We start from the raw sequence: 57,671 nt of genomic DNA, 5'->3' as shown, positions 1-57,671 counted from the left end.
GCACGCCGGACAGCACACGCAGGAACCGATGCGGCGGGGTCAACTCGCGAAATACCTGCGCGGCCACCAGCGGCATCAGCGCCTTGAATCGGCGTCGACGCAACCGGACCAAGGTGCCGTCCAGGTCCCACAGCACTATGCGGTTCATTCCTGGCTGTCCAGTACCGCTTGTAGATCGGCACGGGTCAGGCCCAACTGTGCCGCGTATTCGTCGATGCCGGGACGTTCGGTCGCGGTCGTGCCGATTCCGGCCCGGCTCGCCAGTTCCGAACCATATGCGGCACCGAGATCGAAGACAGTCTTGGCCAAAGCCGCCGGAAACAGCCAGCGGCCCAGGTCGCGCTGGAAGACCCGGGTCAGCCGGTAGGGCGCGGAGATTCGCGCACCGAGGTCGGATAGCGGCGATGGGTCGCGCAGCGAGCTCATCTTGCGCGCCTCATCACCGGGCACCAGCAGCAGGTCCGACCACAGGCGACCGAAGCGGTCGCGCTTCTCGCTCGCGAGGGCGGTCATATTGAATTCGGTGTAGGCCTTTTCGATGCGTGAGGTATGGGTGGAGCGGCTGCGCAGCAGGGCATGGATATCGGCGGTCTTGCGCGCGGTGTCGTAGCGGGTGAAGCGGTTGATCTTCGGTTCGATCCAGCCGATCAATGCCGCGAACTCCGGTACCGGAACGAGCCGATCGGCCAGCGAAAGGGCGTGGTACATCAGGCTTTCGCTGCCCGCCTTGGCGATTTCACCGGCGAGCAGGTCGTAGTCGAGGTCCTCGGCGTAGCGGGCCAGATTCCAGATGTCGGCGAGCTCGCGCACACCTGTCTTGTAGTAGGGCAGGTGGATGCCGAGGTGATGCAGGTTGTCCGCGTGTGACATGGCCCAAGCGGGCACACCGTAGAAGTCGATGCGCCGCACGCGCTTCCAGATCGCGCTGTAGTCGACGGTGTATGGGGCCAGCGGGGTGATCAGGCCCCAGTGCGTTCCGACGACAAGCGATCCGTCGCGGGAGACGAACGACGGCAGGTGGTGTGAACGTTCGGCGCGGACCTTCGGCGCCTTGCCCAGCAGTTCGGAGGTGGCGAAAAGGCCCAGCTCCCGGTAGATCTCGATGACGGTGTCGACCTGGTCGAGTTCGACGAGGATGTCCAGGTCGTTCATGCGCTTGTAGCGCGGGTCGTGGTAGACCTCCGCCGCGAACAACATGCCCTTGAGCACGACACAGCGCACGCCGCGTTCGTCGAGGCGACGCAAAAGTTCCCGAGCGCCGGCCAGGCGTCGATCGTTCACGGCGGCGATGTGATCGGTGATGCTGGCGAACTGCGCGCGCACCAGTTCGGGAACGAGGTCGTAGAGCTGCTCGGATTCCAAGCGGCGTTGCACCAGCGGAACGGTCGCATTGAGCTCGGCGAGTTCGAAGACCTCGGCCCAGTCGGTGATCTCGTCGGCGAGCTTCGCCGATGCGGCCCGCTCGTCCTGGCTCGGATCGGCCAGCGCCGCGTGCACCACCAGCCGTTCGGAAGCCGTGCCGCCCGCGGCGATTTCGGTTCCGGTCATATCAGCGGATTCCTTCTTCGGTCGGACCGATTTGTTCGGGATGGAAGGCGAAGCGGCGGGCCACGGTCGAGATCTTCTCCAGGGCGAAATCCAGCTGATCGCGGCTGAGCGTGGCCATCATGCTCACCCGCAGTCGCTGCTGTTCGCGTGGGACAGCCGGGAATTCGACGCCGTTGACGAACACTCCCTCGGCATGCAGCGCCGCGACGACCTCGGCGACGGCGAGGCGCTGCGGCACCAGGATCGGGATGATCGCGGTCTGCGGATCGACCGCGAAACCCATTCGACGCAGTTCGCGCACGAAATAGTCGACATTGTCGTGCAATTGGCGGATCCGCTCCGGATGCGCGTCGATGAAATCGATGGCGGCGAGTACCGAGGCGACGACCGCGGGCGCCAGCGATGCCGAGAACATGTACGAGCGCGCGAAGAACCGCAGCGTATCCACCAGATCCTTCGAACCGGCGACGAACCCGCCGGTGGTGGCGAACACCTTCGAGAAGGTGCCCATGTAGAGCTCGACCGATCCGGCCCCCATACCGAAATGCTCAGCGGTGCCATGGCCTTTCGCGCCGAGCACACCGGTGCCGTGCGCGTCGTCGATGGCCAGCCAGGCCCCGAACGAATCGCACAGCGCCCGAATCTCCGGCAGCGGCGCGATATCGCCGTCCATCGAATACACGCCCTCGACGGCGACCACGATATTCGCGCCCGGGTTGCGCCAGCGGATCTGCATGAGCCGGTGTCGCAGATGTCGAAGATCGTTGTGCTCGAAGGCCATCGAGCGGACTCGCCCGAGCTGGATGCCGTCGTAGAGGCTGGCATGGCTCTGCTCGTCGTAGAGCAGGATGTCGCCCTTGCGCAGCAGGCCGGTCACCCACCCCACATTGGCGGCGTAGCCGGAGGAGAACACCAGTGCGGATTCGCAGCCCTTGGTCTCGGCGAGGCGTTCCTCCAGCCGCCGGTGCACCGAGGTGGTGCCGTTGAGCAGCGGCGGTCCGCCGTGACCGACACCGAATTCGCGCACGGCCCGGACAGCGGCCTCGACGATCTCCGGTTCGTTGCCGAGGCCGAGATAGTTGTTCGACCCCAACATGATCAGGTCGCGAACCGTGCCACCGTCGGGATCGCGGACCTGCACCACCGGTCCCGCCGGTCCGGTGATCTCACGGAGGACGAATCCGGTACCGCGCGCGTTCGCGACGTAGGGCCGGAATTCTTCGAAGCGCTGTTCGAAGGTATGTGCGGCGGGATCGAGGTAATGCTCGAGGCTGAAGTTCTCGCCGTGCGCGGTCTCGTGCGGTGCGGCTGCGGTGGAGGTCATGAGCTGTGTTCCTGAACGATGGTTGCGGTTCCGGCCTTGCCGTCGAGAATCAGCACATCCCCGCTGGCGACCAGCCGGGTGATGCCCGGAACGCCGACGACGGTCGGTATGCCGAGTTCACGGCCGATAATGGCGGTGTGTGACAGCGGGCTGCCCTTCTCGCTGACCAATCCCCCGGCGGCCACCATCAGGAAGACCCAACCCGGATCGGTACTGGATGCGACGAGGATCTGACCGTCGACGACGATATCCGGTTCCGGAGTGGTCAACACCAACGCGGGAGCCTCGACCCGTCCCGGCGCACAGCCGATTCCGTGCAGCACGCTGCCGGAATCGCCGGTCGGGGTGGGATGCTCGAAGGCTGGATCGTTGATGCCGACGGCCGCGATTCCGGCCGTGACGATCCGGGACGGCAACTGCTCGGCGCGCCACCGCTCGTGATCGCTCTTGCGTGTGGCGACCGTGCGCGCCGCATCGGTGTCGACCGCGGTGCCCCGGGTGAGGGCCGCGATCTCCTCGTAGGTGAGCCAGAAGATATCGCGCGGATCCTCGAGCAGCCCGGCCGCGTGCATCTGCCTGCCGTATTCCCGGAAAACCCTCTTGACCAGTCCGAAGGAGCGGCTGCGGCCAAGCCGCATATTCTCGCGCTGTTTCACATGCTCGCGCGCGCGGCCGAGGGCGAACCGGAATGCCAACCGTTGCGGAAGCTTTCCACGGAACAGCTTCGCCGCGGTCTGCTCCGCCGCGCGCCGGATCTGCTTCTCACGGGAGGCCATTTCATCGATGTTCTGACCGCCACGCAGGTAGTTGCGCAGCATAGGAACCAGTCGCTCCGGATGTTCACCGAGCGGATCGGTTTCCAGCTTCAGCTCGTCGACGGTGCGATCGCCGAACAAGGCGATATGCCGAAGGCACGCACCGCGGAAGTCGGCGAATTCGGGCTGCGCCAGTGCTTTCCACACCTCATGCGGTTCCAGTTGTCCCTCGAACAGCTCACGCAGCGCGGCATCGGACCGGACCGATGCGGTCAGTGCGAGCGCCGAGCGAACCGGGTCCACACTGTCGACACCCTCTTCGCCGCAGAACAATTCATTACGCAAGGTGATGGCGGCCGTCTCGGTGAGGCCTTCGCGTTCCAGCAGCAGACCCACGACGTGGAACATCTGCTGGGCCAGAAAGTCATTGAAGATCTGCACCGCGTAGGCGGGTACGAGTTCGTGCAGGCAGCGTTCCATCCACTCCAGCAGTGCCTCCGGATCCCGTTCCCGATCCGGCGTTTCCGGGTTCAGTCGGTGGTCCAGATCGGCGGTGAAGTTCTGGAGTTCGGTGAAGAACGCGCGCAACCGTCGCGGTAGCCGCAACCACCCAACGGTGATGACGGCGGCGATACGCAAGCGCAGCAGATACATCGCGGCCCTGGCCAGACCGCGTTTCGGCGCGACCGGTCGCTGGTAGCGGTTCTCGATATTGAGTGCCGCCTCCCAGCCTTCGATGGCGAACTCCATGCCTGGTATCTGCAGGAACAGCCGGTACCAGTTGCTGATGTTGTAGTAGATGCGGCCGTGCGCGGTGCCGACCAGATAGGGGTAGAGGCTCGCGGCGTTGCGTTCGACGATGGCGTCGGTGGCGCCGAAATCCTTGTGGCAGGCACGGAATACCTGCTCATAGGCATTTCGCAGGATCGAGAAGGTCAGTGGGCTGGACAGACCGGGGTAGGACTCCGCGACATTGACGTTGTCGAAAATTGTTTCGCGGGCACCGGTCGCGGTGATGGGACGGGCCTGGAGCAGATACAGCACGCCGTCCGCGTCATAGGCCCATTCGATATCCTGTGGCGCGCCGAAGGATTCGGCCAATCCCGTTGCGGTATCCACAAGTTCGAGCACCTGCGCGTCGGTGAGTGCCGGATCGGTGATGGCGGCGATCTGTTCGACGACCGTGCCGGAACCATCGGCCGCGACCACGACCCGGCTCTGTTTCTCGGCCACCGAACGGGACACGATCGCGCGCGCGGCGGTGTCGACGAAATAGGTATCGCATTCCACTGTTCCGGCGACCACGCCTTCGCCGAGACCGAGCGCCGCCGAGACGACGGCCTCGCCCGGGTCGCCGGTCTGCGGGTTGCAGCTGAAGACGACGCCGGAGACAGCGCTGTCGATCAGCACCTGCACCAGGACGGCGCAGTCGATCTGGGCGTTATCCAGTCCACGATGCGCTCGATAGAACAGCGACCGCTCCGAGTAGGCCGAGGCGAGCACTTCCAGCACGGCCGCCGATACATCAGCCGGGTCGATATTCAGCAAGGTGTCGAGTTGGCCCGCGAAGGAGTCCGTCGCCGAATCCTCACCGCTCACCGATGAGCGCACGGCCAACCGGGAACCGGATTGTGTTGTGCGATCGATGATTTCGCGCACATCAGCACCGAGATCGGTGCCGATATCCGCCGGGATTTCCTGATCGAGGATGATCGTGCGGATCTTCCCGGACACCGCACGCAACGACGCGGGGTCGGTGTGATCGAGTGAATCCAGGACCGCGGCAATGGATTCACTGATCGGTTCGAGGATGCGCGCGCACGCGGCGGCGCTGAGCACCACGAACGGTGGCACCCGATGGCCCGCCGCCACCAGCCTGCCGAGATTCGCGGCCTTGGCACCCACTTGCGCCGCCATCGTCGCTTCGGCGGCCAGTGCGATATCGCTGACGGTTGTTCCGGTCATAGCGCGGCCTCCTGCATGGTCTCGACCTTCGGCACCGCGGGCGCACGCCGGGTGAGTCGCACGAATACCGGATCGGGGGTATTGGAGATCTCCGGGTTCTCCCGCACCCGCATCCCGTTGACGAGTTCGATGTCGTAGCGGGCCAACAGCATTGCGATGCCCACCCGCACCTCCATCAGCGCCATGTGCTGGCCGACGCACAGATGTGCGCCCCAGCCGAACGGGAAGTAGCGGAAGGGCGGGCGGGCTTTGTTCTGCTCTTTGGTGAACCGGCCGGGATCGAAGGTCAGTGGTGAATCCCAGAATTCGGGGAAGCGATGGTTCACGAACGGGCTGATCACCACGATCGCGCCGGGTCGCAGATCGAAGCGGTCGAAGCTGTCCGGTTCGATGGCGGTGCGGCTGAATGCCCATGCGGGTGGGTGCAGGCGCATGGCCTCGTCGATCGCGCGCCCGGTCAACTCCAGTGCGGGCAGCGCCCGGTCGACGCCGTCGGTCACCGCGAGTGCCATATCGATCTCGTCGCGTACCCGCGCGAGCACCGCTGGGTTGTGGGCGAGTTCGTAGATGGTCCATGCCAGCGCACCGCCGGTGGTCTCGTGTCCGGCGAGCAGGAAGGTGAGCACCTCGTGACGCAGCTGCGCGTCATCCATGGCGTGCCCGGCGTCATCGCGGGCCGCGAGGAGTCGGGCCAGCAGGGACGTCGCTTCGGTATCGGCGTCCCTGCGCCGTTGAATGACGCTGTCCACCACGCGATGTAGTCGTTCCCGAACGCCTCGGAAACGGCGATTGGCCGGGGTCGGCACAGTCGGCGGCACCTGGATGGGTGCGGCCATATGTCGCATCACCCACGAAACACCTTCGCGCACATCGTCTTCGATCTGGGGCAGTACACCGTCGATATCGGAGCCCATGACCGCGCGGCACACCACATCGGCCGCGAAGCCCATCACCTCGGGGACCAGGTCGAAGGCCGTGCCCGCCGCCGCGTACGCATCGAGGCGATCGAGCATCCGCTGTCCGCACTCGACCATGAGCGGAATCTCGGTGTCCACGTGGCGACGGGAGAACGCGGGTTTGATCAGGGCGCGCTGGCGCTTCCAGAGTTCACCGCCGCTGGTCAGCAGTCCGGGTCCGAGCAGATAGTTGAGACTCTGATAGCTGATGCCCTTCTCGTACTTGGCCGCATCGGTGACCAGCACCTGATTGATGTGTTCCGGCTCGACGAGCAGATGCAGCTGCTGATGCACCAGGCGCAGCCGGACGCTGCCACCGTGCGCGACGGCCTGTTCGTAGAACAGCGCGAGCGGGTCGGCCCGGTAATCCGGATACGCACCCAGTGGATGTCGCAGCGCCGGACCGCCCAGACGGCGGCCGCCGAACTTCGGCTGCACACTCATGCCGCGCCCCCGGCGCCGACCAGATCGTCCTCGACCAGGAACAGCCGTCGGGCCTCCGCGCGCTGCACCTTGCCGCTCGTCGTCTTCGGGATGCTGCGCGGCGGCACCACCCGGACCCCGGCGGGCAGCACGCCGGTGCGCTTGCTCACCGCGACCCGCACCGCTCGGCGCAACGCATCGTGTTCGGTCGCCTCCGCCCCGGATTCGACAATGAGATGCAACTCCTCGGAGAGCCCTCGGGTATCGGCATGACCGACGGCCGCGACACCGCCGAGCCGCACACCGGCGACTTCCTGTGCGGCGAGCTCGAAATCGGTGGGCAGGTAGTTCGCGCCGCGGATGATGATCAGATCCTTATGCCTGCCGGTGATGCGCAGCCGACCGTCGCGGAGATAGCCGATATCGCCGGTGTCCCACCAGCCGTCCCGATTGGCGGCCGCGGTCTCCTCCGGCAGCCGGAAGTAACCGAGCGTCATCGACGGGCCGCGGAATTGGATGCGGCCGACCACGTCCGCACCGCAGATGGCGCCGTCCTGGTCGACGATGCGTACCTCGGTGCCTGGCAGCGGTGCACCGCAGTCGACGATGTGCATCGCATCGAGGTCGTCTTCCGGAATATCCAGGGCCACACCGTTTCCGGTGAGCGCCCGGCGCGATACCGAGTCGTAGGCGACCGGCGCGTGCGGCCGGTTCACGGTGACGGCCAGGGATGCCTCGGCCATGCCGTAGCAGGGCACCAGTGCGTCTTTCGGCAGTCCCCAGGCCGCGAAACGGTCGACGAAGCTCTGCACGGTCGGCGGATGGATCGGCTCGGCGCCGCAGAACAGGAACCGCCAACTCGACAGATCCACGCCGTCGAGTTCGGCGTCGGTAACCCGCGCCGCCGCGTATCCATACGCGAAATTCGGTGCCGCCGTGAATGTTCCGCGATACCGGCCGACGGCACGCAACCAGTCCCCCGGACTGCGCAGGAATCGGCTCGGCGGCATGAGCACCGCATCGATACCACGGAATACCGGCGTGAGGAATCCGCCGATCAGCCCCATATCGTGATGCAGCGGCAGCCAGCCGACCCAGGTATCGCCCGCCCCCATCGCGGCCGCCTGTGCGATCTGTTCGCAGTTGGCGGCCAGATTCGCGTGGGTGATCTGCACACCCTTCGGCGTCCCTGTCGAACCGGAGGTCGCCTGGATGAACGCCAGGTCCCCAGGTTCGGGGAGTCTTGGCGCCAGCGTCGGCGCGTCCGGCGAACAGGCCAAGGCGTGCAGTACATCGCCGTCGATGGCGGCCACGACGTCCGGCAGTGCTCCCCCTGCGAGCACCGACCGGGTCGCGACCACCGCCGCGGGTTCCAGATAACCGAGTAGCCGAGTGAACTTGTCGCGGAAGATATCCGCCGAACCGAACCCGCCGGGCGTCGCCACCGCGGTCGGCACCGCGCCGAGCACCAGCGCACCGAAGAACGCCGTGACGAACTCGGGGGAGGTGGGCAGACACAGCATCACCCGATCCCCCGGCTCGACACCCTCAGCCGCCAATGCGGCCGCAGCCCTCCCCGCGGCAGCCGCGAGATCGTCGTGCCGCCACGCGATTTCACCGTCGGCTTCGCCGCGCTCCGGCACGAAAATCGTGGACGGTGCCGATGCCGCACGCTCGGCACTTGCCAATAGCGCGTGCACGATGGTCGGATGCTCGGGAACCAATGCGGTCACTGCTCACCCCGCACGTAATGCACGATCTCGGCGACCGTATTCAACTGTGCTGCAGCGTCTTCCGGAATGATGATGCCGAATGCCTGCTCCAGCTGAATGGTCAGCTCGATCGCGGTCGGCGAATCCAGTCCGTAGTCGATCAATTGCGCGGACGCATCGATCTCGTCCGCCGAAACCCACAGCACCTCACCGACAATGGCGCGCACCCGCGCCTCGATCTCGGTGGCCGGGGTACCTGCCTGTGTATTCACCCGAGTAACTTCCCTTCCGTCACGCAGGCGCGGACCGACTCCTCGAGATCGACGCCGTCGCCGGTGTCGATGCGGTGGAATCCCATTTCGGGGAAGGCCACCGCGAGGGTGTCGCGCACCTGCAGGTATCCGTCACGCAGGGCTCCGAGTCGCTCTGCTGTTTCGTGGGCCTCCTTCGGCCCGTTCCCGGAGCGTTCCGCGCACCGCGCCGCGGCCTGTTCCGGTGGTGCGTCCAGCCAGAGCACCGCATCGGGCAGTGTGGTGCGAAAACGGTCGGCGAAGCCGGGGACGGATTCGGTCACGTCCCGGCGCACCAGATCCGCGATCTCCGACAGCAGGTCCCAGATATCCGGGGAGCTGCCAAGACGCGCGGATTCCGATCGCTGCCAAGCGAGGATGTCGGCGAAGGTGCCCGGTCGGTGGCGCTCCAACACGGCCGCGATCTCGTCGGCGCGATCGTGACCGTTCCATTCCGGGCGGGCCAGCGCGACATACAGCGGCCCGTAGACCAGCAATTCGACCAGCGGATGCCGCTCGAATACCAGCACGTCCGGCGTCCAGGTGGTCAGGAAGTGCCGCTCCACCGGACCGAACAGCGTCATCTGCAGATACATCGCGGTGGCCTTCATTTCCAGGCTGCCGATTTCATCGCATCCGACGCTGAAGGCCTTGAGCTGCTCGGAGAGGTCGGTCAGCGGCACATTCCTGGTGTTGTGGAAGTCCGGGCAGGTCATCGCGGCGAAAGAGCCGGTGGCCGGGGCCAATTCGCGCAGCCCGGCCATGACCGAGGACTTGCCCGAACCGTCGATGCCGACGATCGCGACGCGGCGGGTCACCGGTCGTCCTCCCGCAGTTGGGTGAGAACGGCCCTGGTGATGTCGGCCGGTGTATCGGTGCCGTCCAGGCGAATCCAGCCGAACTCCTCCGACAATGCCTCCAGCGCATCGTGACTGCGTCGCTGGAAGGCCAGGAAGGTTTCCTCGTCGCCGTAGCCGCTCTCGTAGTCGCTGCGCAACTGCTTGCGCCCCAACGCGTCCTGCGGACTCACCGCGAGGTAGAACGTGCGATCGGGTTCCGGGAATCCGGCAGCCAGCTTGCGCAGCACCACCGGATCGCCGCCGTGCGCTACCTCGGTAGCGAAGTACTTGTACCAGTAGGCATTCGCCAACAGGATGTCCGGACCGCGTTCGGCGGCGAGGTCGAAGGACAGCTGCATGGCGTGGAACAGGAAGTGCGCGCGACTCAGCGGAGACAGCAGTTTCAGGTAGCCGTAGATCTCGGCCGGACTGCGCCACGGCAGCTTCGAGGAGACCTTCGGATCGAGGAATGCGTCCCAAATGGTCACGGCGGCAACGCTTTGGCCCTGCGCCTCGAATTCCGCGGCGATGCGGGCCACCTGGGTGGTCTTACCCGATCCGTCGGCACCGGCGATGCAGATCAGGCGTTTGCGTGCGGTCAGTGGTTCATCCGTTCTGGTGGCCGCCGGGCGTGGGTGCTCCGGGGGCTGGGGTTGTTGCTCGGGATCAGTTGGTCGTAGCGGCACCGCACGCGCAGGCACGGCGGGCTCATCCGGTTCCGGGATCGGCGGCTCGCCCGGAACCGGCCGCGGCCGCTCCCGTGCCTGCTCCGGCTCCGGCTCCGGCTCCGGCTCCGGCTCCGCGAGGACGCTGACATCGAATCCGTTGTTGCTTCGATCGGACGGAGGCGCAACCACCTCGGATGCCGTCTCCAGCACGCTGATGACTCCGGCACCGCCGTCGACCCGAATCCGCTGACCGGAGCGAACCGCCGTCGTCGCACCCGCGACATTCAGCACCGCCGGTATTCCGTATTCGCGTCCGATGACCGCCGCATGCGAGAGCATCCCGCCCACCTCGGTCACCACGGCGGAAACCAGCCCGAGCGCGGGCGTCCACCCCGGATCGGTGAACCGAGTCACCAGGATGTCCCCCTCGCGCAGCTGGTCGATATCGGCCAGCGAGGTGATCACCCGCGCGGTGCCCTCGGCAATCCCGGGGCTGCACCCGAGTCCGGTCAGATCACCGTCGCCGATCTCGCGCACCGCGCCGACGGTGACTCCACCGCCGAGCTCGTGCGGCGGCACCAGGTCCCGGTAGCCCGCGTAAACCGCACGGCGATAAGCGATCCGGGGCGCGAGCGTCGAGATGTCCGCCCGTCCGGCCGCGAGATCACAGAGCTCGTGGATGGACAGCTGGAAGACGTCGTCGGCCTGCTCGAGCGTGCCCGCCGCGGCCAAGCGCACCCCGGCCTCGACGACATACGCGCGCACGACCGCATAGCACTGCGATGAGAACTCCCGCATGCGTTCGCGCGCGACGAGATACCGTCGCATCCGCTCGACCTGCTTATCCAAGGCCTTGGCGTGCTTCACCCGCGCCAGCGGCTTGGCCCGCACCCGCGCGCGCACCGCCGCGAGTTCGTCCTCGTAGCGTTTGCGCTGATCCACCAGTGTCAGATCGGGATCCGCGGGTGGCGTGCCGTGTTCGAGCATGCCCGCGATCATCGAGCGCACCCGCTCGGGCGCCTCCGACCAGCGCGGGCTGGTGAGGTCCAGTTCCGCATCGGCGTGGAAGCCCTGATCGTCGAGGAAGGCATCGAGCGCTTTCGTCCATTCGGGACTGTCCAGGCCGTGATCGCGTGCCACCCGGTGCAATTCGACGATGCCGCGCTGCAGCTGCATATGGCTGATATCGGCGAGTCCGCCCATCAGGTCTATGGCCGAGGTGGTCCCGCCGGTCGCGGCGTCCACCTTGTCGAGCAGCTGTTTGAAGTCGGTCTGGACGCTGGAATTGTTGTAGATGGTGGTGAAGTAGGTGCGCTCGGTGGCGGCGTGGAAGGTGAGCAGGCAGTCGGCCAGATCCGCGACGAAGGTGGCCTCGTCGGTGTGCGGCAGTTCGCGTACTCGCTCGCGCCAGACCGCGTATTTCGCGGGCCAGCGCGCCGCGAACGCGTCGACCGCGGCCAGTTGATCCTGGTAGCTCTTCTGCACGGCCAGCGCCGCCGGCAGTGCCCGCGCAATGGTCTTGGCGTTCGTCGGGGTGCGGTGCGGACCGTCGGGGCCGTAGTCGTTGAGCACACCGAGGTCGTCGTCGAAATGCTGTTCGTCGAAGCCGGGAATGCGGAAGAAACACTTCTTCACCGCACTGACATTCCAGTAGGCGCGGCCGTAGTACATGGCCATCCAGTCCGGTTCCACGCCCGGTTCGGCGAGCTTCAGCCGCTCGAAGAACTGCTGCATCGAATACTGGAAGGCGTTGTCGTACAACGAGAACATCATCGGCGTGCAGACCCGCGCCGAGACGCCGCCGTCGCGCAGATCAGCGTCGGAGAACTGGTCGATATCGGTGCGCCAGCTGATCGCGGTAATGGCCCGTGCCTGCAGCAACCACAGTTTCCCTTCGCCATCGATGGCCCACTCGATGTCCTGCGGGCGATGCCGGTGCGCCTGCACCGCGAGCATGAGGTCGGCGAGTTCGGCTGTGGCGGTGGCATTCAGCTCGACATCCTCATCGCCCCCGTCCCGCTCGACCACCGTGCCGTCGAACAGTCGCAGCGTGTATCTGGTCGGCGTGACATGTCCGGAGACGAGTCGTTCGCCGAGTCCGCGGCAGGCTTCGACGACCGCGTGGTCCTCGATGCCGGTAAGCGCGTCGATGCTGAACCCGACACCGGCACAACGCGCGTCGACCATGCGCTGTACCAGAACGGCCACCGAAGCACCGGCCTGGTGATAGCCGTGCCGGGCCAGGTAGGTGCGCACTCGCTCGTTGTGCACCGACTCTCGGCACTGCTCGATGTGTTTGCGCAGGGCGGTGACGTCGGTGATATCGAGGTAGGACTCGTACTGACCGGCAAAACTCGCGTCATCGAGGTCTTCGAGCACACCACTCGAACGCGCGGCGACCGGGAACCCGCCCAGCGCCCGCACCCAGCCGTTCAGATCGTCATCGGATACCTCGGCCAGATCGAGATCGGCGGTGACGACGAAGCCGGGCGGCACCTCGAACCCGGCCACGGTCAGTTCGTGCAGGGTGCCCGCCTTGCCACCGGCACGGTCCGGTGCGAAATCGGCCGCGCCGAGGAACATCGGCGCGGATATGGCTGCGGTGGGAGTTTCGGACACGGTGAGAGCTCCTGTCGGAAGCAGAACCGGGCGCACATCGTGACGGGCGGCCAGGTCGCGGGCGGCGCGTACGCCTGCCACGGTCAGGCCGCCATAAGACGGACTCGGCGTGCGCGGTTCGAAACCGAGCAGAACGGTTTCGGCCATACACGCGTAGACGACCCCGGCGGGCAGCCCGGTTTCGGGAAACGGGGGTGTCTGGCCCAGCGGCAGCGCCATGCGTCCGCCGGAGACCAGGGTGATATTCGGTTGCTGGGATACCGCCGGTGCCACATCGCCGGGGACCGCGAGGTCGACCACGAGCACCGGATGGTCGTCGGCCAGTTCCGCGGCGGTGACCACGGGCACGGCCGAATTCGTGGCGGTGAGGACGACGCGACAGGTACGCAGGGCGGTCAGGTCCTCACTGACCGTCACCACGCCGGGCAGGCCAGCGGCCACCCGCTCGAGCCTGGACGCCGAACCCGTCCGCCCGACCAGGGCGACCGAATCGGCCAGCGGCGCAAGCAGTTCCGCCATGACGGCGCCGATATTGCCGAGCGCGCCGAGGATGCCGATCCGGCGCTGTCCCGGTTCGAGGCGGGCGAGTTCGGCGCGCACCACCTCGTAGGCACAGGCCGCGGTGAGCGAATTGCCGGAAGTCACCTTGACGTTGTCCTCCACGACATCGCGCGAGGCATCGGTGACAATGGACGTATACCCACCGAGCCCGATTACGCTAGCGCCCAAGGCGATTGCCTGATCGACCGCCTCCAGCACCAGATCGCGCAGCCAGGCCCGATGTCCGGCGCGCTGGCATTCGATGATCTGCTCGGCCGAAATCGGCACCGCGATCAGGCATACCTCGACCACGGCGCCGGTCGGCGACGTGACGAGCTGTCTGGTCAGTTCGAAGGGTTCGGCCACCCCGCGCAGCCGTTCGAACAGTGCGGCGAATTGGCCGTCGGACCATTCGGCCAGTTCCGGTGCGAATCTGCGCAGATCCGCGGCCTCGGGCAAATTGGCCAGGAATACCACCCTGGTCGGGGCGTTCCAGTCGCGGGCGACCTCGTGGATGCGCCGCCGCGCTGGCGACCTGCGTTCCGGCACCGGCCAATTCGTGCTGACCGGTGCGGCCAAATGCGCGAGCAGCCTGGCGTAGTCGCCGCGGTGCAACAGGGCGGCGAGATCGTCGAGCGCCGCCGTCAGCCGGTCCAGCTCCGCATCGGCGAGGAACGCCGAGGGCTGGACGCGCAGTGTGGTCGGCGCGGAAAGCGTTGGCAGCATGCGGATCCGGTGGACGTGCAGCAGGTACCCAGCCACCACGTACCCGAACATATCCGGATCGCAGATCTCGCGCAGCAGCGCGGATGTCGGTTCCGGCGGCGATAGTTCGATGCCCTGCAGCAGCCCGCGCCCCCGCACGGCGACGATTTCCTCGGGCCAGCGCCGCGCCGCCGCGTCGAGACGGGATCGCAGCCGCGCACCGGTATCGCAGATGCGGATCTGGTTGTCCCGCAGCAGGTCCAGTGCCGCGTCGGCGACCGCGCAGGACAGATCGTCATCGGCGAAGGTCGAGGTGTGGTATCGGCCGAAGTCGGCGATCGAGCGCTGCCGGTCGACCAGCAAGGCGGAGATCTTCACCAGCCCGCCGCCCAGCGATTTCGAGAGCAGGTAGTAGTCCGCGGGCACCTGCGACGGTGATGCGGCAAGGAAGGTTCCGGTGCGGCCCATACCCGACTGGATCTCGTCGAATACCAGTGCCGCCGTGTGCCGATCGGCCAACTCACGCAATGCCCGCAGGGTCGCGGCCGGAACCTCGCGCACGCCGCCCTCACCCTGGATCGGCTCGGCGAATACCGCGGCGATGGGCGAGATCCTGGTCCACGACCGCACCGGCCGACCCGAGCCGTCGAAGGTGATCCGGCATACCGGCCGCAGCTCCTCGGCGAACGCATCTACCACCGCGTCCGGATCCCAGGTGTCGAGCCTGCGCCGCTCCGGCCCCGGCACCACCAGGTCCGCGGGCGTATCGGCCTGCTCGGTCAGGGCGAAGGCACCGGCGGTCTTGCCGTGGAAGGCACCGGTCAGCGAGACGAAAACCGGTCCGCGCCGCCGCAATTCGTCGATCTCGCGCACTGATTCGGCGAGAATCTCCGCGACCGAGCGGCCGTCGTCGTCGGATCCGTTGTCGGCCACGGCAATCGGACGAATATCGTGCAGGCCGTCGCGCCGAACCCGGCGCAGGGTGCGCCGTAGTTCGGTCTCCAGATCGCCGAGGGCCCGGGCGTGCGCCACCGCCGCATGCCGGATCGCCGCCTCCACCGCATCGGCGCCGGTGGACCCGAAGGTCACCACGTACTCGCGACCGCTCCCGGCGCCCACCGCCTCCGAAAGCCGTCGGGCAAGTCGCGCGGCCCCCGGCCGGACACTGCCCTGGGAGACGAACGGCGTCCGCGAATTCAGCCGCGCGGTCGCCACCCGCACCAGCGCCGGATGGTTGTGCCCGAACAGCGCGGCACCGAAACCACCGACAAGATCCAGTACCCGGGTCCCATCCGGTCGGATCAGGTAGTCACTTTCGGCACCCGCATACACGACATCCAGATGGCACGCACGGAGCAGCCGAGCCAGTCCGGGGCGGTTGTGCCGTGCGAAATCCTCGAATAATTCGTCTTCGGAAACAATGGCGGAGGAATTTATTTGTTCCGAAAACAGAACGCCTGCCGACACGACTTATGCCCCTATACCAGAGTGGCGTTCCGCGGCGGACTTGGCGATCACACAGTCGATTACATCGCGCGCGGTATGCAGTGTCGCGGCTTCCGCGTCGGAGATCTCGATTCCGAACGTGCGCTCAAGTTCGATGACGAGTTCGGCCGACCGCACCGAGTCCAAGCCATAATCCAGCAACGGCGTATTCACGTCGATCGACGGCACCTGCAATCCCCGCGAAAAGAGTTCACGCACCCGCGTACCGACATCGTTCGATCGGGTCATCGCACGTCCTCCCATACGCTCGAACCTGCCGCGTCCGCCGTGCGCGCAACGCGGGCACAAACCGTCGAATCCATCGCGCACAGCATGAATACTCGCTGTTCAACGTGGAATTCGTCGTCAGCCGAGACTGCGATCACTTGCCCTCCGATACGGCAATCAGGACTGTCACGTCCGATATCTAGTCCATGCGCACGACTGTTGGCCATCACAGTGGTGCATGCACACATCTGTACACCGCAGATTTACGGCTGGCAATGTGAATAGCGTTGAGTCAGAGCCGGTTGGATCTAACAGCAACTATTAGGCTAATTCAGCTCATCGATACGCATGGCGCCCAACTACGCCCATCGAAAAGGGGGCCGACGAGGGCGCGTCTGAGACAATGCATTCCACGATTCGCGGTCACAGATAATTCATCCATTCAGCCCTTCATCGCGGCGCGGAATCATTTGGCAATAAATTCGCTGTTCATGCCCGGTTCACTGAGCGGACAGCGAAGTTTGCGAACCGACCCATCGGTATTTTTGTTTTGTATTGGGTGGTAACACATTTCGTACGGAATACAAAGTCACGTAACGGCATTTTTACTTCAGGCGGCCGGTCATGTGCCGCACCCGAACTTCCGGCTAACTTCTGGTCCCGGTGACGGATGTGACGGCTCTCATTACCCGTCGGTAGCTCCTCTGAAGCACTGTGACCGTTCACAAGCGTCCGCCCGCCCGGATGGCGCGCTCTCACAGAACGATGCGAACCGGTCCACACGTCACCTCGGACGGTTAGTGTGAATGCTCCCCACAGCTACACCCGTGGCCGAAAAGGAGACGCCAATGTCCGTCGACCACTCGACCAGGCCGACCCTGACCCTCTCGGGCAAGCCGATGTCGTCCCCGCTCAAGGACGTCCGCGCGCTGTCCCGACAGATGGTCGGCCACTTCGTGGACAACGTCATCCCATGCTCGACGATGCCAGGGGATGCCATTACCGGCGATTTCACCGCCAGCACCCGCGTCTGCCTCGAGATCGCGGTCAGCATGCTCGACGGCAAGGACATCCCGGAGAAGGTGCAGCGGCTCGAGGACCATGCCGCGGGCTGGGCCCGCGAGGGCGTGCCGATCGACACCATCCTGCATTCCATCCACGAGGGCTTCCAGATGGGCCTCGAACTGGTGGTGTCCAGTGCGACGATCAAGGACTACGACAATCTCGTCGACGGCGCCAAGATGGTCGTCGAACTGCTCGACAAGCTCACCTCCGCGATCTCGGTGGCCTATATCCGCGAGTTGCGCGCGGTCGTCAGCGAGCATCACACCGCCGTGCACACACTCACCTCCGCACTGCTCGGCGGACACAGCACCTCGACCATGGCCCGCGAATGCGGCATCGCCATCGCGGAGTCGTACGACATTCTCGCCGTTGCCATTCCACCGCATCGCGATGAGCACAATCCGATGCTGGACAGCCAAGTGGTGGCCCGGCGCAAGTTGCGTCGGCTGCAGGCCGAACTCGCCACCCAATGCGGCGCGAGCGCGCTGTCGCTGCTGAGTGTGGACGGCGGCACCGTGCTGATCCCCTCGGCCCAGTTCGACAACGACGAACTCGACGCCGTGGTGACCAGGCTCTCGCACGCCGCGCAGGTCGGCATCACGGCGACCATGGTGGTGGCCACACCGGAGCAGATTCCGAACGCCGCCGACCAGGCGCACGAACTGCTGGACATGGTGCAGCGGCTGCAGGCGGTGGCCGGGCTCTACCGCTTCGACGAACTCGCCCTCGAATACCAACTCACCCGGCCGGGCCCTGGCCGCGAGTACCTCGGTTCGCTGCTGGATCCGCTGGACGAGCACCCCGAACTGCTGGAAACCCTGCAGCGCCACATCGGCAACAACCTCAACCGCCAACGCACCGCCCGGGTACTGCACGTGCACACCAATACGGTCGACTACCGGCTCAAGCGCATCGGACAACTCACCGGCTTCGACCCATCACAGCCTTCCGGGCTCTGGTATCTGCGCTCCGCTTTGGTCGCGCGCACGTACCGCACGTGACATCGAGAAGGCCCGTCGGATGATCGTCCGGCGGGCCTTTCGCTTGTCTGGTGGGTATTCCCATCAGAAGGGTATGCCCAGCCCCTCGGCCAGCACCGGCCACGAAGTCTTCAGTGCCTCTTGCCAATACCCCCACGAGTGGGTCCCGGTGGGCTGGAAGTCGTAGGTGGCCGGGATGCCGAGTTGATCGAGTTTGCCGCGCAGGTTCTGGGTGCACCAGTTCACCGCCGATTCGATGACACCGCCGATCACCAGCTGATCGAAGAACCCACGCGGCCCCGGCTGCATATGGGTGCCGTTGTAGCGGTCATACATGCCCGGCACGCCCGTACCCGTTGAGATGAACAGGTGGACGCCGCGCAACTGGTCGGCATGCAGGTATGGATCGTTGGCCGCCCACATCGGATCATTCGACGGGCCATACATATTCACTGTATCGCCGCCGCCCCAGCCCTCCACCGCGAGCTTCACGAACTGCTGGCCGATCGGATCACTGATCTGTGCACAACCGCTGTAAGCCGCAACCGCCTGGTACAGACCAGGTTTCGCGATCGGCAACTGCAAAACCGAAGTCCCCGAAGTGGATAGCCCCGCGATGGCATTGACACCTGTAGTGCCGAGCTCCGCATCGATCAGTGGCGGCAACTCCTCGGTGAGAAACGTCTTCCACTTGTACAGACCGAGTTTCGGATCCGGTGCTCGCCAGTCGGTGTAGTAGCTCCACCTACCACCGACCGGCTGCACCACATTCACATCTTTGTCGGCGAGGAACTTCAGCACATCGGTGTTCTTCTGCCAGGTCGCACTGTCCTGCCCGCCCCCACCACCATTGAGCAGATACAACGTCGGCCGCGGCGTCGACCGATCAGCCGGACGCAATACCTTCACCATGATGTCCTGCCGCATAGCAGCGGAATACACCCGCAGCTGCACCGTGCGATCATCCTCGGCCCACGAGCCGGTGATCGACGACGGCGGGTCATCGGCCATCGCATTCGGCGGCGCCACAACCAGGCCCGCTGTTAGCGCGAACGCAGCCGCCGCCAACGCGGGCACCCAACGGCGACACAGTATTTCGATGCCACTCACAACCGAACGCTCCTAGCTGGCTTCATCGCCCACCCTCCTGCACGATCACGGTGTTTTCGAACCGCCACACTGCTCGACGGCACCTGAACTGCGCCAACGCTAGAACCGTGCAACTCGACCGCCCGCAGGGACCGAGATGGTCTGGACACCTCACGAAGGCGCTCGATACCGGCTAGGGACACGACATAACAAGCAGGATGTATCGATTTTCGGCAGCCATACGAGTCGCGCGCCGAGGATCGCCTGACCCAGTGGCCCTTCAACCTGAGCCGGGGCACGAAGATCCGCGTCAGCAAACGATCATCGCTACCACTGGCGGCGAGAACTGATCATGGCGCATGACGGTGCGGTTGCTCGAGCGTATCCCGTGACCGTGCCCATATCTGGGTCGCATCGAACTGCGCGGCCTCCCATGAGTCGGTAGCGATCCGGACACGGCGCCGCCATTTCCGCACGATCTCGGCATGGACAGGCCATCGGACAAATCGCCTCATATCCGCCTCGGTCTCCCATACGGAGATCGAGCCACCGCGGAACTCCGATGGCCTGCCCCACAGCCACAAGCCGACGGCGCCGTGCATCACCGGCCAGGTTCGACCGAGGTCCAAACCGGTCTCGTAGACGAGTTGAACCTCGGATCTGGAGGTGGTCAGGAAATCGGTCACGCTGACGAAGACCGGCCCGGAAATTCCTTCGAGCGGTCCGGCTTGCCAAGGCATGAGCACGGTGCCACGCGAAAACGGGTGTTCTTGGGACGCGCCGTGGCTGTCTTCATCTGGGATGCCGCCACCGAAATTAGTAAGCATATGCACATGATATGCACGTGCACATCATTGGTCAATGCGCGGTTCAGCGTCAGGGCACTCGATTGACGGCACGGTAGAATTGCCATGCGTCGCTGACGATGTCGGTCAGGTCCGGGCGTTCGGGCTTCCACCCAACTCGTCTCGGGCTTCGAGCTGGCCACGATGCAGATCCGGCTGAGGAGTGGCATGGTTGTGCCCAACGGAGTTCGAGCCGATATCGGTTGGCGTCAGGCCATTGCCGACCGTGATCTTGCGGCCGCGCTGATCGGGCGGGCGCAGCGCAATGGCGGGATCATCCGCGTCCGACTGCCGTTGCCGGGGCGGTCTTGGCTGATCAGCGACTTCGATCTCGTCGACCATGTGCTGCGCACCGGCGCAGGAGAATTCGACAAGGGCGGCCCGATCTACCGGATCATCCGCAAGGCGACAGGCGACGAGGGGTTGTTCGCTGTCAACGATCCGCACACCTGGCGGTCCCTGCGCGAACACACCAATCCCGCGTTCGCGGCAAGTAATCTGGCGCCGCTCGCGCATGAGAACGTTCGTCGGCTGATCGACCGCATCGAAACCTGGAGCCCGCACCGAGGTGTCGACGTATTCACCGAATTCAAACTGCTCAACGTCGAACTGCTGGCACAACATCTTTTCGGTCAGGCCATCGACTGCGCGAGACTGATTCGCCTGGCGCAGCCGATCTTCGACAGTCAGCGCAAGCAGTGGTTCCGGATCGGCGGCGGCCGCTACCAGCGCGCCATCGCGGCCATGGACACCGAGGTCAATGCCATCATCGACCGGCGGCGTGCGACCGGCGACTCCGACGGCGACCTGCTCGGACATCTGCTGCAGGCACGTCCGGAACTACCGGTTCCGCGGATACGCGATCAGGTGATGAGCCACTTGATGGCGGGTTTCGACAGCACCGCGTGCGCTCAGGCGTGGACATGCGTGCGGCTGGCGGACAATCCCACGGAGCTGGCCCGATTGCGGGCCGAAGTCGGACAAGCGCTCGGCAACCGACTACCGGACGCAGCGGACCTGCCCCGGTTGCCCCTGCTGACATCGCTTTTCGGTGACGTTGCGGCGCAACGGCCTTCGTTCCCACTCATCTTCCGCAACGTAGCGGCCGACACTGTATTGGCCGGTCACCACCTGCGTGCGGGCGACCAACTGTTCATCGCACTCGGACCCGCCCGCCTACCTTTCGGCACCGGCAAACGCAAATGCATCGGCGAACCCCTGGCATTGCTCACCGGAGCCCTGTCCATCGCGGTACTCGTCCAAAAGTTCAGCCGATGGCAGCGCACGCGGCCCGGCAATCAGCAGGTCCGCTACGCGACCACAGCCCCACCCCGACACAGCGAAATCCTGTTCGCGCCATAGTATCTCGAACACCCGATCTGCTGGCCGTCCTCGTCACCGCCTTCTGGCGCGACCCCGCGGCGACCCTCGAAACCCATGGCGACACAGTGCTCGAGGCACCGGCCCCCAGAGCACAGCACTGAGTCACCGTCGGCCCGATCGCTTCCAGCGATGCTCCTCGGCGAGCTGACCAGTTGCGTTTATGAAATGAATCAAGCCGGGGTGGCGACAAATCGCGGTCGACACCCCGGCTGGTTTCCACGCGTACGCCCAGCCCTCGTCCCGGCGTTACTGGTTACTGCGGCATCTCCCCCACCGTCACATTGGTGTCGATGAGTCCGAACATCTCGCCCTGCGGCGCCGCGACCATCGCCATCCGGCCAGCCGGTGAGTCGGAGGCGGGCATCAGCACCCGCGCGCCGAGTTCGGAAGCCCGCGTTACCCCGGCGTCGACATCGTCGAACTGGAACCAGGTCAGCCAGTAGCTGGGCTGAGGTTCGCCGGGCATCACGGTGTCGTCGTTCATACCGCCGACGGACTGTTCGCCGCCGCGCGGGGTGAACATCGCGTAGATCATGTTCTTGCCGTCGCCGACGTCGGCGTAGGTGAAGCCGAAGACATCGGCGTAGAACTTCTTCGCGGTATCGAGCTGGCGGGTGTGCAGTTCGTTCCAGCAGTAGGCGCCGTGCTCGTTGTGGACCGCGGCGCCGTTGTGCGCACGGGCCTGCCAGATGCCGAATGCCGCACCGACGGTGTCGATTCCGATGAACATGCGCCCCGCGTCGAGCACGTCGAATGGGGGCATGACGATTTGGCCGCCCGCCGCGCCCACCCGCTCGGCGATCGCGTCGGCATCATCGGCGGCGAAGTAGGTCGTCCAGACCGAGGGCATCTCGGCCTGCGGTTTGGGACCGATTCCGGCTACCGCGTCCCCGCCCTTCAACCCCATCAAATATCCGCCCGCCTCGTCCCCACCACTCTCGATGGACCAGCCGAACAGACCGGCGTAGAACTCGCTCGCCTTCACCGGGTCGTCGACCTGGCAATCGACCCAACACGGGGTGCCCTCGGACCAAGGTGTGCTTCGAACAGGCATCGGTATCTCCGTTCACTCGTCGGTTGCCTGCGGTCGCGGGCGGGCGTACCGATCCCACCCGGGATGATGCCGATCACACTGCCGTCTAGTAGTGAACCAGCATCTCCGGCCGGTGTCCTGGAGTTCGCCGAACGGTTACTGCAACGGGTTCGGACATCCGAATGCCCACCGGGCCGATTGTGCGGAATCGGCCCGGTGGGCAGGCCGCCACGCGCCGACACCGACCGGGAAACAGATGCGGGGTAGGAATCCGCTTCGCCGAAACGGGGGCGCGCGGCGGTGGGCGCACCCGCCGGACAGGCTCGGGGAGTCAGGGTTCGTCCTGTCCGGCCGCGGTGCACGTCTACTCGGATGTCAAAGCTTGCCGCCACCTCCGATCAACCACGGGTTGAAGGCGCATTCCAGATTCGGATGCGCGGCCGGGTCGAGCGCGTTGAGCGCGATCGACAGGGCCCGCGGCGAGTACATGATCGTCAGGTGGTCGGACAGGTCCTGTTCACATCCGTCCTGGAGGGTGATGTTGTGGACGGTCACCCCCGGGCCCGCCTTCAAGAAGGTCAGGTCGTAGGGGTTGGTGACCTCGTCGTAGCGAGTGCCCACCACCGTGTAGTCGACGCCCGGAATGGTGTCGCCGTTCGCATTGAGCTGGTTCACGAAATCCGAGCCGATGGTCTGCTGGATGCCCGCGTGACCGACGAAGATCTCGATGAAGCCGAGAATGTCGATACCGAAGTTATTGATGGCCCGGCCCAGTGCGCCGATGCCGTCGAGGCTGGTGCCGTGGTGGGTGGCGCCGAAGGTGATCAGATTCTTCACCTTGGCAGCACCGCCCTCGAACTTGGTGTACCAGTTGGCCATCGAGCCGCCCTGGGAGTGAGCGACGAGATCGACCTCGGAGGCACCGGTCGCCGCGAGTACTCGATCGACGAAGGCCGCGACCTGTTTGGCCGAATCCTGGATGTACCCGGTGCCCATCACGCCGGGTAGCACCGATCCGAGCCCACCGCCTTCCAGCAGGTTCGAGCGACCGTAGTTGAAGGTGAAGACGCAGAAGCCCGCATCCTTCATCGGCTGGCCCATATAGGCGAATCCGTTGTAGGCGTTCATCCATGTGCCGTGCAGTGCGATCACGGGGCGCGGATGTTCGGCGGTCGGCTTGCAGTTCCAGTCGTTTGTGCCGGGCGGTGCGACATCGGGATTCAGCAGGCCGTAGCCGAAGGCTGCCAGCCACGATGTCATCGGCGGGCCGTAACCCACTGTGTCACTTGCGTATCCGCCAGATGATCCAGAGCTGCTACCGGAGCCACCGTAGCAATCACCGGAGCCATTGCCCGATCCCGCACCGCTGCCCGAGGTACAGGCCGAACCCGAACTACCCGCGCTGCCGGAATCGGCGACCGGCGCCGCCTTCCGGCCCGCGGCGATGTAGTCGGCCAGTGTCTGCTCCGTGGGCGCCGGATCGGGATTCGCATTGGCTGTGACCCCGGTCATGCTCATGGTGAGCACCGAGACGCCCATCATCACCGCGGCGCTGACCGACCGACCGCATCTACTTCGTTTCATGACATGCCTTCCTGGAGAACGTCAGCGTTCGAGTCGCAGCGCCGAGGTATGTCGGTCGACGGCACTGAAACTGCGCCAACGCTAAAGCCGGGTGCCGATGAAACCCATGCGGCGGCAACGTAACTGGATACCTCACCAAACGTCTTTGTCCCCGTTAGGGGTGCGGCACAATCACGGTTTTCCGGTGTCGCGGCGACGGCCACAATTCACTCGACCGAATTCGGTGAATTCTCCAGATCACCAATGGATCACGAGGAATTCGGAGCATGCGGGAAGACCATGGTTCCACGATTTCCCGCCGTCGGCGGCCACCCGACGGCTAATGAGTGGAGCTGCCATGTTCGATCCGATCGAATTCGGCTGCGGCATCTTACGGATGACCGCGGGGACCCTGCTCGGCGCCGCGACGGTGGCGGCGGCATTGGTGCACGGCCCGCCCGCGGTCGCCGATCCGGGTGGCTCCGCCGAGCAGCCGCGGGGGACGCTGTTCGGTTGGCCGCCAACCGAACCCGCGCCGTCGGCACAGCCGCTCGGCTTCCGCGGGCCGCAGACCGCGATCGTGGTGCTCGGGTACGGACTGCTCCCCGACGGCGGAATGCGACCGGAGTTGATCAGTCGACTGCACGCGGGATATGTGCAGGCCTTGCTGGCTCCGCTGTCACCGATCATCGTGACCGGCGGTAATCCGCGCAACGGTGTCACCGAGGCGCAGGCGATGGCGGATTGGCTTATCGGGCACGGCATTCCGGCCGAGCGCATCCATATCGAGCCCGAAGCGGTGTCCACCGCACAGAATGCCGAACGATCGGCTCGAATCATGCACGATATCGGCACCCGCGACGCGGTCGTGGTGACCTCGGCCGACCATATCGACCGGGCCGCAGCGCTTTTCGGTGATGCGGGCGTAGCCGTCGTCGCCACTGTCACTCCGGAAAAGGTACCGCCGCTCGTTTGGGAGTTCGGGCCCAGATTCTGAACCGCACCCATTCAGCAACACAGGAGCGAATATGAATAACAGCGCCGTCGACGCCGCTACCGGTCCCGCCGACCAGGCCCGCGCGTTACTCGACCATCGATATCGATCCGCCACCGCTTATGAGGTCGGGCGGGAAAAGATCCGTGAATTCGCCCGCGCGATACAGGATTTCCACCCCGCGCATTGGAATGAGGAGGCCGCCGCACAGCTCGGCTTCGGCGGGTTGATCGCCCCGCCGACATTCGCCTCGATAATCCTGCTGCGGGTCCATCGCGAAATACTCGATACCCTCATCCCCGGCTACGATGCACACCGGATTCTGCACGCGGACCAGGTGCTCGATATCGGCAGGCCGCTGGTCGCCGGTGACCGGATCACTTGTGATGTCTATTTCGAATCATTCCAGCAGTTCGCCGACTACGACGTGCTCGCGGTCAAGAGCGTACTGACCGATCAGCACGGCGAGGTGGTGCAGACCGGATCGACGGCCCTGCTGGCGCGCACCGGACGCGAGAGCGCCGGATCGGCGGAGCGGATCGGCCGGATCGCGATGCACTCGCCCGATGCGCCACCTACGCCCGGTGTCGTCATTCCGCGCGAAGGCGACGGTATCGGGCCCCCGATCTCACCTCGGATACCGTGCACCACAGTCGATTTCGAATCCCTATCGGTCGGTACGGAATTACCGGCACGGGTCGTTCATCTGTCGCGCGGTGATCTGGTCAATTACGCCGGGGTGACCGGTGATGCCGATCCGGTGCTGTTCAGCGAGCAAGCCGCCACCGCGACCGGTCTGCCGACCGTAGTCGCCCCCGGCATGCTCAAACTCGGTCTGGCCGCCGGATACCTCAGTGGCTGGCTCGGTGATCCGGCGGCCGCCACCCGGTTCCGCGCACAGTTCGCGCATTACACGCACTACCTGCATGTTCCGCCACTTCAGGCCAGCGCCATCGAATTCCGCGGCCGGATAACCTCGCTCGACCCGGCTCGCCGCCGGGCCACTGTAGCGCTGGACGCAAGGGCGCACGGCCGTAGACTTTTCGGCTACGCGGCCGCGGAAGTCCTATTCCCTGAACGGGATTGAAGTCCCGTCAACCGAGCGAGTCTGCGATGTGAGTCGAGTCGTGCGAGGCGATCGTAAGTGCTGGTGTGGACCAGGATTTCGTCCGCGCCGGTGCGAGCGACCAACGCCTCCAATGCGTCCGCGACCTCGTCCTCGGTGCCGTGGATATGGTCGCGCAGCGCCTCGTCGAAGATCCGACGTTCCCGCTCGGTCATCGTCATGGATTCGATCTCCACGGGCGGAATCAACACCGGAAATTCGCCGCGCGTACGGGAATACGCGCTCGACCACGCCTCCGGCAGCAACAGCCGATGGGCTTCCTCGGTGGTATCGGCGATGACGACCGCACCGGATACGACGACATACGGGTCGGCTCCCCATGGCGTCGCGCGGAATTGCGCGCGGTAGCGTTCGATCGCCTCGACCATGCGGTCCGGTCCGGCGATCGAGGCGATGACCAGCGGCAAGCCGAAACGTGCCGCCCGTTGCGCGCCGGATCCAGTTGCCAACAGGAATGCGGGTATTCGCAGCCCCTCCGCGGGCCAAGCGTGCACACCTGCCTTGCCCCGAGCGAAGTATTCGAGAACATCGGTGAGTTGCTGATCGAAATCGTCGGCATCGCTCTTGCCGTGTCCGAGTGCCCGTCGCACGCCGTCGGTGAAGCCGACCGAGCGACCGAACCCCATATCGATCCGGCCTGGATACAGCGATTCCAAGACCCCGAATTGCTCGGCGACGACCAAGGGTTGATGGTTCGGCAGCATCACCCCGCCGGTGCCGATTCGGATCCGCGAGGTCGCCGCCGCCGCGGCCGCGGCCAGTACTGTCGGAGCGGAGCCCGCGACGCCAGGCACACTGTGGTGCTCCGAGACCCAGAACCGGTGATATCCCCAATCCTCGGCCAGGCGGGCGAACTCCACGGTCTCCCGCAGTGCCTCCGGATGGCTCTGTCCGCGTCGGACGCGGGAGCGATCCAGGATCGAAAACCGCACCTGATCGAGTTCCGAAGTCATATCTGTGTCAACACCCCGGACCCCGCCGCATTCCACGCGCGGATGGTGCTGGATGGAAGAATGGAAAATCACACCTGCGTAAACCGGTAGCCGGTCCTGCGGTCGTCGACGCGTATCGCGGCTCGGCACGAACGTCGAGCTCGACGTGGAGGCGCGAATGTCCCGGATCGGCCAGTTATTCCAACGCGTTAGCCGTCGCACCACCATTCTGTTGGGTATCGCGCTCGCGGCTGTGATCGTGTTGGCGGCGACAGCGGTGCTGGTCACGGTGCGTCACACCGATCGAGTGGCGAGCGGCGCATGTCCGGACGACCCATTGGCATCGGCTCCCGGCTGGGCGCCGTCGAACGATCAGGTGGAGGTGCCGATCGATGCGCATCCGTTCGTCGGCAACGGCTATCTCGGCTTGCGCGTGCCGCCGCACGGCATGGGATACACCGCGACCGATGAGCTGACCGGTTGGCCGCTCTACACGCCCGCATACGACGGCGCTTTCGTCGCTGGCCTCTATGCACACACCCCGGGTGTGGCCGATAACCGCGAGGTCGCCGCGGCCATTCCGAACTGGTCCGGATTGTTGGTCGGTGTCGGCGAGCACACCTATTCGTCCGCCACACCGGCGGCTCAGATCTCGAATTTCGCGCAGACGCTGCACCTGCGCTGCGGGCTGGTGCGGACCCGGCTGACCTGGACCGCGCCCGATGGCAAGGCCACCGATCTGGTTTACGACGTGCTCACCGACCAGTCGGATCAGCATGTCGGGGCGGTGCACGTCACGGTGGCGCCGCATTGGTCGGGCGAGATAGTCGTCTCCGATCTCGTCGACGGCGCCGGTGCGCGACGAGTCGGTCAGTCCGAGGTGGGCGCGCGCGATGACGACACGATTCGAGTCGGATTCCGTACCGACGGCACCGATGTCGACGGCGATATCGTCTCCGTGCTGCGGCCGGGGACCGGGATCACTTCGAACGCGATCGAGCCGATGCCAGCAGGCCGCGATCTCACTGCGCGCCAGGATGTTCGGTTTCCGGTGCGCGAGGGCGGCAGGTATCAGCTGACGAAGTTCGTCGGGGTCGACACCACCCGCACCTCGCCTGATCCGGCGGCGAGCGCATTCGAGGCGGCACAGCGGGCGGTGCGGACGGGATGGGCGAACCTGCTCTCGCAAACATCCGCGGCCTGGCGGGCGCGGTGGCGCGGTGATGTCGAGGTGCCCGGTCAGCCCGATGTGCAGACTTGGGCGCGCGGTGCGTTGTATTCGCTGTACTCCAGCACGAATCCGCAACAGGACAACAGCATTTCGCCGGTCGGGCTCAGCAGCGACAACTACGGCGGCGCCGTGTTCTGGGATGCGGATATCTGGACGTTCCCCGGATTGCTCCAGTTCGCACCGGAATTGGCGAAATCTATCGTGGACTACCGCTTTCGGACCCTGCCCGCCGCGCAAGCCAATGCCAAGCGGCTCGGCTACCGCGGTGCTTTCTATCCGTGGACCAGCGCGAGCCATGGCGATCTCGACGAATGCCAGAGCTGGGACCCACCGCACTGCCTGACTCAGATTCATCTGCAAGGAGATGCGTCGCTGGCGGCCTGGCAGTACTACGCGGCCACCGGCGACTCCGGGTACTTGCGTGCACGCGGTTGGCCGGTGATGCGCGCGCTCGCCGAATTCTGGGCCTCGCGGGTGACACGCAACGAAGACGGCAGCTACTCGATTCGCAATGTCGCGGGTCCCGACGAGTACAGCAACGGAGTGAACGACGCGGTCTACACCAATGCCGTCGCTGCCCTCGCGCTGCGCAATGCCGCGAGCGCTGCGCAGATTCTGGGCGAACCGCGCCCGCCCGAATGGACCTTGATCGCCGATGGTCTGCGCATGCCGTTCGATGGCAACCGGCGCATATTCGTCCAATTCGACGGCTACACAGGCACTCCGATCAAACAGGCCGACACCGTGCTGCTCATCTACCCGTTGGACTGGCCGATGCCGCCGGATGTCGCGGCCAATGTGCTCGCATACTATTCTGAGCGCACGGATCCCGACGGTCCGGCGATGACCGATTCGGTGCATGCCATAGACGCGGCGAAACTCGGCGTCCCCGGCTGCGCCACCGATACCTTCATCGAACGCGCCGCCCGCCCGTTCGTCCGCGCCCCCTTCGGCCAGTTCGCGGAGGCTCGCGGTGCCAAGGTCGGAGCCAAGGATCCCCTCGCCGGTGCGCCCGCCTTCACATTCGTCACCGCGGCAGGCGGATTCCTGCAAACCTTCACCAACGGCCTACTCGGCCTGCGCTTCGACACCGACGCGGTCCGCATCGCGCCAACCCTGCCACCGGAATTCCCCGACGGCCTCACCATCCATGGAATCCACTGGCAAGGCCGAACTTTCGACGCCACCATCGGCCCCGACGAAACCGAACTGACCCTGACCGACGGCCAACCGCTACCAGTCCGAACCGATACCGAAACCCACCTCCTCGACAGCGAACTGACCATCCCGACCCGCCGCCCCGACCGCATCCCCACCGATAACCTCGCCCGCTGCAAACCGGTCACCACCAGCTCCGATGAGCCGGGCAAATACGCCGAAGCCGCCGTAGACGGTTCCCCAGCAACCGGCTGGTCCCCCAACACCGCCACCGCCACCCTCACCGTCGACCTCGGCCGGGAAACCCATATCGACCGCATCCTCCCGCACTGGACCACCCCCACCCCAACCACCTTCACCACCTCCCCCGACAACCACACCTGGACCCCGATCACCCCCGACCCCGCCACCGGCTCCCTTCCCACCACCCTCTCCACCCGCTACATCCGCCTAGAACTAACAACCCCCACTCCCCACCCCACCCTCCGAGAACTCGAAATCACCGGCCCCCGAACCTGACCCGCGCCCCCGGGGCACAGCTGGTCAGATGATCACCATGCATCGGTGGCGGCGTCGGCCGAGAGACCGATAACATCAGTACCTGGTGGTCATCTGTTCAATGGCATGCCGTGGGCAGCGCGGCGGTCAGTCCTGTATCTTCAGCGCCTGTCGGATTGTCAGTCGCCCTTGGGTTTGCATCAGGGAGCGGCGGTAGATCTTCTCCGCGATGACAACGATCCCGTAGGTCGCGGCCGCCATGAGGGCCAGGGCTATCAGCGGTTCCCACCAGGACGCGGTGCCTTCGGCCAGGCGGGCGGGCATGGCGACAATGGAGACCAAGGGCACATAGGACGCGACCACCCGAGCGGTGCCGGACAGGAAGATTCCGGCGAACAGCACCGCCATGATGAGCAATGACAACGGTGTCGAGGTGGACTGGATGTCCTCGCTGCGGGTCGCCAGCGATCCGGCGACCGCCCACAGGCTGGCAAGAGCCAGGAACCCGACGACGAAGAAGACGATGAACCAGCCTGCGGCACTGGCGATTTCGCTCACCTGGTCGCCCTTGCCGGTGCATGCCAAACCGATCAGCCCGGCGCCGACGAAGAGCGCGAGCTGTCCGAAGGCCATGACCGTATTACCCACCACCTTCCCGATCAGCAACTGCCGCAATGGAATCGCACTGGCCAGGATTTCCACGATGCGGTTCTGTTTCTCCTCGATCACGCTCTGCGCGATGGACATGCCGAACAGTAACGAGGCCATATAGAACAGGAATGCGAAGACAATGGAAACCACCTTCGCCAGACCGGGATCGACTGCGGAGGGCTCGAGCAGATCGTAGGCGACCGCGCCACCGCGACTCAAAGCCTCCATCGAGGTGCCAGCGGCGATCGCATTGCGCTGCACCGCAATCTGCCGGACCGCCCCCGTCAGAAATGTCGCGGCATTCTCGTCTTGCCCAGCTTTGCCGACCAATCGCCACTCGCCCGACCCGATGGGCACCAAACCGACATCGACCGCATCGTCACGGACCTGTCGCTCCACAGAGGCCGCATCGGCCTGCGGATGCGGCGTGAAAGTGACATTCTTATCGGCACTTTCGGCAAGACTGTTCGCGGTCGCGATGATCTGATCCGCACCCGACCCCGTGATCGCGACCTCGACCTTGTCGGTTCGGCTACTGACGTATCCGCTGATGGCCAGCGACGCCACAATCGCCACAATGGTGATAACGGTGGAGATGAGAAAGTTCCGGTCGCGCAACTTCACCACGACCTCACGCTCGGCGACGATCCGCCACACCCCGCGCGGCGCGGACTCCTCCCTCATGCCGTCACCTCCCGATAGACCTCCGCCACCGACGGCCGTACCTCGGCCAACTCCCGGACCGAACCGTGCGCCAACGCCTCGGTGAGCAATTCATCGGTGCTCGCACCGGTCAGTTCCAACAGCACACCCGACCCATTGCGCTCGAGCACGCGCACCCCGGCGAACGCATCGAGCCACCCGGAATCCCCGCCGAGCACCAACCGGTAGCGCGTCCCGCCCGCCGCACGCAACTCCTCGACCGCACCCTGCCCAACCACCCGACCGGCCGCGAGGATCACCAACTGATCGCACAACCGCTCGACCAGATCCAGCTGATGCGAGGAGAACAGCACCGGCACCCCCTGGGCCGCATATTCCCGCAGCAGAGACGCCATCGAATCGACGGCGACCGGATCGAGACCGGAGAACGGCTCGTCGAGTATCAACACATCCGGTTCGGCGATCACCGCCGCCGCGATCTGCACGCGCTGCTGGTTACCGAGCGAAAGCGACTCCAGCTTGTCTTTCCCACGATCCCCGAGCGTGAACCGATCCAATAGTTCGACCGCATGCCTCTTGGCTTCGGTGGCCGATTGTCCGCGCAGCCGCGCGAGGTAGACGAGCTGATCGAGCACCGGCTGCTTCGGATACAGGCCGCGTTCCTCGGGCATATAGCCGAACGAACGTCGATCCGCGACGGTCACCGGCCGCCCCCGCCACCGGACCTCCCCGCCGTGAATCGCCAATACCCCCATGATCATTCGCATCGTCGTGGTCTTACCCGCGCCATTGGCGCCGACGAATCCGGTCAGCGCACCGGGCAGCACCGGAAACGACACATCGTCTACCGCCACCTTGTCCCCGAACCGGCGCACCAGGTGCGCGACTTCCAGCATCGAATCTCCGTTGGCGTCGATTTGTCCCAACCCTACCGACGCGGCAGACCGAGGCAAGGCTCACCAGCTGACGAGTGTCGCGAATCAGTTCGGGTCGGGTAGGCCGAGCGCCGGTGCGAGCACACGCCACACGCGCGGTAGTTGGGCCTCGAAGTCGGGCCAGGTGTGCATGCCCGTCGGGGCGTAGTCGACGTTGGCCGGGATATTCAGCTCGGCCAATCGTGCGGCGAAGCGCTCGGTGCACGAGCGCGCACCGGCTTCGAGGGCCAGACCCCCGCCCGCCGTCTTCAAGGCTTCGACCAGGTCGGACGCGCGCGAAACCCCGACCAGGTCGGCATCGGTCGGCAGGCCGGTCGCCGCGGACAGGTAGATCGTGGTGCCGCGCAGCTGTGCGGCGCCGAGCAGGCTGTCGTGCGCACTCCACTCCGGCGATCCGGGTGGACCCCAGAGATTTTCGACATTGCCGCCGCGCGAGGCGACGGTGATCGTGGTGACCGCCCGACCGAGATCGTCCGCGGTGGAATAACATCCACTCATCCCCGCGACCGCACGGTATCGCCCGGGATATCGCTGGGCCAGCATCATGGCCGCCTGCGCACCCATCGACACACCCGCGATCGCCCGCCGCCCATCGGTTTTCAGATACGACTCGATGATCGGCGGCAGCTCGGCGGTGAGAAAGGTTTCCCACCGGTTGAGCCCGAGGGTGGCGTCGCGCCGCATCCAGTCGCTGTACATGCTCCCGGTGCCACCACTGGTCAACACCACATCGACCGGTTTATCCGCGAAGAACTCCGCCGCGCGCCCCTTGGTCAGCCATCCGGAGACCGCCTCGCCGTCGACGCCATCGAGCAGATACAGCACGGGACGCGGTCCGGAACCGCTGCCGCGCAAGACATCCACCGTGATGACTCGACGCATGGCGGCCGACGCGATGGCGAAGCGCTCATGCCGCGGCCCGACCGACTCGATGCTGATCGTTCCGGTCCGCGTCATGCCCGGATCGACGGCGGGCGGATCCGCGAGTGCGGGCGCGGACGTCAGCGCGGCGATGAGGGCCATCGCCGCCGCGGTGATCGGTGCTCGGAAACTCATGGTACGACGGCGGCTCGCTCTGACTGTCTGGCCGCGGCACGATCGCGCTGCTCCTCGAAACGTGTTGCCTTGATTGCCAACTCGTCGAGGAAGGCGCCCAGCTCGTCGCGGGCGCGTTCGCCGTCGTCGGACAGATCGGTGCGCTCGAACACCTTCCAGGCGCGCAGCACCGGCCGCAGCACGACATCGAGGTGCTGACGTAAGTCGTAGATGCCGTTCTTTGCCAGTACGACCGCGTTTCGCCGGAAGTTGGGCTGGGTGAGGCCGGGCATCTGGAACCGCGTGACGATATCGGTGATCGCGCGCACGGCCTCGTTCGGTGCGAGGTCGACGGCGGCGGCACTGAGGTTGCGGTAGAAGATCATATGCAGGTTCTCGTCGGCGGCAATCCGTTGCAGCATACGCTCGGCGATGGGCTCATTACAGGCGGCTCCGGTATTTCTGTGACTTATTCTGGTCGCCAGTTCCTGCAGTGTCACATATGCGACCGAGCGAAGAAACTGCGGGCCCTTCTCCGGCTTCGCGACGCCCGATGTCATGTGCGCCATTCTGGCCTGTTCGAGGGCCACCGGATCCACCGCGCGGGTGACCACCAGATAATCACGCATGACGATCGCATGGCGGTTTTCCTCCGCCGTCCAGCGCCCGACCCAGGTGCCCCAGACACCATCCAGTGAGAAGGACTCCGAGATCTCCCGGTGATAGGAGGGCAGATTGTCCTCGGTGAGCAGGTTGGTCACCATGGCGATCCGCGCCACCTCCGACAGCTTCGATTGTTCCGGATCCCAATCGATGCCGCCCATGGCCGCGAAATTCCGGCCGTCATCCCACGGCACATAATCGTGTGGGTGCCACGCCTTGGCCTTGCGCAGATGCTCATCGAGATGACGCTCGGCGACGGGCTCCAGTTCGCGCAGAATATCGAAATCGGTCAAGGCGGTCGTCACACGTGCTCCTTTGTTCACCCCTGAACCGAAGATAGGTGGGCTGGTTCAGGCCGAACGAGTGATTCGTCGATCGTTGGGCGAGGTGACGACGGGCCGACGACCGGGCTGGAAGCCGTCACAACCCGGCAGATCGGCCAGCCGATATAGCCCAGGCGGGCGGCCCTCGGCGAGCAGTCGGGCGAGCAGTTCCTGCGCCGACTCGGCCAATTCGGGAATCCGCGCGGTCTCACCGGAGGCCACCACCGCGGTCAGCGGCACCTCCGCGGCCTCGCTGACCAGCTCGAGCACATCCGGCGTGAGCGCGAGCGGTGTCATGGCCGATATCTCGTCGATCGGCACCAGGACTGTGCCGCCCTCATCCGACAGCAGTGACAGCGCCCGGGAGCCGAGCGGCATCGCCAGCGCCGCCTGGACCCGGCGCAGCTTCCGGCGGGCCGCGGACGGCGCGCCGAGGCCGGGTCTTCGCTCGTCCGGATGCGCGGGAATCGCGACGGCGACGACCTGGTACGACGCGGCGACGCTGATACCGACGCGTCCGGCCAGCCGTGCGACGCCGTGCCCGCTGAGCAGCGCCGATACCAAGGTCTGTGCGGCGGTCTGCTGTTCCCTGGCGACCTGGCGATGTTCGTCCAGATAAGCCGTCGACGTCGCCGTCGTCACCATTTCCAGCACGCGCACGATCAATCCCGCCGCGGCCGCCACCTGCTCGGCATCCTCGTCTGCCGCGTGTTCGGCGAGGAATTCCAGCCCGACGCGCACGCCATCGTGATAGGCGTCCAGCACGGTTTCCAGCGCTACCCCCTCCCGTGCCCAGCGGGCGGCCGATCCGGTGATCCCCGCGGGCTGCTCGGCGACCGGAGCCAACTGCGGTTCCAGTACTCGGGCGGCCTCCGCAAGGCAGGTGCGCGTGATAGTACCGAGATCTTCGCGCTGTGCGCGCCGGGCCTGAAAAATCAAATATTCGACCAGTTTCGATTCCAGGCTCTTGCTGCCCGAACCAGCCTGTTTGCCTACCATGACTCTGAAAGGCTAGCGGTGATCGGAGCAGAAATCGCATACCCGGTCGGTAATTAGGAAAGTCATCACACCACCACGACAAGCTTGGGCGGAATCACAAGCAGCGGAGCGTTTCTCGGTCACAATATTTCCGGTAATTCGGATGATCGGATATGGTCGGTGCGACGGGTCCGTGGCGGGACACCGACGCGGGTGCGCCACCCCGGCGCGACGGCTGTAACGCCCGGCGACGATCCGCCGACGGCATCGAGGACAGCAGCGGTGAGCTGTCCGCTGACAAAGTTTTGAATCCCCGTGCTGCGGGTCGTGTGCCCGATAGCATCGAGCGCCTTGTACCGTTCGGTGACCCCGGACGGCGCATGGCGACGAGTTCGAAGGATGGCATACGACCATATGAGCGGCACGCGAGAAAAGCTGGAGGAACTCCGGGATATCCTGGAGCTCGCCGAGGAACCCGCTGGCGAGACCGGTATCGCGAAACGCAAGACCAAGGGCATACCGAGTGCGCGTGAGCGCGTGCGCATGCTGCTCGACCACGGCTCCTTCGTGGAAATGGGCGCGCTGGTGCGCCAGCCCGGCGGCACCGACGGCATGTACGGCGACGGTGTGGTCACCGGCCGCGGCTATATCGACGGCCGACCGGTCGTCGTCATCGCCCACGACCAGACCGTGCACGGCGGTTCGGTCGGCGAGATGTTCGGCCGAAAGGTCGCCGCCGCAATGGAGTTCGCGCAGGAGAATGCCTGCCCGGTGGTGTCGATCAACGATTCCGGCGGCGCTCGCATCCAAGAGGCGGTGACCTCGCTGGCCTGGTACGCATTGATGTGCCGACGCCAGGAGGATCTGTCCGGCTTCGTGCCGATGGTCGCGGTCATGCTCGGCAAATGCGCGGCCGGTTCGGTCTACGGCCCGGTCAATATGGATGTGCTGGTCGCGACCGAGAAGTCGTACATGTTCGTCACCGGCCCCGAGGTCATCAAGGGTGTGACGGGCGAGGTGGTCAGCGCCGACGATCTCGGTGGTGCCGCAGCCCTGCAGGCCAACGGCACGGTGCACCACGTCGCCGCCGACGAGCAGGCCGCCTTCGACTGGGTCCGCAGCTATCTGAGCTACCTGCCGTCGAGCTGCCTCGAGCAGGCTCCGGTGGTGAATCCGGGCCTGGAGCCGGAGACCACCGCCCACGACCTCGAGCTGAACTCGATCATTCCGGATTCCGATCGGTCCGGTTACGACATGCACGAGGTGCTGCTGCGCATTTTCGACGACGGCGATTTCCACGAGGTCAGCGCTGGTACCGCCCAGAATCTGATCACCGGATTCGCCAGGGTCGACGGTCGCAGTGTGGGCGTGGTGGCCAACCAGCCGCAGGTGCTCGGCGGCGCACTGGACGGACTGTGCTCGGATAAGGCGGCATATTTCATCCGGCTGTGCGACGCCTTCGGTCTGCCGCTGATCTTCGTCGTCGACACTCCCGGTGTGCTGCCCGGTCTCGAAGAGGAACGCAATGGCGTCATCAAGCGCGGTGGCCGGTTCTTCCGCGCGGTCATCGAGGCCACCGTGCCGATCGTCTCGATCGTGACACGCAAGGCCTACGGCGGGGGCTACGCCGTGATGGGCTGCAAGCCGCTGGGCGCGGACCTGGCCCTGGCCTGGCCGACAGCACAGATCGCGGTCATGGGCGCCGAGAGCATGGTCGGCATCATCGGCCGCAGGCAGCTGGAGGCGACCCCGCCCGACCAGCGCGCCACCGTCCGCCAGCAGATGATCGATTTCTACAACGCCACTGTGGCAACCCCGTGGACCGCGGCCGAACGCGGTTACATCGATGCCGTGGTCGAGCCTTCGCAGACCCGGCTGGAGATTCGCAGGGCGCTGCGCCTGCTTCGGGAGAAGGGCGCGGTGCGCAAGCACAACCCGCGCAAGCACAGCCTGTTCCCGGTCTAGTGCCCGGTTTGTGTTGTGTCACAGCGCAAACGGTTGTCGGTCGTGTGATATCCGATGTTCGGTCGCACGCCGCGCAGCCCGATACCGCTGTGCCATAACGTCATCCGTGCCCGACCCGTGTTCGCCGCACGACAGCCGGGTACGCGGCGTGCCCACCGAGAGTGTCCCTACCCACTCCGAGTGGGCGCGCCGCACTCGCACCCTAGGCTTGATCCGGACGCGTCCCGTGATTGCCCCAGATGCGTTCCACCGTGGCCCATTCGGCCTCCCATAGCCGGGCCCTGCGCCGATCGAGGGCTCGGCGCAGCAGTGCGTAGCCGCAGCCGAAGCAGACCGCGATCCCGAAGACCATGCCGGTGCTGATCAGCAACGCCTTGCTCAGTGCCCGGGTGCTCGACGGCGGCTCGGTGACCTTACCCGAGCCGTCGAGCCAAATCTTCACCGCGGCACCGGCTTTCACCAATCCGGTGGCCTGGTAGTCGCTGGTATGGGTGACACCGGCGGCGTCGCGCCATTGCACCCGAGCCGGGGTGATGGGCGCGTAGAGCGGCGCCTTGCCGACCTCGATCACCGTCGCGTCGACCTCGTGCAACCGCGCCGCCTCGGCCCGCGCGATGCGGTCCTCGGTCTGATAGATCCGGCCGCCCACCGCCATCGACAGCAGCGGGGCGATGATCAGGAACAACAGCGTGAGCGTCGCGGCGACCGCCAATTGCAGGCGATCCTCGCGGCGGCGCATCGGATTTCGATCCAGGCCGACCCGGCGGCAGGTGCGGCGGACGACGCTCGGTGACCCGGTTGCTGCGGTCATGACGATGACACCTCGCTCTGGAATTCAGCTGTCAGCCCGTGAAGGGTGTCGAAGAATGTGTCGATGAGATCGGGTAATCCGGCGGTGTCGGTGCCCGCGCCCCAAGCCTGTAGGGCGGCGATGAGCAGTCCGGTCCCGGCCGCGACGGCCGCCTCCGGGCGGCGGTCCACCGCGGGATCCACCCCGAGTCTGGCGGCGATGATCCGCACGGATTCGCGCTGCCCGTCCAGCCGAATGCGCTGATAGCCCGCGGCCAGCGTCGGTTCCGCCTCGAAGCGTTGGAACAGGGCCCAGCGCCGGGCCAAGCGCGCCGCCTTCGGACCGGTATGTTCGGTGGCCAGCCAGTCGTGCAGGGCATTGTGGTAGGCGACCAGCGGCGATTCACCCGAGGGGCGGCGGCACAGCGCCTCGTTGAACAGGTGCACGTCCTGGTCGATTTCCCCGAGCACGGCGTCCTCGATGGAGGAGAAATGACGACTGAAGGTCCGCCGGGTGACCCCGGCGCGCTCGGCGATGTCCTCGACGGCCACCGAACCCAACCCACGCTCGTTGAGCAGGTCGAATGCGGCGCGCGACATTGCCGCGCGACTGCGGAGCGTACGCAGCCGACGGCCGTCGAGGTCGACTTCGTCGTCGATACCCATATCGGCAGTCTACGCCCTATTGTCTCATCGGGACATTAGTTCGCTGTGATTCGTGTCAGGGCTTTCGTGCCAGTCCGGTGACGATGAGTTGCTCCCAGACGGTGAGCTCGCGGCCGACGGTGCCGACCGAGGCCGCGTCACCCGCGGGCGCATCCGGTCGCCACTGTGCCGACGGGACGATATCGGGTTCGAGGACTTCCAGGTCGCCGAAGAGGCCGCGGATCTCCTCGGTATCGCGCCAGCGGCCGCGGCCGAAGGTGGCCTGCAGCTTCTCTTCGGCGGCGGTGGTTTCCGGGTTGTGGCCGGAGCGGAAGTGCGTGATGAATACGTGACTGCCGGAAGCAATCTGGTCGTTCCAGAAGCGCACCACGGCGGCCGGATCCTCGTCGTCGTTGAAGTGGTGCAGGATCGAACTGAAGATGACGCCGACCGGCTGGTCGAAATCGATCAGCCGTGCGACATCCGGATGATCGCGGATCGATTTGGGCTCGCGGGCGTCGGCCTGGATCACCGTGGTGTTCTTATCGGTGGCCAGTAGCGCGCGGCCGTGTGCCAGCACGATCGGATCGCTGTCGACGTACACCACCCGGGCGTCGGCGGCGTGCCGCTTGGCTACCTGATGCACATTGTCGGCGGTCGGCAGGCCGCTGCCGAAGTCGATGAACTGCCGCATACCCGCGCGTGCCATATCGCGCACCCCGCGGATCAACGCCTGCCTGCTGGTGAAGGCGATCGCCACCGAACCGGGCAGGTTCACCTTGAAGTGATCACCGATCTCCTGGTCGACCAGATAGTTGTCCTTACCGCCGAGCAGATAGTCGTAGACCCTGGCGATACTCGGTTTGCTCTGATCGATCTCCCGATCGAGCCGAGTTGAGGGCGCAGCGTCGTCGGTCATTGTCAACACCTTCGTCCACGGGACCTGTGCGGTTCCTATCGTATGAGACCCGGCATCACACCGTACGCACTTGACGAACCAGGCGTGGCACCGCACCACGCCGAGTTCGATTGTCCCGCTTATCGTTTTCGGCGGATCACCGCGAATCGCCGAGCGCGGCTGGATGGTCGAGCGTCTCCGGGTGCCGTTCGCACAGGGCGCGCAGCAATCCAGGGGTGTATTCGGGTGGCGCGGCGTGAACCGATAGTTGATTGGCCACCGCGCGATACGCGTCCAGGTCGGCGGTCTTGTCCAGATACAGCGCACTGGTGAGTTGCTGCAGATAGACGATGTCGGGAAGATCGGCTTCGGCGAAGCGCAACATGGTGAACGCACCATCGGCCAGCGCCGGACCGCCGACATGATCGGGCAGCACCTGCAAGGTGATGTGCGGTTCCTCGGCGATGCGCAGCAGATACTCGAGCTGGGCCCGCCATACCGTCGACCCGCCGATCGGCCGGCGCAGCGCCGCCTCCTCGACGATCAGCCACAACTGCGGCGGATGCGGGCGACGCAAGATCTCTTGACGGCGCAACCGCAGCGCGACCCGCCGCGCGATCGCCTCCGCCGATTCGGTCGGATGCGCCATGGCCAGCAATGCCCGCGCGTAGTCGGCGGTCTGCAGCAGTTCGGGCATCGCCCTCGGCTCGTAGCCGCGGATCAGCTTGGCGGCCTGCTCGAGTCCGAGATAGGTGTCGAACCACTTCGGCAACCAGTCGCTATCGCGATGCCACCAGCCCGAGGCGTTGGCCTGGCGCGCGAGCTCCTTGAACTCCTCGCGCTCTTCCGGGTCGGTGACTCGGTAGAGCGTAAGCAGATCGAGTAGATCGCGTTCCCGGAAACCGGTGCGGCCCAATTCGAGTCGGCTGATCTTGGAATGCGAACCGCGGATCGCCTCGCCCGCGTCCTCGCGGGAGATGTCGCAGGCCTCGCGCAGCCGTCGCATCCGACTGCCGAGCATCATCCGCAGCACGGTCGGCCCACCGTCGGCAGCAGGATCCTTGCCGGAGAATGAATGTCGCACTTCCGAAGCACGCATTCGACAAGTCTGCCATGAAATAACCGCAACCCACTAGAACCAAAATGCCCCATTTCCACAAACATTCGTACATCTGCAAGCACATTCCCGAATATCTGCGGTCCAGCATCGTCGGTCAGCGCAGTAGCACCTCCGCGGTCGCCCGGCCGAACAGCTTGCGACCGTCGGAGATCGCGGTGAGCGCGAGGGTCGCCGCGCGGCGATCCGGATCCAACGCCTTGACGCGGCCGCGGAATTCGACCTCGCAGTGCCGAGTCGCCGAGACCGGTGCGAATCCAGCGAACCGCACACCGTATTCGCTGATCGCGGCCGGATCGCCGAGCCAGTCGGTGAGATAGCTCGCGCCGAGGCCCATGGTCAGCAGGCCGTGCGAGACCACACCGGGCAGCCCCGCGGCGACCGCGACATGCTCGCTGAAGTGGATCGGATTCGAATCACCTGATACCCCAGCATAATTCACCAGATCACCGCGCGAGAGCGGCATGACGCGGGTGGGTAGTTCGGCGCCGACCCGCAGCTCGTCGAACTCCATGCCGCACGGCATCCGCACCGGGGTCTCGTCCGCAGCGCCATCGGGCAGAACGTCGTCGAAGCATTCGATCATGCCGCCGTCCAAGGCGTGCTCCGGCCGCCGGGTCGTGTCCTGCCGATGGGACAGCGCCTCACCGCTCATGATGACGCCGTCGACCGCGGTGACCAGTTCGGTGGCCACTTCGGCGCCGGTGTGCGCCACCACGGTGGTGTGCGCGGTCTGCAGGCGTTCCTTGTACTGGTTGGTCAGCACATTCCGGATGACCATGAAATCCATATCGCCGAATTGCCGGAACGATTCGACATAGGTGTCGCAGCGCAGTTGGTCTCCGGCGACGAGCGGTCGGTGCGCCCGGATGCTCTGCTCGGTCTGCAGCACCTGGCTGATGTCGTAACCGGTCAGCACCGAATCGAACATCGTGCGTTGGAGCAGCAGCCAGATGATCGAGGAGAAGGTGGGTGGTGCGACGAGCCCGTCATAGCCGAGTTCCCACGCCGCCTCTTCATACCGATGTGCGGGATGGAAGCCGCGAACCGCCCTGGCGAATTCGCGGATCTTCTCTCGCCCGACCTCGTAATGGTCGGACATCCGATAGTGGCGCCCCACCATCGCTCTTGCCTGTTCGGATCCACTCAAAAACGTCACGTGTCATACATCGCGACCCCGACACCAGGCGCAACACCAATAGACGATTGCTATAGATTCCTCAGCACTCATCGGGCGCGGGCACGCCCCGCAGGCGCTGATCCAGCCAGACCATCGCCTCCGGATAGCCGAGTGCCCCGGCGATGATGTGTTCACCGAGGACGCTGCGATACACGGCCGAGACACCGAGGCCGCACTGCTCGTGGTAGAGGTTGCGCGCGCCCTCGGCCGGAATCCAGAATTCCTGCTCGCCGTTGTAGATGTAGAGCGGTGTCGCGGACTTCATGTCCGCCATGCGCGTCACATCGTAGATCTCGGTGGCGACCTCCGAATGCAGCGGATCCGGAATCTTGGCGGCGATATCGATGGGCAGCATCAGCAACCCGACCGCACCGAATACGCTGCCGCACAGGTCTTTCAGCGGTGAGGTCGCCGCCCACTGCGCCAGATTGTTCATACTGGCCAGGATCGTCGGACGCTCCCGGCCGACGCCGAAGGTCGCGGCCAGGAAAACACCCGAGGCGAGGTTGCCGTTCATGCTGCGCCCGAGGATTTCGTAATCGGCGGGCACACCGCCGAGCGCGGCGCCGACGATCGATCCGGCCAACTCCGGCGCATAGCTGTCGATCAGCTTCACCGCGCCCTTGGTGGCGATGGCGCCGCCGGAGTAGCCGGTCATACCGAATCGGCTGTCGCCGAATTCGTCGGGGCGCAGTCCGCGCACCGCGCGGATGGCATCGAGCACGGCATGTCCGGCGACGTAGGGCTCCGCGTAGGCCATCCACGGTCCCTCGTGGTCCGGAATCAGCACCGCGTATCCGCGCAATGCCGCCAATTGCGTTGTGGGCGGCAGGAAGTCGGTGATGCTGGTATTGCGTGACCAGCCGTGCGAGAAGGTGTAGCTCGGCGTGCAGTCCCGGCCGAGCGCGTCGATCGGCAGGTTGTTGACCACGACCGGCCGGCTACCCGGACCGGGCCATGTGGTGGCCGGAATGATCAATGTGGCGGTGGCAAACGAGGCCGCGCCCTGCGAATCGGTGGTGCGATATTTCAGCAGCAGCGCCTGCCGCATCGGCACCAGCACCAGCGGCGCGGCCGTCGCGCTCACATCGCGCACCTCCACGAGCTCACCCGGCGCGTAATCGTCCAGATCGGCGGGCCAGGTGTCGAAGATCGGGTCGCCGATGGCGCTCGGCGCCGAGGCCTGACGCAGGGCGGCCAACGCCGGGGACAGGGTGGTCGCCTCCTGCATCGGACCCGAAAGATGCGGCCCGGCAGCGATCGGCGGCGGCGGGATGACGCTATCGATCCACTGCTGCAGATCCGGCAGTATCGAAGCGGCATCGATCGGAATCGGCAATGCGGGCAGACCGGGAATCGCGGGCGGGGCCGGTGCGGGCGGCGGTTCGGCCGCCGCCTCCCCCATCGCGACCGGACACACCAGTAACAGCGTGAAAACAATGACACGCAGGCAGCTCATCAACACACGCCCCAGGGTGGAAGTCGGGTTCCCTGGCGCCCGGGTTTGTGGTGCCTTCGACTCCCGAAATGCCCCTGAGTGCCGAGGCCAGGAAGTCAGGCTAACCGAGGCGGCTCGCCCGGAGACCCCGCCGTGCCCGAGTTGTGTGTGTCACGTCGCCGAATCGCAACAATCCGAGCCGAATCCGCTTGTCCGGCAATGCGCATCAACAGTTGCTCGGTGCGACCTCCCCTCGGAATCGCGCGTCCAACCAATTCAGCGCCGCCGGAATGCCCAGGACCGCAGCGGTGAGATGGTCGGGTACCGGGATCTGCTCGGACTGCACCCGCGCCCCGGCCGCGCACCAGCGCTTATCGGTATTGACCACCGCATCGACGGGAATGAGTCCATCGATCGGCGAATGCCATTCGAAGATCGGCGTTTTCGGCACACCGTCGTAGAGTTCGAGGCTGTTCTCCTCGACCACGGCGCGGGCGGTGGCATCGTTGATCATCGAGGTCGACTTGGCGAAGTCCAACGCCCCGCGCCCGGCGCCCGCGGCCAGGATGTCATTGGTGCAACTGTTGGCGATCGCGGCCCGTGCGTTGAGGCCGCGCTCGTTGAGTTGGTCGCTGAGCGGGAAGCGGTCCGGATACTCCCGCTCCAGCCCGAGTCCGGCAGCCAGCGCGAGCCCGAAGACCGGATGCGAGTTCAAGCCGAGGGTCTCCAGCATGGTCACCAGATTCATCGGCACACCGCCCATCGCGGCCCCGGCGATCTCCAGGTCCGGCGCGTACTCGGGCGCGAGCGCGGCCGCCCATGCGGTCGCCATGCCGCCGCCGGAGTACCCGACCATCGAGACCGGACTCTTCTGCACCCGCAATTCGTCGACCTGCTGCACCGCGCGGATACCGTCGAGGGTGATCATGCCGCCCAATTTGGCGGCGCCGTAGGCGAAATTCGGCCCGAGGTGATCCGGCAGCGCGACGCTCCAGCCGCGCGAGAGCAGCACATTCCAGCCCGGCGCCTCCCGGACGACGAGGTTCGGATCGCCGGTATAGAGCACCCGCGATACCGAGCACTCGGCGCCGAGGCCGTTGATGATGTGCTGGTAGGAGAGCAAGGGGCCGTCAGGGGCGTGCGCCTTGGGGGTGAGCACCGTGGTGGTCGCCGCGATCGGCCGACCTTCGGAGCTGGTGGACCGGAAGCGCACGACGGTCACGGTGGTATCCGGGAAGATCGCCAGCGGCGGCATCATCCGCGTCGCGATCACATCACCGGGTTTCATACCCGCCAGATCGGGCGGGGTCGCATAGAAGGGGTCGGGATCAGGGGCGGGATACAAGGGTGCGGTGTGCGCGGCGCCCGCCGTCGCCGTCAGCACCATCAGCAGACCGATCGCCATGGCCAGCGACTGTTTGCCGGTCGCCCGAATCACGGCGCGGAGTGCGCGAATCGGTCTACGCAGGGCCTGCCTCATCGACGTATTGCCTCCGGGAGAGAGTTTGGTCCAACGTTGCGAACATAGTCGACCGTGACCGTCGCGAAGGCAAAGGGCAAGCGAAATGTTTTGAGAAATCACAACTCTCGCCATGCCGAACAGTGGTCGGTAGCCGGGCGCCGTCGTGACTGTCTCCGATCGCGAGGTGTCGTGCCTGTGACATGTCCAGTCGATCGACGGACCACGTTCTACACCACGGTGCGCGACCTACCGTCGCACCTATCGACACGGCTAGTCGGGTCGGAAGGAGACGGTGGCATGGACGGCACTGTAAAAACTGGAACAGACTCCACCGAGCGAGACTCGGTGTATCCGATGGATATCCAGGATCCACCGACGCGACGGGTCACCGTCTACTTCGACGGCCCGACCCCGGAGGACGCACTCGTTCTCGAGTACGCCGCCACCCGGACCGAGGCCTGGGAATTCACCTCCGCCGCGGTCAACGCCGGGCTTACCGTGACGGTCGACAGCAAGGTGCGACCAGGACTGCGCCGACTGCCGTGCCGCTCGCTGTGGCACTGACGGCGGCGGTGGCACCGCTGCCGTAACCACCGGGCGGCCTTCCCGGTATGGCTGTTGCGCCGCCGCTCGATGACTACTCTCGGATGGTGGACACCATGCGGGAGGATCGACGTTGACCCAGCGGACTACCGGACGGGCACGATGGAGTGCCGTGCTGCTGTGCTGCGGCGCGCTGGTCCCGGCCGTCACGGCGTGCGGCTCCGACGAGACACCGTCGGCCGCGGCGACGACTACGACGCCGACTGCGGCCGCACTCGCATCCACCACTCCCCTTGCCGCACTACCGAGCGTCGATCCCTACGCCGGTATGCCGCTCATCGACCACACCACCTGGACCGAGGGCGTCGACGGCGCACGGCTGCTGGTCTACCCCACCGAGGCCGGGCGGCGCGAGGCCTTCCCGAATACCGAGGAACGGGCGTGGCAGGAGATACTCACCGACTCCCCCGACGCGGATACGCCCGGGATGCGTGACCAGTTCGTCTGTCACTGGGTCTGGGCGCGCATGGTGCAGCCCAACAAGGAGAGCTGGAATCTCGAACCCTGGCGTCCGGCGGTCGGCTATCAGGCCACCGTCCAGGCGTCGTGTAACCCCGGAGGACCCGAACGCTGACCATTTCGAGCGACCTGCAAGCAATCGCTACTGACCATTTCGAGCGACCTGCAAGCAATCGCTACGGCCCCGAAAGGACCCACATGCGCGTCGTCATCGCAGGCGGACACGGGAAGATCGCACTACTGCTCGGCGAAATACTCACCGGGCGCGGCGACGAGGTCGATAGCCTCATCCGCAATGCCGAACATGCGGACGAGGTCGCGGCCACCGGCGCACGGCCGGTCGTCTTCGATCTCGAGTACAGCACGGTGGCCGAGCTCGCCGCCGTCGCAAAAGGCTCCGACGCCGTGATTTTCGCCGCGGGCGCGGGAGCGGGCAGCGGTGCGGCCCGCAAGTACACGGTGGACAGGGACGGTTCGGTGCTGTTGGCCGATGCCGCCGAGGCGGCCGGGGTCCGGCGGTTCGTGCAGATCTCCACCATGGGCGCGGGTAAGCCGCCCGCACCCGGTACCGATGAGGTCTGGGCCGCCTATATCGATGCCAAGACTCAGGCCGAGGACGATCTGCGTGCCCGCGATCTGGATTGGACGATCCTGCGCCCCGGCCGCCTGCTCGATACCGCCGCGACCGATCGGGTTCTGCTGAGCACGCCGCCACTGCCCTACGGCAGCGTCGCCCGTGCCGATGTCGCCGCCGTGCTCGCCGAAATTCTGCCCGCGCCACAGACCGCGCACACCACCTTGGAGCTCGTCGCAGGTGACACTCCAGTAACACGCGCGGTCTCGGAAATCGGTAGCCAGATAATCGCCGAAGGCGGTGCCGCACTTACCGATTGATATTTTTCGCCGCTAGATTGGAGAACGTAACCGTGTTCAGCCGTATCACTTCCCTGAAGCTGCGACCCGGATCCCGTGGCGAATTCCTCGATGTGGTAAGTCGCAGTGCCGCCGCATCGGTGCGCGAGGAACCCGGTTGCCTGCGATTCGATGTGTGCGCCGACCGCGTGGATCCGCATCGGTTTTTCCTCTACCAGGTCTATATCGATGAGGAGGCCGCCGAAGCGCACCGTTTCACCGAGCATTTCCTGGCCTGGCGCTGCGCGGCCGACCGATATGTGGAGCCCGGCACTCAGGTTCACTACAGCACCGATGTGGTGATCAACGCGAAATGATCGCGCCGAATTCGCCACGCACCCGCGCCCGTTCGCGGATGATTAGCAGATGCGAAAACCCAACTGCGAACGCACAATCGATCGTGCAGATGTGCTTGCAAATGAAAGGCACACCGACCTAAACTCAGTCCCGCAAGGCATTACAGGGGACAACCAGGGGAGGCCGCGTGGGTGAACCGAGGGCCGATGTCGCCAGAGGTTTGCTGCCGCCACAGGTAAGGGGTGTTCGAATGGACCAACCACTTCACGGCGGCCGGCTCGGAATCGCCGAAGCCGCACTGGCCGACCAGCCAGCGAACGGTATAACAACTATGAGCACACCGTCGACCCGAAGCGGACAGCGCAGTACCGCGTACTCGCGAGAAACCGCAGTCGCTTTCGTCATCGATGCCGTCGAGTCAACCGGTGCGGCTACTCGACACGATTTCGATATCGACCGGATCGTCACCACCGCGCATGCGATGGCCGACGACTGGGATCTCGAGACCCTACAGCCAGCGACCTTCTGGCGCATCGCCTCCAGCTTCATCAAGCAGTGATCGGTGAGCACCGACCACTGCGTCCAATGATGTAGCAGCGCAACCGAATTGCGTTACGCCTCGGTCGGCGATGACCACTGTGCCGTATAGGCCCGCAGTGCGACCTTGGCCTCACGCAACAGATTCGGATCGCCATCGGGATCGGATCGGAACGCCTCCTGGAGGACGGCATCGCCCATGAGATGGGCGGCGCGGCAAGCGATATCGAGTCCTTCGATATCGGCGACGGCGCCCTGGGCGAGCATGACCTCACGCAGCGTCACCGCCATCCGGCGCTTGTGCTCACGATCGGCGGCCCGTGCGGCCTCGTTGAAATCCTTGCCGAACCACAGCGCGCGGAAGCCGGGCTCGTCCCGGTAGACCTGGGCGAACGCGTCCACCAGGATGCCGATCGGATCTTCCCAGCGCTCTCCGCGCGCGAGCTCGAGTAGCAGGGCCGCCTTGGCCTCCAATTGCTCGATATAGGCCGCGGCGAGGGTTTCGATGACGGCATCGCGATCCGGCAGGTACTGATACAGCGAGCCCACCGAAATCCGTGCCTCCGCAGCCACTCTGATCATGGTCAGCGCCTCGACGCCCTCCGTGGCGATCAGTCGATCGGCCACCTCGAGGACCCGCGCCAACCGCTCCCGACTGCGCGCCTGAATCGGCACGCGACGCAGGCTCGCCTCGGGTAGTGCACGGATCGGCACGGATCACCTCCGAAGGTAACGTGAATCATATTCAGGTTTGGGTAGAGTATCCAGATGACCACGATCGCACCAAGCGAACGCGCCCAGGTAGCGACGGCCTGTCAGCGCCTGGCCGCGCACGGGTTGCTGATCGGCACCGCGGGCAATGTGAGCCTGCGCTGTGGTGATCTGGTCGCCGTCACGGCCACCGGTGCGGTGCTCGCGCAGGTCACCGCCGAGGACGTCACCGTGGTCGACCTGTCGGGCCAGGTGGTCGCGGGACGCTACGCACCCACCTCCGAATTGGGTTTGCACCTCGACATCTATCGCACCTACGACACGCAGGCGGTCGTGCACACCCATGCGCCCAAGGCGACGGCCATCGCCTGTGTGCTGGACGAGCTGCCCGTCATCCACTACCAGCAACTGCTGCTGGGCGGTGCGACGAGGGTTGTCCCGTTCCATCCCTTCGGCACCGTCGAACTCGCCGATGCGGTGCGAACGGCGTTGCGGGGCAGGCAGTCTGCGTTGATGGCCAATCACGGCGCGGTCACCGTCGGCGCGTCGCTGGACCAGGCCGTCGAATCAGCGCTGCTGCTGGAGTGGGCCTGCGCCCTATATCTGGACGCGATATCCATCGGCAGGCCGCGCGAGCTCACCGAACAGCAGCAGGCCGCGGTCGTCGAGGTGGCGCTGCGCACCGGATACGGCACCCGCAAACCGCTGGAGAAGGACATCGAATGCACGTAATCGCTTTGGGCGCACATGTTTTGGATATTCTGGTCCGCCCCGTCGCGGCCATACCCGATGGCCAGCAGACCGCACTGGTCGAAGACATTCGCATCACCCCCGCGGGGACAGCCGCGGGCACCGCGCTGACACTGGCCAAACTCGGCGCGAGCGTACGAACCGCGGGGGCGATCGGCGCGGACACTTCCGGCGATATCTTGCTCGGGTTGCTCGCCAAGGCGGGCGTCGATACGAAACTGGTGGTGCGCAAGGAAGACCAACCCACCTCGTCGTCGGTGCTGCCGATCCGCCCCAATGCCGAGCGCCCCAGCCTGCATCTGTTGGGCGCCAACCCGTTCTACACCCTCGACGATATCGATTGGGCCGCATTGGCCGCCGCCGACCATCTGCACCTCGGCGGTCCGGAACTGATCGGCGCGGCCGATGCCGCGCGAATCCTGCGCCACGCCAAGGACAATGGTGTCAGCACCTCGGTCGATCTGATCGCGCCAGGCACGTTGGGCAGCCTCGACGCCATCGCCGAGGTTCTCCCGCATACCGACTACTTTCTCCCGAATGACGAACAGGTGCTCGGCTTCACCGGTACCACTGATCTGATGGCGGGCTGCGAAGTGCTCAAAGACGCGGGCGCAAGCATTCTCGCGATCACCCGGGGCGCCGACGGCACCCTACTCGTCGGCCCAGACAACCATCAGCACATCCCCGCATTCGCCGTCGACGTCGTCGATACGACCGGCTGCGGCGACGCCTTCTCCGCCGGTTTCATCCGGGCGATCGCACTCGGGCGAAATCTGCGTGCTGCCGCGATACTCGGCAATGCGGTCGCCGCTCTGGTCGCCCGCGGACTCGGCAGTGACCACGGCGATTTCGATCTTGCCGCCGCGGACGCGTTCGCAGCCGAAACGAGCACTATCGCCCCGAACGAGCCGGGACGATAGCGATATTCAGGCGTTCTTGGCGTACTCGGCGAGGATCTTCAGCGACTCGCCGGGCGCCTCGGCCTGCACACTCAGCCGGTCCATGACCGAGAGGTACAGCGCCAGATCCTGTTTCCGATCCAGGTACAGGGCACTGGTCAGATGTTCGAGATAGACGATGTCGGGCAGCTCGGTCTCAGCGAAACGCAAGATGCTGAACGAACTGCCCGCGGCCGCATGCTCGCCCGCCGAGTACGGCAGGACCTGCACCGTGACATTCGGTAGTTCCGCCAACTCGATGAGGTGTTCCATCTGCTCGCGGTGCACCCGGGACCCACCGACCGGCCGATGCAGCGCGGCCTCATCGATGATCGCCCAGATGATCGGCGGATCGGCCCGACGCAGCACCTCCTGCCGACGGATCCGGACCTGCACGCGGCGATCCATATCGGCATCCTCGTAACCGAGTGACATTACGGCCCTGGCATATTCGGGCGTCTGCAGCAACCCGGGCACCAGATGCGCCTCGTAGGTACGGATTTTGGTCGCGGCCTGCTCCAAGCCGAGATAGGTGCCGAACCAGGACGGCAGCAGATCGCTGTAGCGATGCCACCAGCCTGGTTCGTTCGCCTGCCGGGCCAGATCAAGAAAACGCTCCCGCTCCTCGGCGTCATCGACGCCGTACAGGGTCAGCAGGTCGCGGATATCGCGTTCCTTGAAACCGGTGCGGCCCAACTCGAGACGACTGATCTTGGCGTGTGAACCGCGGATGGCGTCACCTGCGGCCTCACGAGTGATGCCGTTCTTCACCCTGAGGTCACGCAACTGCCCACCCAGCGCGATCCGCAATACGGTCGGACCACGTTCCACTACAACCGATTGCACACGACCGTCGTCATCGGGTTCTGCGATCATGAAGTCATCTCCGATACTCGGGTTTGACCACAGTGTGTCACAAACACCACGTCGAAACACACCGCACCGATCGCCTATGTTACCGCTCAGCTAGTCAGGTCGTCGAACTCCCCGGCCTTCGCGCCGCGCACGAACGCGTCGATCTCCGGTCGAGTGTAGAACAGGATGCCACCTTCCGGGTCGCGTGAATTGCGAACGGCGATCGAACCATCCGACGCCTCGGCGACCTCGACGCAGTTACCGCCCGACGGACCGCTGAACGAGCTCTTGCGCCACGCGCCTTTGATCTTGGGTGTACCGGTGTCGAACATCTTCCCCACTCCTCGGCTTCCAGTGTGAGATGTACGCTCGAGCGGCTTTGCAGATGTGCGCTCAAACGTTCTTGCATTTGCACCTACATCTGCAAGATATCACGAAGCTCCCCCCTGTGGCACAAAAGAATTCAGACCTGCCGGTCCTGTTCGTGACGCCTGTTCAACGCGTTACGCGAGTGCTGTCGGCGGCTGCGTGCGATGCGTCGGAAACGCGTGATCGACTACTCGATCCCGCCGGTCGAGTCGAGGCGAATCTTGTACTGTCACAGTGCACATCGGCCGTGCCAGCCAATCGCGACACCCGCCGCCTGAGCAGTCCGGTTCACCGTTTATCAGCTCGCCGAGGAGTCCAGCCCCATGTCCGACGATCAAGCCCCGCTCATCCGGACCGATATCCCCCATTCCGCGCGCATCTGGAACTACTGGATGGGCGGCAAGGACTATTACGAAATCGACCGGATCGCTGGTGATGCCGGCGTCGAGGTGGATCCGGACATCACCACCATGGCCGTGCAATCGCGCCAGTTCCTCATTCGCGCGGTGCGCTATCTGGCGGGCGAGGAGGGCATCCGTCAGTTCCTCGATATCGGCACCGGCCTGCCGACCATGCAGAACACCCATGAGGTCGCCCAGGGCGTCGCGCCCGAGTCGAAGATCGTCTACGTCGACAACGATCCACTGGTCCTCACCATGGCGCGGGCGCTGCTCACCAGCACAACCCCCGAGGGCGTAACCACTTATGTCGATTGCGATTACCACGATCCGGAGCAGATCATCGCCGACGCCCGCAACGTGCTCAATTTCAATGAGCCGATCGGCGTGATGTTCATGGGCGTGCTCGGCCATGCCAAGTCCTATGACGAGTTGCTGCGCATCGTGCGCACGGTGCTGGCCGCGGTGCCCTCGGGCAGCTTCCTGGTCATGTGGGACGGCACCGACGACAGCAAGGAATACGTGACGCTGTGTGAGAACTACACCGGCACCGGCGGCGTACCGTATGTTCCCCGACCCCAGGCCGAAATCCGCGCCGTCTTCGACGGTTTGGATTTGGTCGAGCCCGGATTCGTCTCGATCACCCAGTGGCGCACCGATGCCGCCGAGGTCGGCGAGGTCCGGCCGATCTCCGCCTACGGCGCGGTCGCGCGCAAGCCTTAAAGCGCAAGCGACACAACGGCGGTCATCGACCAACCGGTCGAGGACCGCCGTTCATATTTCTATTGGTCGTTCGTGCAAATGTACTTGCATCTGTAAGTGCCGACAGCCTAAACTCGGAACCAGAATCGGGGAGGTACGCAGGGAGTTCGCGCCGGCGTCACCACATTCACCTCCCCATCCGGCAGACGCGAGGGGCGGTCGAGATGAGTACGCCATTCCGAACTCCGCGCGGGGCCACGATCGCCGGCGGATCCGGGATCGACACCCTGCGGCAATGCTCGGCGCCGGAGTATGCGCCACTCGACTGCGGTGTCGAACCGCGCGGCCTCACCTATCGGCAGGCCCGCGAGATCCTGCACTTGCACGAGGTGCACGGCCCGCAGTGCCGCCAGTGGCTCGCCGCCGCGGCCTACCTCTCGGCCGGACTGGACGACGAATAACGTTCGACCCCAACGGCTCCGCCGGGACATCTCCCAAATCGCTTCGCACGCAGCGCTGTTCGTGCCGATGCACTTGCATCTGCACGACACGCCACTCTAAACTCGTGCGCGACAAGGGAATTTCGCATCCGAGAGCCCGTGCCGCTGTCGCCATCGGGACCTCTCGGCGCCAGAGCCACAGGGGGCATTCGCATGAATCCACGCGCTGCCGGTCGACTCGGGATCGCCGATATCGCCGCGGCCTATGGCACCGAAGCATTGGAGCGGCGCATCGCCGAACTGCGCGCCAGCGGCCAGCACTACGCAGCCATTGCGATCGAACGCGAAATCCGTAGCGGCGCAGTGGTAGCCGATTCAGAGCTGCGGAATCGGCAAGGCGCGGCTTAGATTCCGCGGGCACGACGACGCAGGCGAACCACCCGCAAACGCCGAGCCCGAGGCCGGCGTTAAGACGGCTGGTCACGGAGTTTCGAAACCCGCACGGGACGCTGGAGCTTCCCACCACGGCACATGGCCCGCATGTGGGCGAGCCACAACATTGCCGCGCCGCAATAGATTTCGCGCACTCTTCCGTGGTTCATAACTTTTTCGTATAGTGATGTAACGATTCGGGCGCAGATCTATCACGTCCGATGTGGCACTGGAGCGACGCGTATGACCTTCTCCGCGCTGGATCTGTCCGTCGACCCGACGGACCCTGTCCTAGAGATCGGCGGCCAGCCCGCGTCGATTCCCCTACTCAATACCGACCGCGTCGCCTCGCGCATGGTCGGTTACTTCGCGACCTGTATGGCGCCGTGTCGCACGCTGCCCGGCGAGCAGTTGCGCGGCGATGTCACCAAGCTGACCCGCAGCTGCCTGGCACTGGCCGCCGAAATGTTCGACAAGCGTGCGGTTCCCGGCGATGAACAGCTCGGCGAGGTCAGGGAGGCGGCGGCGCAATGGGCCCGCGAGGCAGTGCCGCTCGGCACCATCCTGCGCGCCTACCACGAGGGACTGCGCATCGCGTTCGGACTGGTCACCGCGCGCGCCAAGGCCGACGATATCGCCGAACTGCTGGTCGCCACCGACCTGATGCTCGAACTCCTGGAGGCGATAACCGCAGCGGTTTCGGACGCCTACGTCGAGGAGCAGCATCTCGTCGCACGCGAACACCAGACCGCGACGCAGACGCTGGCCTCGGCGCTGCTGAGCGGTCGGGGTAGTTCCGCACTAGCTCGCCAGGCCGGGATCCCGATCGCCGACTCGTATCAGGTGGTCGCGCTATCGATTCCCGAACATCCGGACGAACGTGATCCGCGGGTCGACGGCCATGTGGCGGCCCGCAGGAAGCTGCGCCGGCTGCAATCGGAACTGGCCACCGCCTTCGAATCCCGGGTGCTCGCGCTGCTGAGCACCAAGGGCGGCACGCTACTGGTCCCGATCCAGGACGATGCACCGATCCTGACCGCCGAAACACTGCGACGCCTCGCCGAATCCGCCGAGGTCGCGGTGACCGCCACGCTGGTCACCAGCGAGACCGATCAGATACCCGATGCCGCCGAACAAGCCCACGAACTTCTCAATCTGGTGCGGGTCGGCGGACGCAATCCGGGCCTCTATCAGATGGCCGACCTGGCCGTGGAGTATCAGCTCACCCGCGGCGGGCCCGCCACCCGACGCATCGCGACCATTCTCCAACCGCTCGACGCCCATCCCGAACTCTTCGACACCATGCGCGCCTACTTGGGCAACGATATGAATCGCCAGCTGACCGCGCGCCAGCTCTATGTACACCCGAATACGGTCGATTACCGACTACGCCGCATCGCTCAGCTGACCTCGATCGATCTGGCCACCTCAGCGGGCATCTCCCAGGCCGCTATCGCACTGCTCGCGCGCGATCTGGACCGCAGCGTGGCCCGACGGCTGTAGATTGCAGCCTGATGCGGATTCGTGCTGGTCACGAGATCACAAAGGCGTCATCCTGGTAGTGCCGCGACCTCTGGATGGTGGATTATGCGAATAGCGGAGATCTTGCACACGAAGGGCAGCGACGTGGCTACCGTCGCGCCCGAGACCACGGTACGGACCTTGCTCGGCACGCTCGCCGAGCACAATATCGGGGCGGTGGTGGTATCGCCGGACGGCAACCGGATCGCCGGCATTGTCTCCGAGCGCGATGTGGTGCGCAGTCTGCACGCGCGCGGCGCCGCGCTGCTCGATACGCCGGTCTCGGAGATCATGACCGTCGATGTGCGCACCTGCGCACCCGACGATCGGGTCGACGGATTGCGCGGCACCATGACCGAGCACCGCATCCGACACCTGCCCGTGGTCCGCGACGGCCACCTGATCGGCATCGTCAGCATCGGCGATGTGGTCAAGAGCGCGATCTCCGAACTGGCCACCGAACGCCAGCATCTGGTCGAGTACGTACAGGGACAGTACTGAGCTGTCGCGGATATCCGCGACAGGGCCTTCGGTAGCTGCGACTTGTCGAAAGACGTTGGCTACGAGAAATCTTCGAAGTCGCCCGGGAAAGTGCGTATCGTTGGTGACGTCCAGCGCGGTTCTCGGAGGGAGCGGTACGTTGCGGTCACCTGCGTCCGGAACGCACCCAGCCCGACCGATCACCACCCGGATACCGGCGCCATCGCCCATCGCCAGCGTGCGCGAACTTTTTCCGGCGCTGGCCGAATCCACGCAGATCTATCTCGACAGCGCGGCCACCACGCAGAAGCCGCTGCCGGTCATCGAGACCATCCACCGCTATCACACCTCGCGCACCGCCAACGCCGGTCGCGGTACCTATCCGTGGGCCACCGAGCTGACCACGCGGCTGGCCCGGGTCCGCGATCGCATGGCCGCCTTCATCGGCGCCGAATCGCCCGCGGAGGTCGTCTTCACCGCCGGCGCGACCGCGGCGCTCAATGCCGTCGCACTGTCCTGGGGGCTGGCCGAACTCGATGACGGCGACGAAATCCTCTACAACCCACGCGATCACGCCTCGAATGTGCATCCGTGGCACCACCTGCGCCAAGTGCTCGCCCGCTTCGGGCGGCGCATCGAACTGGTCCCCTACCGGGTGACCGAACTCGGTGAGGCCGATACCGCCGACATTCTCGCCAAGATAGGCCCGCGTACCCGGCTGATCACCACCAGCCATCTGCACCACGTCTTCGGCGGGCTCACCACGCTCGAGGAATTGCGCGGGAAGCTCGATCCCCGGATTCTGCTGTGCTTCGACTGCAGTCAGAGCGGGGGACATATGCCGCTGGACGTCACCGAACTCGGCGCGGACTTCGCGATCTTCGCCGCGCACAAGATGTTCGGCGCGCCCGGTACCGGAATCCTCTACTGCCACCGCAGAATTCACGATCGGCTACTGCCGTTCCTGCCCGGTGGAAATACCGGGGTCGACCTCACCGACGCCGGATTGACTTCGACCGGCATGCCGGAACTGCTCGAGGGCGGCACCCAGAACATTCCGGGCATACTGGCCCTGGGCAGCGCGCTCGAGGTGCTGGAATCGCTGGATCTCGGTGTGATCGCCGCGCACAATCGTGCGCTGACGCTGCGGCTGATCGACAATCTGCGTCCGGTGCCCGGGCTGGAATTCCTACCGGGCCCGGCACATGCGCCGTGCGACATCGGCTACGGCATCGTGTCCTTCACGCTCGCGGGCATTTCCGCGACCGATCTCGGATTCGTATTGAGCGAGTGGGGTTTTCTGGTCCGCACCGGCTTACATTGCTCACCCCGGGCTGGCGACGACGCCACGGACTCGGTACGGGTCAGCACGCACATCTACAACACCGTCGAGGAGATCGACCGGTTCGCGGCCTGCGTCAAGACGATTGCCGAGGAGGTCACATGAGAATGGACGACACCCCGCGCTATGACCGGCGGGCCGCGTCCCGGGTGCTGGCTGGCCTGGCCCAACCCGGATTGTTCGCCACTCCCCTCGCGGTCCCGTCGAGTCGACGTATCGAATACTCCTGTGCCGCACTGCGTCCCGAGCCCGGCAGTCACCTCACCTATTCGCAGCGGCTGTACCTGCAGCAGTTCATGCGCCCGTGCCAACCCGCGCAGGTCACCAGCGCGACGCACCGCATCGCCTGGACCGATAGCGACGGCGTACCCAACACGGGACACTTCCGAGCCGACGGCCTCGGCCCGCTGGTGCCCATCGCGATGCGCGAAACCGTGCTGGTGCTGTGGCACGCACTGGCCGCGAATTCCGCACTGACACAACGGGTCGACGGCTTGGGCCCGCGCGAGCACGCGGTGCTCGACGGCACCACCACCGATCACGATCCGATCGTAATCTTCCGCGTCGGCATCGAGGCCACCGGGCGCGCACTGGCCCAGCACGCACTGCTCGCGCGGCAGACGCAATATCGCAGTGCGGCCGAATTCGCCAGGGGCATCCACGATTCCGGCATCTTCTCGTCAGTGGCCACCCGCTGGTTCTGGGAGCTGCAAGCCTCCACTTACCGGCGCGGCATGATCCCGGTGACGCTGGCCGCCCAACCCGACGGCACGGTGCGCTACACCGCCGATACGGTGGCGACACTGCGCGCGATGAAGGACGCGACGATCGAGGACGCGCATACGGTGATGCGGCGAGCGACCCGCGTCGAAGGACTGAGCATCGACGCGGCCATCGCCAAATACCACGACGATCTCGATCTCATCTCCCGCCAATACGCACTGCTGCCGGCCAATACCCGACCCGCATGCCTGGCCGCCATGCCACATCATCTCGGCGGCGGGCACTACACCCTGTTGCCCCTGGTGGTGGACAGGTTCGTGGAAATTTTCGCAGAGCTCGCCGAGCGGATCCGGATCACCGAGGTGAGTGCCGAGCTCGATGAACTGAGCGCCGACGCGCCCGCCAGCGCCGAGGATCGCATCTTCTATGTGCCGGATATGAGCTGTCAGCACTGTGTCCGCACGATCACCGGGGTGCTGGAGGCGATGGGCATCAAAGTGATCGAG

General features: G+C 65.5%; 50 protein-coding genes (2 of these 50 running past the window's edge). 20 read left to right on the top strand and 30 right to left on the bottom strand.

Features of this window, described 5'->3' with window-relative positions:
• The 10 genes in view from ACQP1T_RS16315 to ACQP1T_RS16270 are tightly spaced (at most 3 nt apart) and all read right to left on the bottom strand, a layout consistent with a single transcriptional unit that may run on beyond the window.
• Positions 1 to 148: the 5' end (the start) of an HAD family hydrolase gene (locus ACQP1T_RS16315; protein WP_433761188.1), read on the bottom strand. Its footprint begins 575 nt before the window's first position; only the first 148 of its 723 coding nucleotides appear in the window; the start codon lies at positions 146 to 148; its stop codon lies off the left edge, out of view.
• On the bottom strand, positions 145 to 1,548 hold the full coding sequence (locus ACQP1T_RS16310; RefSeq protein ID WP_433761187.1) for a nucleotidyltransferase domain-containing protein: 1,404 nt from the start codon (positions 1,546 to 1,548) through the stop codon (positions 145 to 147). The genes ACQP1T_RS16315 and ACQP1T_RS16310 overlap by 4 nt, the downstream gene beginning before the upstream one ends.
• 1 nt (position 1,549) lies before the next feature.
• Positions 1,550 to 2,872, bottom strand: coding sequence for an aminotransferase class I/II-fold pyridoxal phosphate-dependent enzyme (locus tag ACQP1T_RS16305; protein WP_433761186.1), 1,323 nt, complete (start codon positions 2,870 to 2,872; stop codon positions 1,550 to 1,552).
• Positions 2,869 to 5,592 (bottom strand): PEP/pyruvate-binding domain-containing protein, encoded by a 2,724-nt coding sequence (locus ACQP1T_RS16300; RefSeq protein WP_433761185.1) that lies wholly within the window; start codon positions 5,590 to 5,592, stop codon positions 2,869 to 2,871. Before ACQP1T_RS16300 ends, ACQP1T_RS16305 begins: the two co-directional genes overlap by 4 nt.
• On the bottom strand, positions 5,589 to 6,992 hold the full coding sequence (locus ACQP1T_RS16295; protein WP_433761183.1) for a cytochrome P450: 1,404 nt from the start codon (positions 6,990 to 6,992) through the stop codon (positions 5,589 to 5,591). The genes ACQP1T_RS16300 and ACQP1T_RS16295 overlap by 4 nt, the downstream gene beginning before the upstream one ends.
• Positions 6,989 to 8,704, bottom strand: a complete 1,716-nt coding sequence (locus tag ACQP1T_RS16290; RefSeq protein ID WP_433761181.1) for a fatty acyl-AMP ligase — start codon at positions 8,702 to 8,704, stop codon at positions 6,989 to 6,991. The genes ACQP1T_RS16295 and ACQP1T_RS16290 overlap by 4 nt, the downstream gene beginning before the upstream one ends.
• Positions 8,701 to 8,955 carry an acyl carrier protein gene (locus tag ACQP1T_RS16285; RefSeq protein WP_433761180.1) on the bottom strand — a complete coding sequence of 85 codons (255 nt, stop codon included), beginning with the start codon at positions 8,953 to 8,955 and terminating at the stop codon, positions 8,701 to 8,703. Before ACQP1T_RS16285 ends, ACQP1T_RS16290 begins: the two co-directional genes overlap by 4 nt.
• Positions 8,952 to 9,791: a hypothetical protein gene (locus tag ACQP1T_RS16280; protein WP_433761179.1), complete on the bottom strand. Its 840-nt coding sequence runs from the start codon at positions 9,789 to 9,791 to the stop codon at positions 8,952 to 8,954. The genes ACQP1T_RS16285 and ACQP1T_RS16280 overlap by 4 nt, the downstream gene beginning before the upstream one ends.
• The gene (locus ACQP1T_RS16275) at positions 9,788 to 15,811 is read right to left on the bottom strand and encodes an aminotransferase class III-fold pyridoxal phosphate-dependent enzyme (protein ID WP_433761178.1); all 6,024 of its coding nucleotides are present in this window, start codon (positions 15,809 to 15,811) and stop codon (positions 9,788 to 9,790) included. Before ACQP1T_RS16275 ends, ACQP1T_RS16280 begins: the two co-directional genes overlap by 4 nt.
• A gap of 3 nt (positions 15,812 to 15,814) precedes the next feature.
• On the bottom strand, positions 15,815 to 16,078 hold the full coding sequence (locus tag ACQP1T_RS16270) for an acyl carrier protein (protein ID WP_433761176.1): 264 nt from the start codon (positions 16,076 to 16,078) through the stop codon (positions 15,815 to 15,817).
• Between the two features lie 827 nt (positions 16,079 to 16,905).
• Between ACQP1T_RS16270 and ACQP1T_RS16265 the strand changes: the two genes are divergently transcribed.
• Positions 16,906 to 18,123, top strand: a complete 1,218-nt coding sequence (locus tag ACQP1T_RS16265; protein ID WP_433761174.1) for a PucR family transcriptional regulator — start codon at positions 16,906 to 16,908, stop codon at positions 18,121 to 18,123.
• 63 nt (positions 18,124 to 18,186) lie between these two features.
• Here the strand turns inward: ACQP1T_RS16265 and ACQP1T_RS16260 are convergent, their stop codons facing one another.
• Positions 18,187 to 19,113, bottom strand: coding sequence for an alpha/beta hydrolase (locus tag ACQP1T_RS16260; RefSeq protein ID WP_433762227.1), 927 nt, complete (start codon positions 19,111 to 19,113; stop codon positions 18,187 to 18,189).
• 428 nt (positions 19,114 to 19,541) lie between these two features.
• Positions 19,542 to 20,018 (bottom strand): hypothetical protein, encoded by a 477-nt coding sequence (locus tag ACQP1T_RS16255; RefSeq protein WP_433761173.1) that lies wholly within the window; start codon positions 20,016 to 20,018, stop codon positions 19,542 to 19,544.
• Positions 20,019 to 20,204: 186 nt separating this feature from the next.
• On the opposite strand from ACQP1T_RS16255, the gene ACQP1T_RS16250 reads away from it, so the two are divergent.
• Entirely contained in the window at positions 20,205 to 21,398 is a 1,194-nt protein-coding gene (locus ACQP1T_RS16250; RefSeq protein WP_433761172.1) for a cytochrome P450, read from the top strand.
• A 274-nt stretch (positions 21,399 to 21,672) separates the two neighbouring features.
• Here ACQP1T_RS16250 and ACQP1T_RS16245 read toward each other — a convergent pair whose 3' ends face one another.
• Together ACQP1T_RS16245 and ACQP1T_RS16240 are read right to left on the bottom strand one after the other, a co-directional pair.
• Complete coding sequence (locus tag ACQP1T_RS16245) at positions 21,673 to 22,473, bottom strand: VOC family protein (protein WP_433761169.1); 801 nt, start codon at positions 22,471 to 22,473, stop codon at positions 21,673 to 21,675.
• Between the two features lie 354 nt (positions 22,474 to 22,827).
• Positions 22,828 to 24,036, bottom strand: coding sequence for an esterase/lipase family protein (locus ACQP1T_RS16240; protein ID WP_433761168.1), 1,209 nt, complete (start codon positions 24,034 to 24,036; stop codon positions 22,828 to 22,830).
• A 337-nt stretch (positions 24,037 to 24,373) separates the two neighbouring features.
• On the opposite strand from ACQP1T_RS16240, the gene ACQP1T_RS16235 reads away from it, so the two are divergent.
• Together ACQP1T_RS16235 and ACQP1T_RS16230 are read left to right on the top strand one after the other, a co-directional pair.
• Positions 24,374 to 25,012, top strand: coding sequence for a YdcF family protein (locus ACQP1T_RS16235; RefSeq protein ID WP_433761167.1), 639 nt, complete (start codon positions 24,374 to 24,376; stop codon positions 25,010 to 25,012).
• A 31-nt stretch (positions 25,013 to 25,043) separates the two neighbouring features.
• A complete protein-coding gene (locus tag ACQP1T_RS16230; protein ID WP_433761165.1) occupies positions 25,044 to 26,096 on the top strand; it encodes a fused (3R)-hydroxyacyl-ACP dehydratase subunits HadA/HadB in 1,053 nt (350 codons plus the stop codon).
• Here the strand turns inward: ACQP1T_RS16230 and ACQP1T_RS16225 are convergent.
• On the bottom strand, positions 26,057 to 27,088 hold the full coding sequence (locus ACQP1T_RS16225; protein ID WP_433761163.1) for an LLM class flavin-dependent oxidoreductase: 1,032 nt from the start codon (positions 27,086 to 27,088) through the stop codon (positions 26,057 to 26,059). The genes ACQP1T_RS16230 and ACQP1T_RS16225 overlap by 40 nt on opposite strands.
• Before the next feature lie 157 nt (positions 27,089 to 27,245).
• Here ACQP1T_RS16225 and ACQP1T_RS16220 point away from each other — a divergent pair, with 157 nt between their 5' ends.
• Positions 27,246 to 29,975 carry a discoidin domain-containing protein gene (locus ACQP1T_RS16220; protein ID WP_433761161.1) on the top strand — a complete coding sequence of 910 codons (2,730 nt, stop codon included), beginning with the start codon at positions 27,246 to 27,248 and terminating at the stop codon, positions 29,973 to 29,975.
• Between the two features lie 126 nt (positions 29,976 to 30,101).
• On the opposite strand, the gene ACQP1T_RS16215 is transcribed toward ACQP1T_RS16220, so the two are convergent.
• The 5 genes from ACQP1T_RS16215 to ACQP1T_RS16195 form a co-directional block, all read right to left on the bottom strand.
• Positions 30,102 to 31,289, bottom strand: a complete 1,188-nt coding sequence (locus tag ACQP1T_RS16215) for an ABC transporter permease (protein ID WP_433761159.1) — start codon at positions 31,287 to 31,289, stop codon at positions 30,102 to 30,104.
• The gene (locus tag ACQP1T_RS16210; protein WP_433761157.1) at positions 31,286 to 32,164 is read right to left on the bottom strand and encodes an ABC transporter ATP-binding protein; all 879 of its coding nucleotides are present in this window, start codon (positions 32,162 to 32,164) and stop codon (positions 31,286 to 31,288) included. Before ACQP1T_RS16210 ends, ACQP1T_RS16215 begins: the two co-directional genes overlap by 4 nt.
• 84 nt (positions 32,165 to 32,248) lie before the next feature.
• Complete coding sequence (locus tag ACQP1T_RS16205) at positions 32,249 to 33,259, bottom strand: alpha/beta hydrolase (protein ID WP_433761156.1); 1,011 nt, start codon at positions 33,257 to 33,259, stop codon at positions 32,249 to 32,251.
• Positions 33,256 to 34,206, bottom strand: a complete 951-nt coding sequence (locus ACQP1T_RS16200) for an acyl-ACP desaturase (RefSeq protein WP_433761154.1) — start codon at positions 34,204 to 34,206, stop codon at positions 33,256 to 33,258. Before ACQP1T_RS16200 ends, ACQP1T_RS16205 begins: the two co-directional genes overlap by 4 nt.
• 45 nt (positions 34,207 to 34,251) lie before the next feature.
• Positions 34,252 to 35,223, bottom strand: coding sequence for a transcriptional regulator (locus ACQP1T_RS16195; RefSeq protein WP_433761153.1), 972 nt, complete (start codon positions 35,221 to 35,223; stop codon positions 34,252 to 34,254).
• A 393-nt stretch (positions 35,224 to 35,616) separates the two neighbouring features.
• On the opposite strand from ACQP1T_RS16195, the gene ACQP1T_RS16190 reads away from it, so the two are divergent.
• The gene (locus ACQP1T_RS16190) at positions 35,617 to 37,167 is read left to right on the top strand and encodes an acyl-CoA carboxylase subunit beta (RefSeq protein WP_433761150.1); all 1,551 of its coding nucleotides are present in this window, start codon (positions 35,617 to 35,619) and stop codon (positions 37,165 to 37,167) included.
• A 202-nt stretch (positions 37,168 to 37,369) separates the two neighbouring features.
• Here ACQP1T_RS16190 and ACQP1T_RS16185 read toward each other — a convergent pair whose 3' ends face one another.
• The 7 genes from ACQP1T_RS16185 to ACQP1T_RS16155 form a co-directional block, all read right to left on the bottom strand.
• On the bottom strand, positions 37,370 to 37,978 hold the full coding sequence (locus tag ACQP1T_RS16185) for an Rv1733c family protein (protein WP_433761148.1): 609 nt from the start codon (positions 37,976 to 37,978) through the stop codon (positions 37,370 to 37,372).
• Entirely contained in the window at positions 37,975 to 38,622 is a 648-nt protein-coding gene (locus tag ACQP1T_RS16180) for a TetR/AcrR family transcriptional regulator (protein WP_433761145.1), read from the bottom strand. Before ACQP1T_RS16180 ends, ACQP1T_RS16185 begins: the two co-directional genes overlap by 4 nt.
• 55 nt (positions 38,623 to 38,677) lie before the next feature.
• Positions 38,678 to 39,520, bottom strand: a complete 843-nt coding sequence (locus tag ACQP1T_RS16175; protein ID WP_433761143.1) for an SAM-dependent methyltransferase — start codon at positions 39,518 to 39,520, stop codon at positions 38,678 to 38,680.
• A gap of 136 nt (positions 39,521 to 39,656) precedes the next feature.
• Entirely contained in the window at positions 39,657 to 40,598 is a 942-nt protein-coding gene (locus tag ACQP1T_RS16170; RefSeq protein WP_433761140.1) for a helix-turn-helix domain-containing protein, read from the bottom strand.
• Between the two features lie 115 nt (positions 40,599 to 40,713).
• On the bottom strand, positions 40,714 to 41,739 hold the full coding sequence (locus tag ACQP1T_RS16165; protein ID WP_433761139.1) for a fused (3R)-hydroxyacyl-ACP dehydratase subunits HadA/HadB: 1,026 nt from the start codon (positions 41,737 to 41,739) through the stop codon (positions 40,714 to 40,716).
• Between the two features lie 97 nt (positions 41,740 to 41,836).
• The gene (locus tag ACQP1T_RS16160) at positions 41,837 to 43,255 is read right to left on the bottom strand and encodes a lipase family protein (RefSeq protein ID WP_433761137.1); all 1,419 of its coding nucleotides are present in this window, start codon (positions 43,253 to 43,255) and stop codon (positions 41,837 to 41,839) included.
• A 205-nt stretch (positions 43,256 to 43,460) separates the two neighbouring features.
• Positions 43,461 to 44,639 (bottom strand): lipase family protein, encoded by a 1,179-nt coding sequence (locus ACQP1T_RS16155; RefSeq protein WP_433762226.1) that lies wholly within the window; start codon positions 44,637 to 44,639, stop codon positions 43,461 to 43,463.
• 354 nt (positions 44,640 to 44,993) lie between these two features.
• Between ACQP1T_RS16155 and ACQP1T_RS16150 the strand changes: the two genes are divergently transcribed.
• From ACQP1T_RS16150 to ACQP1T_RS16130, 5 genes are all read left to right on the top strand, one after another.
• On the top strand, positions 44,994 to 45,260 hold the full coding sequence (locus tag ACQP1T_RS16150) for a hypothetical protein (RefSeq protein ID WP_433761136.1): 267 nt from the start codon (positions 44,994 to 44,996) through the stop codon (positions 45,258 to 45,260).
• 112 nt (positions 45,261 to 45,372) lie between these two features.
• Positions 45,373 to 45,873, top strand: a complete 501-nt coding sequence (locus tag ACQP1T_RS16145; RefSeq protein ID WP_433761134.1) for a DUF2599 domain-containing protein — start codon at positions 45,373 to 45,375, stop codon at positions 45,871 to 45,873.
• 83 nt (positions 45,874 to 45,956) lie between these two features.
• Positions 45,957 to 46,652 (top strand): SDR family oxidoreductase, encoded by a 696-nt coding sequence (locus ACQP1T_RS16140; RefSeq protein WP_433761132.1) that lies wholly within the window; start codon positions 45,957 to 45,959, stop codon positions 46,650 to 46,652.
• 32 nt (positions 46,653 to 46,684) lie between these two features.
• Positions 46,685 to 46,987: a putative quinol monooxygenase gene (locus ACQP1T_RS16135; protein WP_040700936.1), complete on the top strand. Its 303-nt coding sequence runs from the start codon at positions 46,685 to 46,687 to the stop codon at positions 46,985 to 46,987.
• Positions 46,988 to 47,298: 311 nt separating this feature from the next.
• Positions 47,299 to 47,526 (top strand): hypothetical protein, encoded by a 228-nt coding sequence (locus ACQP1T_RS16130; protein WP_364379944.1) that lies wholly within the window; start codon positions 47,299 to 47,301, stop codon positions 47,524 to 47,526.
• Positions 47,527 to 47,579: 53 nt separating this feature from the next.
• Here the strand turns inward: ACQP1T_RS16130 and ACQP1T_RS16125 are convergent, their stop codons facing one another.
• Positions 47,580 to 48,218 carry a TetR family transcriptional regulator gene (locus ACQP1T_RS16125; RefSeq protein ID WP_433761130.1) on the bottom strand — a complete coding sequence of 213 codons (639 nt, stop codon included), beginning with the start codon at positions 48,216 to 48,218 and terminating at the stop codon, positions 47,580 to 47,582.
• A 54-nt stretch (positions 48,219 to 48,272) separates the two neighbouring features.
• On the opposite strand from ACQP1T_RS16125, the gene ACQP1T_RS16120 reads away from it, so the two are divergent.
• Together ACQP1T_RS16120 and ACQP1T_RS16115 are read left to right on the top strand one after the other, a co-directional pair.
• Complete coding sequence (locus tag ACQP1T_RS16120) at positions 48,273 to 48,947, top strand: class II aldolase/adducin family protein (protein ID WP_433761128.1); 675 nt, start codon at positions 48,273 to 48,275, stop codon at positions 48,945 to 48,947.
• The gene (locus tag ACQP1T_RS16115; protein ID WP_433761126.1) at positions 48,938 to 49,885 is read left to right on the top strand and encodes a carbohydrate kinase family protein; all 948 of its coding nucleotides are present in this window, start codon (positions 48,938 to 48,940) and stop codon (positions 49,883 to 49,885) included. The genes ACQP1T_RS16120 and ACQP1T_RS16115 overlap by 10 nt, the downstream gene beginning before the upstream one ends.
• Positions 49,886 to 49,891: 6 nt before the next feature.
• On the opposite strand, the gene ACQP1T_RS16110 is transcribed toward ACQP1T_RS16115, so the two are convergent.
• Together ACQP1T_RS16110 and ACQP1T_RS16105 are read right to left on the bottom strand one after the other, a co-directional pair.
• Complete coding sequence (locus tag ACQP1T_RS16110; RefSeq protein ID WP_433761124.1) at positions 49,892 to 50,779, bottom strand: helix-turn-helix domain-containing protein; 888 nt, start codon at positions 50,777 to 50,779, stop codon at positions 49,892 to 49,894.
• A gap of 86 nt (positions 50,780 to 50,865) precedes the next feature.
• Positions 50,866 to 51,090, bottom strand: a complete 225-nt coding sequence (locus tag ACQP1T_RS16105) for a DUF397 domain-containing protein (RefSeq protein WP_085998535.1) — start codon at positions 51,088 to 51,090, stop codon at positions 50,866 to 50,868.
• A gap of 360 nt (positions 51,091 to 51,450) precedes the next feature.
• On the opposite strand from ACQP1T_RS16105, the gene ACQP1T_RS16100 reads away from it, so the two are divergent.
• The 7 genes from ACQP1T_RS16100 to ACQP1T_RS16070 all read left to right on the top strand — a co-directional run.
• Positions 51,451 to 52,248: an SAM-dependent methyltransferase gene (locus tag ACQP1T_RS16100; RefSeq protein ID WP_433761123.1), complete on the top strand. Its 798-nt coding sequence runs from the start codon at positions 51,451 to 51,453 to the stop codon at positions 52,246 to 52,248.
• 203 nt (positions 52,249 to 52,451) lie between these two features.
• Positions 52,452 to 52,688 carry a hypothetical protein gene (locus tag ACQP1T_RS16095; RefSeq protein WP_063040235.1) on the top strand — a complete coding sequence of 79 codons (237 nt, stop codon included), beginning with the start codon at positions 52,452 to 52,454 and terminating at the stop codon, positions 52,686 to 52,688.
• Positions 52,689 to 52,880: 192 nt separating this feature from the next.
• Positions 52,881 to 53,075, top strand: coding sequence for a hypothetical protein (locus tag ACQP1T_RS16090; protein ID WP_433761122.1), 195 nt, complete (start codon positions 52,881 to 52,883; stop codon positions 53,073 to 53,075).
• Positions 53,076 to 53,342: 267 nt separating this feature from the next.
• Positions 53,343 to 54,602 carry a PucR family transcriptional regulator gene (locus ACQP1T_RS16085; RefSeq protein ID WP_433761120.1) on the top strand — a complete coding sequence of 420 codons (1,260 nt, stop codon included), beginning with the start codon at positions 53,343 to 53,345 and terminating at the stop codon, positions 54,600 to 54,602.
• Positions 54,603 to 54,686: 84 nt separating this feature from the next.
• The gene (locus tag ACQP1T_RS16080; protein ID WP_433761118.1) at positions 54,687 to 55,121 is read left to right on the top strand and encodes a CBS domain-containing protein; all 435 of its coding nucleotides are present in this window, start codon (positions 54,687 to 54,689) and stop codon (positions 55,119 to 55,121) included.
• A 217-nt stretch (positions 55,122 to 55,338) separates the two neighbouring features.
• The gene (locus ACQP1T_RS16075) at positions 55,339 to 56,547 is read left to right on the top strand and encodes an aminotransferase class V-fold PLP-dependent enzyme (RefSeq protein ID WP_433761116.1); all 1,209 of its coding nucleotides are present in this window, start codon (positions 55,339 to 55,341) and stop codon (positions 56,545 to 56,547) included.
• A protein-coding gene (locus ACQP1T_RS16070; RefSeq protein ID WP_433761114.1) for a heavy-metal-associated domain-containing protein crosses the window boundary here: on the top strand, positions 56,544 to 57,671 show its 5' portion. 165 nt of this gene lie beyond the right edge of the window; 1,128 of the gene's 1,293 nt are visible here — the first part of the coding sequence; it begins with the start codon at positions 56,544 to 56,546; its stop codon lies beyond the right edge, outside the window. The genes ACQP1T_RS16075 and ACQP1T_RS16070 overlap by 4 nt, the downstream gene beginning before the upstream one ends.

This window comes from Nocardia sp. CA-135398, assembly GCF_050955845.1.
Classification (GTDB): Bacteria; Actinomycetota; Actinomycetes; order Mycobacteriales; family Mycobacteriaceae; genus Nocardia.
Note: the sequence above shows the minus strand (reverse complement) of the source record. Positions and strands in the feature narration are given on the sequence as shown.

Coding starts and splice junctions, on each gene's coding strand:
- ACQP1T_RS16310 (WP_433761187.1), bottom strand. CDS start 1,548: ATGACCGGAACCGAAATCGCCGCGGGCGGCACGGCTTCCGAACGGCTG.
- ACQP1T_RS16305 (WP_433761186.1), bottom strand. CDS start 2,872: ATGACCTCCACCGCAGCCGCACCGCACGAGACCGCGCACGGCGAGAAC.
- ACQP1T_RS16300 (WP_433761185.1), bottom strand. CDS start 5,592: ATGACCGGAACAACCGTCAGCGATATCGCACTGGCCGCCGAAGCGACG.
- ACQP1T_RS16295 (WP_433761183.1), bottom strand. CDS start 6,992: ATGAGTGTGCAGCCGAAGTTCGGCGGCCGCCGTCTGGGCGGTCCGGCG.
- ACQP1T_RS16270 (WP_433761176.1), bottom strand. CDS start 16,078: ATGACCCGATCGAACGATGTCGGTACGCGGGTGCGTGAACTCTTTTCG.
- ACQP1T_RS16265 (WP_433761174.1), top strand. CDS start 16,906: ATGTCCGTCGACCACTCGACCAGGCCGACCCTGACCCTCTCGGGCAAG.
- ACQP1T_RS16260 (WP_433762227.1), bottom strand. CDS start 19,113: ATGGCCGATGACCCGCCGTCGTCGATCACCGGCTCGTGGGCCGAGGAT.
- ACQP1T_RS16255 (WP_433761173.1), bottom strand. CDS start 20,018: ATGCTTACTAATTTCGGTGGCGGCATCCCAGATGAAGACAGCCACGGC.
- ACQP1T_RS16250 (WP_433761172.1), top strand. CDS start 20,205: ATGGTTGTGCCCAACGGAGTTCGAGCCGATATCGGTTGGCGTCAGGCC.
- ACQP1T_RS16245 (WP_433761169.1), bottom strand. CDS start 22,473: ATGCCTGTTCGAAGCACACCTTGGTCCGAGGGCACCCCGTGTTGGGTC.
- ACQP1T_RS16240 (WP_433761168.1), bottom strand. CDS start 24,036: ATGAAACGAAGTAGATGCGGTCGGTCGGTCAGCGCCGCGGTGATGATG.
- ACQP1T_RS16235 (WP_433761167.1), top strand. CDS start 24,374: ATGTTCGATCCGATCGAATTCGGCTGCGGCATCTTACGGATGACCGCG.
- ACQP1T_RS16230 (WP_433761165.1), top strand. CDS start 25,044: ATGAATAACAGCGCCGTCGACGCCGCTACCGGTCCCGCCGACCAGGCC.
- ACQP1T_RS16225 (WP_433761163.1), bottom strand. CDS start 27,088: ATGACTTCGGAACTCGATCAGGTGCGGTTTTCGATCCTGGATCGCTCC.
- ACQP1T_RS16220 (WP_433761161.1), top strand. CDS start 27,246: ATGTCCCGGATCGGCCAGTTATTCCAACGCGTTAGCCGTCGCACCACC.
- ACQP1T_RS16215 (WP_433761159.1), bottom strand. CDS start 31,289: ATGAGGGAGGAGTCCGCGCCGCGCGGGGTGTGGCGGATCGTCGCCGAG.
- ACQP1T_RS16210 (WP_433761157.1), bottom strand. CDS start 32,164: ATGCTGGAAGTCGCGCACCTGGTGCGCCGGTTCGGGGACAAGGTGGCG.
- ACQP1T_RS16205 (WP_433761156.1), bottom strand. CDS start 33,259: ATGAGTTTCCGAGCACCGATCACCGCGGCGGCGATGGCCCTCATCGCC.
- ACQP1T_RS16195 (WP_433761153.1), bottom strand. CDS start 35,223: ATGGTAGGCAAACAGGCTGGTTCGGGCAGCAAGAGCCTGGAATCGAAA.
- ACQP1T_RS16190 (WP_433761150.1), top strand. CDS start 35,617: ATGAGCGGCACGCGAGAAAAGCTGGAGGAACTCCGGGATATCCTGGAG.
- ACQP1T_RS16185 (WP_433761148.1), bottom strand. CDS start 37,978: ATGACCGCAGCAACCGGGTCACCGAGCGTCGTCCGCCGCACCTGCCGC.
- ACQP1T_RS16180 (WP_433761145.1), bottom strand. CDS start 38,622: ATGGGTATCGACGACGAAGTCGACCTCGACGGCCGTCGGCTGCGTACG.
- ACQP1T_RS16175 (WP_433761143.1), bottom strand. CDS start 39,520: ATGACCGACGACGCTGCGCCCTCAACTCGGCTCGATCGGGAGATCGAT.
- ACQP1T_RS16170 (WP_433761140.1), bottom strand. CDS start 40,598: ATGCGTGCTTCGGAAGTGCGACATTCATTCTCCGGCAAGGATCCTGCT.
- ACQP1T_RS16165 (WP_433761139.1), bottom strand. CDS start 41,739: ATGGTGGGGCGCCACTATCGGATGTCCGACCATTACGAGGTCGGGCGA.
- ACQP1T_RS16160 (WP_433761137.1), bottom strand. CDS start 43,255: ATGAGCTGCCTGCGTGTCATTGTTTTCACGCTGTTACTGGTGTGTCCG.
- ACQP1T_RS16155 (WP_433762226.1), bottom strand. CDS start 44,639: ATGGCGATCGGTCTGCTGATGGTGCTGACGGCGACGGCGGGCGCCGCG.
- ACQP1T_RS16150 (WP_433761136.1), top strand. CDS start 44,994: ATGGACGGCACTGTAAAAACTGGAACAGACTCCACCGAGCGAGACTCG.
- ACQP1T_RS16140 (WP_433761132.1), top strand. CDS start 45,957: ATGCGCGTCGTCATCGCAGGCGGACACGGGAAGATCGCACTACTGCTC.
- ACQP1T_RS16130 (WP_364379944.1), top strand. CDS start 47,299: ATGAGCACACCGTCGACCCGAAGCGGACAGCGCAGTACCGCGTACTCG.
- ACQP1T_RS16120 (WP_433761128.1), top strand. CDS start 48,273: ATGACCACGATCGCACCAAGCGAACGCGCCCAGGTAGCGACGGCCTGT.
- ACQP1T_RS16115 (WP_433761126.1), top strand. CDS start 48,938: ATGCACGTAATCGCTTTGGGCGCACATGTTTTGGATATTCTGGTCCGC.
- ACQP1T_RS16110 (WP_433761124.1), bottom strand. CDS start 50,779: ATGATCGCAGAACCCGATGACGACGGTCGTGTGCAATCGGTTGTAGTG.
- ACQP1T_RS16105 (WP_085998535.1), bottom strand. CDS start 51,090: ATGTTCGACACCGGTACACCCAAGATCAAAGGCGCGTGGCGCAAGAGC.
- ACQP1T_RS16100 (WP_433761123.1), top strand. CDS start 51,451: ATGTCCGACGATCAAGCCCCGCTCATCCGGACCGATATCCCCCATTCC.
- ACQP1T_RS16095 (WP_063040235.1), top strand. CDS start 52,452: ATGAGTACGCCATTCCGAACTCCGCGCGGGGCCACGATCGCCGGCGGA.
- ACQP1T_RS16090 (WP_433761122.1), top strand. CDS start 52,881: ATGAATCCACGCGCTGCCGGTCGACTCGGGATCGCCGATATCGCCGCG.
- ACQP1T_RS16085 (WP_433761120.1), top strand. CDS start 53,343: ATGACCTTCTCCGCGCTGGATCTGTCCGTCGACCCGACGGACCCTGTC.
- ACQP1T_RS16080 (WP_433761118.1), top strand. CDS start 54,687: ATGCGAATAGCGGAGATCTTGCACACGAAGGGCAGCGACGTGGCTACC.